Consider the following 42,084-nt stretch of genomic DNA (forward strand, 5'->3'; position numbering starts at 1 on the left):
GCCACAGGCGCGCTGGAGGCCGCCGCCGCTGCCGCACGCAGGGGCTTGGTACGGGGCGCGGCGGGGGCCAGCGCCGGAGACGGCCTGGCGGTCTGTGCGCGCGCCGGCACGGCCGCTGCCACCGGCGCGGACTTGGACAGGGCGGCCTGCGGGCGGGTCGCGTTCTCATCCAGCCGGAACACGCTGACCAGTTGCACCAGTTGCGCCGCCTGCTTGTTCAGGCTGTCGGCAGCGGCGGCGGACTCTTCCACCAGGGAGGCGTTTTGCTGCGTCACCTGGTCGAGCTGCTGCACGGCGTCGCTGACCTGGGTCACGCCCTGGGACTGCTCCTGCGTGGCGGCACCGATGTCGGAGATCAGTTCGGCCACGCGGTGCGTCTGGGTGACGATGTCGTTCATGGTGTTGCCGGCCTCGGCCACCTGGCGGGAGCCGGCGGCGACCTTGCCCACGCTCTCGCTGATCAGGCCCTTGATCTCCTTGGCCGCGTTGGCGCAGCGCTGGGCCAGGGAGCGCACCTCCGAGGCGACCACTGCAAAGCCCTTGCCCTGTTCCCCGGCACGCGCGGCCTCCACGGCGGCATTGAGCGCGAGGATGTTGGTCTGGAACGCAATGGCGTCGATCACGCCGATGATTTCCTCGATCTTGCGCGAGCTGTGCGTGATGTCCTCCATGGTGCTGACCACGCCATGCACCACCTCGCCGCCGTGCACGGCCGTGGCGCTGGCCGACTGGGCCAGGCCCGAGGCACTGCGCACCGTGTCCACGTTCTGCTGAATGGTGGCGGTCATCTGCTCCATGGAGGCGGCCGTTTCCTCCAGGTTGGCGGCCTGCTCTTCCGTGCGAGCGCTCAGGTCGGCGTTGCCCGAGGCGATCTGGCTGGCGCCCGTGGCAATCGATTCGCTGCTGTGGCGCACCTGGCTGACGATGTCTGCCAGGCTCGCGCGCATGGAGTTCAGCGCAGCCAGCAGGCTGGTGGTGTCACCGGGCCGCAGCGCCACGGCCACCGCCAGGTTGCCCCTGGCGACTTCCTGCGTGATCTGCGCCGCGTAGGCGGGCTCCCCGCCCAGCAGGCCCGTGATGCGCCGCGTGATGGCCCAGCCCACCAGCGCGCCTATGGCCAATGCGGCCAGCGCCAGGGACAGCATCAGCCGCCCGGCAGCCAGGGATTTGTCCTCGGAGGCCTGCGCCGTTTCCGTGGCACGTACCTGCTGGTGGGCCAGGATGTCATTGATGGAGTTGAAGAACGCGTCCTGGCGTTTGCGGAACTCCCCGCTTTCGCCAAGCATGGCCGAGACGGCCTGCAGGTCGTGGCGCGTGGCCGCCTCCATGAATTGGTCGAGCAGCGGCAGATAGGCAATGCGCGCGTTCTTCATGTTGTCGTACAGCGCAACGCCCTGCGGTGTGCTCAGGCCTTCGCGGAATTTCTCCATCAACTGGTTGATCTTCTGGCGCTGTGCATCCAGTGCGGCCTTGGCCAGCTTCTTTTCCCCGGCGTCCTCCATCAGCGCCATGCTGCGCACGCCGCGAAAGATGAACTCCACCGAGCCCTTGATCTCCACCAGCCGGAGCAGGCTGGTGATCCGCTTGTCGGCCAGGTAGGCCACATCATCGGAGGCCTGTACCAGCTGGGCGCGGCCATACAGCGCAATCGACAGCGCGATGGCAATCAGAATCGAGAATCCCAGACCCAACATGGAGCCCGTCTTCATGTTTTTCAGGTATTTCATGCGTATTCCTTTCAGTATTCAATATGGCTGCGTGCCACGCAATCGGGCCGCATCGCATAAAAATCCGGATCACGCCAATCGATGGTGGCGGACCCAGACAGACGGCGGTATTCCATAATGTCCGGAGAAATCTCTGGAAAATGATGAGAGCGAGGAATAACCAAGCTGCGAGGAAATCTGTCCTATGCTCTGGTCGGTGGTCAGCAGCGATTCGGCCGCAAGATGGATACGGCTTTGCCTTATATATTCACCGATGCTGCACGACCGGCTGTTGCGAAAGGAAACCTCCAATGTGCGCCGGCTGACGCGGCAATGGTCGGCAATGGTCTGGATAGGTAGTTTCTTGTCCAGGTTTTCCTGTATGTATTGGAGGGCGCGCTTGACATAGGCGGGTTCCAGATCGTGCAGCCGTGCCTCGTCCATGGCCGTGAATCTGGATTTCTCCAGATAGGGGCTGATGGCCATGCTCTTGAGTCGCATGATGTTCAGCGCCTTCAGCGTGGACAGGGCGCCTGCAAAATCGCCCTGCGTTTCCTGTATGTGGTACTCGTAGACCAAGGCATTGCGGCACAGGCCTTCGAGCTGGTAGGTCTGGGCCGTGGACTTTGCCAGCATCACCGCCTGCAGGGCCTGGGCATATTGGCGCTTGCTGCAGTGCACCAGTGCGCTGCTCAGCCAGGCCCAGCCGGCAATCGGCGGGTTCTTGATCTGGTGGCGGACGCCGATGCGTTCAATGGCACGGATCACGCAAGCGGCTTCGCGGCGACCCGCATCCAGCCCTTTGACCGAGAGCTGCAGCAAATCGCTGTAGGGCCAGGCCAGGCCCGTTGGCAGCTGGCGGCCGACCCGCTCCAGCAGCGCCTGCAGGTCGGCGCTGTCGGGTGCTGCGGCGCCGAGCTGGACCAGGCCTGAATCCGGGGGCGGACCGCACCACAGATTCTGGTGATTCTTGTAGAGATAGATCTTCCACAGAATCTGCGCTCTGGCCCAATTGATCAGGGCGGACAGCCAGGGCGTGATGCCCGGCGCCATCAATGCGAAATCATGGTCCTTGCCTTCGATCAATTGCAAGGCGGTATCGAGCTCGCCCAGCCGGCTGTGCGCCAGCGCCCTCACATAGGTGGCGCAGGCCATGGATTCCGGCTGCAGCAGCGCGGGATTGGCCATTGCGGCAGTGGCCAGTGCAATCGCATTGCGCTCTTCGCCCAGCTGGCAATGGATGAAGGCGGCTGCAATGCGGCATGAAACCACGCGGTCGGGCATGCGGTGCAGCTCGAAAATGGCCTGTGCTTCCTGCACATATCTGAGCACCAGCAGGGGATATATGGAAGGCTCTGGCCATTTGCAGGCCTGTAGCAATTCCTCGGCCCGGCTGATTTTGTTATATCCAGTATCGGCTTGCTGGTGATGGGCGGATATTATTCTCCATAATCTGGATGCGCTCTCATCTTGGTGGCCGTGGATGTGGTGCGTCAAAAGAGTGAATGAGTAAGAATTCTTATATGAAAAAATCAATGGCCAGGCGGGTGCGATGCATTTTCCCGATGAATGCATCGGCGAGGTGCTTCACAACACCCTCCTGGGGAAACACTGATTGACTGGAAGAATCTTACAGGCCAGATAAACAATTGTTTACATTTGGATTTTATTTTTCTTGCCGGATCACGCAGGCACTTGTCTTTTTGCGAAACTTTCTCTCTTGAAAATCTCCTAATTCGCTGATTGGACAGACTTTTTCTGATTGGAAAAATCCATTCAAATAGGCGAAATATTCCCTGGATTCCATGGGGTTGTTACAACGGCCAGACTCCAGTCGGGCCGCCCTGTCGGCATGGCAGGCGCTGGCCGCGCCTGCCCCGGCAATCAGAAGGCGTGCGATATGCCAAGCACCACCGAGCTGGGCCGGCTGCCTGCCTGGACCACCGGCCCTGCATTGCTGGCGGTGTTGATGGTGAAGGCTGCACCCGCCTCGTTGTGGATGCGGCCCACGCCCGCATAGAGCTTGGTGCGCTTGGACAGCGCGTGGTCGTAGCGCACGCTCAGCGCACGCGCATCGCTCTGGGCGCGAGCCTGTCCGTGGTAGGCGCCATAGGACAGCAGCCACTGCCCCGCCATGCCCATGGGCACGGTCACGCTGGCCTCGTAGAAACGGCCCTGGCCGCTGGTGGCGGCAGGCAGGTCGTCGCGCCGCGTGGACAGCAGCAGCGCGGCGCGCGCCACGCCGAAGTCATAGGCTGCGCCCAGCAGCGCATAGCGGTCGGTATTCACGGCCGTGGTGCGCCGCTGCATCCACGATGCACCCAGTGCCCAGGGCCCGGCCGCATAGTCCACGGAGCCGCCGTACAGGCTGGCCACGCTGGAGCCCGCCGCCTCGCCGAACGAATACATGCCGCGCACCGTGAAGCCGCCCATGTTCGGCGACTGGTAGCGCGGTTCGCCTGGGCCTGGTTCCGTCGGCCATGCACTCGGTGCTGCCCGGCCTGCTGCGCCGCATTGCCGACGCCGGCTGGAACCTGCGCGTGGAAGCCCGCGAGATGATCACCTCGCAGCAACTGCGCGCCCTGCGCGCCGGAGAGCTGGACCTGGGCTTCGGGCGCCCCGGCAAGGGCGAGCCACTGGCCGAGGAAGTGGCCGGAATGGACGATCCCTACTGCCTGGCCATGGCGCCGTCCCATCCGCTGGCGGCTGGCGAAGGCGCGCTACCGCTGCAGTCGGCTGCGCATGAGCCCTTCGTGGGCTTTGCGCGCTACGAAGACGCCGACTACTTCGACCGCACCGTGGCCCTGTGCCTGGACGCGGGCTTCACCCCCTCCATACGCCACGAGGCCGGCCAGTTCGTCAACGTGCTCGCCCTGGTGGCCTGCGGCCTGGGCGTGGCCATTGTCCCCTCGTCCTTTGCCTCGCTGTACCGGGGCAAGCTGGTGTTCAGGCCGCTGCAGGAATCTCGCTACCAGAGCCGGCTGGCGGTGCTGGCTGTGGCCGGGGCGGCTGACGGCGAAAGCGATGCAGGACGCGTGGCGCAGGCTGCTGCGCTGGAGTTGAAGCAGTTCGGGCGGAGATTGGCGCGGTTGCGGTAAGGGGGTTACCGATGCTGGTATGGCCATGCGGCCTTCAAATGGCCCCTTTCTTCGCGGCGTCGGCTGGCCAATTACCTGTTTTCAGGGATATGCGCGGCGAAAGCGATCGCCTAGAGTAAGAATTTGTCAGCAGCGCAGTCGTTTGTGATGTGCCTGAAGGCAGCGGCAAGGGCTGTTCCCTCGCCGGTTTGGTTCGCATTCTCCAGGCAAGGCCCATGCTGCAACGTTTCCATTTCCCCGCTCGTGGCGTCGGCTTCGTACAGGCATGCAGCGCTCTTGCTGCTGCTGTTGCCTTACCGGCCGCCCAGGCCCAGAGCATTACGGTGGCACCGCTGGCAGCCGTGGCGCCGGCGGCGATTCCTGTGGACCACCCTGGCGCTCTTGCGCTGCTGGCGTTGGCCTTGGGGGCCTGCCTTGTGCGAGGTGTGCAAAAAGGGCGGATCTCCCTGGTCGGCCTGCGTGCATGGGCCATGGGCGGTGCTGTTGTCGTGACCGCGGCCACGGCGGTCTGGGGCGAGCGGGTGCAGGCCCAGATTCAGGAATTGCAGGAAGCCTTCAACCAGGCCGCAGGCGAGACGCTCACCGTTCCCGTGCAGACGACAGCGGTGGGTGCCGATGGCGCACCACAGGGATTCCTGCCCGTGGTCTATCGCAACCAGACGTCGGTGCGGCTGAAAATCACCGGCATCACGGACCCTGTGTGGAACACCTGCTTTCCGCTGGGCGTGCCGGGCGCGATTCCCTCTACGGCCCCACGTCCCGGCAGCTCCTGCGCAGTCGGCGCCGCGCTGGAGGCGGGCGATTCCTGCTGGGTGGACGTGGCGCAACTGTGCGCCGAGGCGGCGGACACCGTGCGCGGCAGCCATCCCAGCGTGCTTGCGCCCGACAGCGTGCAGGTGGACACGGCCGGGCAGCGCACGGGCAATGTGCTGTCCAACGATTCCGATGCCGATGGGGCGCTTGTGGTCGCCAGCTTCACCTATGAAGGCCAGACCGTGGCGGCCGGCAGCTCCCGGAACGTGGCGGGGCGCGGGACCTTCGCGCTGCAGGCAGACGGCAGCTTCACTTTCCAGGCGGATGCGAACTACAGCGGCGGCCATCCGCTGGCCATCGGATACACCGTGCAGACCGGCGCGTCCAGCACGCTGAGTGTTTTCGTGAACCGGGTGCCCGTGGCCGGCAACGACACGGCCACCACCGATGCCGATACATCCGTCACCATCGCCGTGCGCGGGAACGACAGCGATGCGGATGGGGACAGCCTGACCGTTTCCGGCATCACCCAGGGCACCCACGGTTCCGTGGTCGTGGATGCCGTCACGGGCAATCCGGTCTACACGCCGAACGCCAACTTCACCGGCAGCGACAGCTTCACCTACACCATTGGCGACGGCAGGGGCGGTTCTGCCACGGCCAGTGTGTCGGTGACGGTTGCTGCTGCGCCCTCCGGCAATCAACCGCCAGTGTCTGTCTCCGATGCGATAGTGGTGGCCGAGGGCGCTGTGGCCACGGTCCTTGCCAGCGGTGCAACCAGCGTGCTGGCCAACGACACGGACCGTGACGGCAATCCGCTCGTCGCGGTGCTGGTGACGGGTCCTGCGCATGGAACCTTGACCCTGAATGCGAATGGCACCTTCAGCTACACCCACAACGGCAGCGAGACGACTTCCGATAGCTTCACCTACCGTGCCAGCGACGGGCAGGCCATGGGAAACATCGTCACCGTTTCCATCACGGTCACTCCCGTGAACGATGCACCGGTTGCCGTGGCAGATCAATTGATGGTTGCCACGGACATCCCGCTGAGCATCAGCTTTGCCACGCTGCTGGCCAATGACACGGATGCCGACGGCGACAGCCTGACCATCACCTTGGCTCATTCGCCGGTCAATGGCAGCCTCGCATTGCAGGCGGGCGGGGTGCTGTTCACGCCCGCTGCAGGCTACGAAGGACCGGCCAGCTTTCTCTACGACGTCAGCGATGGGCGCGGCGGCACCAGTATCGGCACGGTCAATCTGTCGGTTGGAACGGCCAGCGCTCCTTCGGTCGTTGTCCTGAAGTCCCTGCTGGCCATCGCACACGGCACAGGCGGGACCAGCGTCAGGTTTCCGATAACCACGAAGCTGGTGGATACGGATGGCTCGGAAACCCTGTCGATCAGGATCAGTGGACTGCCCACCAATCTGTCCTTCAATGCGGGTACGAACCTGGGTGGTGGTGTCTGGCAATTCACCGAGGCCGACCTGCCCAATCTCATCCTGAATCTGCCTGGCAGCTACACCACGAACGCCACGTATCTCACGGTCCAGGTCACGGCGACGGAGGTCAGCGGCGGCTTCACGGCATCGACATCCACCGTGGTCACGCTCAAGGCCTCATATACGACCGTGGATATCACCACGACCGAGAGCGGCAACCATACGGGCAGCTCGGCCAACGAATACATCACCGGTGGCAACGGCGCCAACACCATCAACGCCGGCAGCGGAAACAACATCGTTTTCGGGGGCGGTGGCGACGACAACCTGTCGGCGGGCTTGGGCTCCGATGTGCTGATCGGCGGCAGCGGCAACGACACCCTCAACGCGGGATCGGGCACGGACCGGCTGATCGGAGGCTCCGGCGACGACCTGTTGATAGGCGGCGATGCGGGCGAGAACTTTGTGGATGTCTTTGTCTGGTTGCTGGGAGATCAGGGGGCGGCGGGAACGCCGGCCTTGGACCGAATCCAGAACTTCTCCACGGCGGCAGCGGGAACCAACGGCGCAGGCGGTGATGTACTGGACCTGCGCGACCTGCTGCAGGGTGAATCCGCAGGCCCCAGCAATGCCGCAGGCAACCTGGCCAACTACCTGCACTTCGAGATCACGGGAGGCGATACCTGGGTCCATGTCAGCCACACGGGCGGCTTCGGTGCAGACTCCCATGCGGTGGGTGCAGGCTATTCGGCATCGGCCGAGACCCAGCAGATCATCCTGGAAGGCGTGAATCTGCAGACGCTGTATTCCGGTGCCGCCACGGATCAGCAGATCATCACGCAGCTGCTGAACAACAATAAATTGATGGTGGATTGAGGCTGGGGTTCGGGCCTCGCCGTGCGAGAAATGCTCCCGCAGCTCAACGCCGCTCTTGCGCAGGCGCAGACTGCTCCTGGCCCGCCTTGGTCGCGCGGGGCGGAGCCACCGTCATGGGAAACCCGACAAGCGCAAGCGCCACTGCGAAAGGCAGCAGGCAGTAGAAGAGCACGCGCTTGAGCTTCATTCGCCGGAATTGAGGGTGCTTGCGCAGCCTTCAAGTGGGCTGTTCCCCGTCTACATGAAATTCCTCGTATGCAGCGAAGCCAGCCGCTCGGCATGCCCACGCTCGAACCCTAGCCGCAGCAGCTTGGAAAACCGGCCGTCGGCCATGTCGCGCATGAGCTGCTGCACGCGGGCGGCGCCGCGGGCCAGGGCTTCGGGGGTGAGGGCGCCAGCGGCGATGAGGATCAGGGCGTCGAAGACTTCCTCGTTCAGGCCCGAGGTGCCGGCCAGGTTGTCGAAGCGCTGCTCCACGGCCTGGGCCAGCTGGTGCTGGAAGCCGGGCTCGTGCTGCAGGCGGTACAGCAGGTGGGACATGCCCAGGGCCACATGGCGCGCCTCGTCGCGCGCGGCCAGGCGGCAGATCTGGCGTGTGAGGGGGTCGGGCGCCTCGGTCTGCAGGAACTGCAGCAGGTGCACGAAGGTGCCTTCGCCCAGCACCGACAGCAAAAAGCCCGCCACGGAAAAATCCGTCTCGTCCAGCAGGCTCTTGAGCGAGGCCTGTCCACCCGCCGTGGACAGCGCGGGCTCGCGGCCGTGGCGGCGGATGCGGCGCGTGAAGACATCGATGTGCCGCGCCTCGTCGGCCACCTGGATGGCCAGCGCCGCCTGCAGCTCGCGGTAGTGCGGGTGCAGCTGGCCCAGAAAGCGCGCAGGCACCAGCAGGGCCGCGTTCTCGTTCTCCACCATGTAGGTCATGAGCTGGACGATGGCGTCCTCCACGGGCGCGGGCAGCTCGGGCGCATCGCACCAGTCGATGTCGGTGTCGGCATTCCACTGCGCGGCCACGGCCTGGGCGTAGAGGTCGGCGGCGCTGTCGGTCCAGACCTGCAGCTTGTCGCTGAGCCGGAAATGGAAGGCCGGCGCCCCGGCTTCCACCTGCGCGCCCCGCGCCGCCAGGCCCCAGAAAGGCTGGGCCTGCGCGGCCACGGCATCGCCGCCCGAGCGCGCATCGCTGCGGCCCGTCTGCGCCGCGCCACGCCAGCGCCCGGACTGCGCGCCGCCGCGCGCCACGATGGCCATGGTCTGTGCTGCACCCGCGCCATCCTTCCAGCGCAGGCTGTGGCCCTGGTCGCTGCACCAGCCCGACAGCTGGGCCTGCCAGCCCGGCGCGCTGCCGGTCACGCGCAGCTGCCCGCCCACGGGCAGGGCGGCCAGCGCGTGCTTGACCAGAAGATGGGCACCGGCATCGAAGCCCAGACCCTGCAGGTCGATGACAGGCAGGGTGGAGGCGGGCAGGGTGCGGGCGTGCAGGGCGCCGCTGTCGGAATCAGGCATGGCCATGGCGCGTGTCAGTAACGGTAGTCCTGCACGGTGATGCGGCCTTCGGCGTCGTAGAAGGCCTCGTCCGTCACCGCGCGCTCCAGCAGGCCGTAGCCCGTGCCGCGGCCCGGGTGCCAGACCTTCAGGCCTTCCAGTTCCAGCAGCGGGCGCACGGCCGCGTCGTCCCAGGACATGGCCAGCAGGATGTCGCGGAAGGCGGCGGCGCGTTCGGCATCGATGTGCGGGCCGGCCGTCATGTTGCAGTGGTCGAACGCGCCCGAGGTGGCCAGCACGCGCGTGCCGCCGGCCGGCAGCGTGCCTTCGCGCGCAAAGGCCTGGTAGTTCTTGCCCACCATCCAGGAAGCCTGTATCTCGCCGGCCACCATGGCGGCGGCGGCCAGGCGCTCGCCGCCGATGTGGTCGCCGTGCTTGCCGCCCAGCACGTCAAAGCGGCGTGCCGTGTAGTCGCGCCCGGCCACCAGCCCTTCCTGGCGCAGATGGTCCAGCGGGATCAGCGTGGCCTGGGGCGAGTCCACCGCACCGAAGCCCACGGTCTTGCCGCGCAGGTCCTGCACGCTCTGGATGGGGCTGTCGGCGGGCACGACCAGCAGCGAATGCAGGTCCAGGTCGGTGTCGCGCATGGCGATGGACTCCACGCGCAGGCCGCGCGCGCGGGCCATGCGGTCGGCGCGCACAAAGGCCAGCGGCGAGTTCCAGGCCAGGTGCACATCGCCTGCGATCATCGCCTCGGTCAGCGACTCGTAGTTGGAATAGAGCACGTAGTCGAAGTAGTAGCCGCGCTCGATGAAATACGCCTTGAAGCCTTCCCAGATGGTGATCACCTTGGGGGCGTAGGCCACGGCGCCGAGCTTGATCACGGGGGCGGTTGTCGTCATTCGGAAGTCCTTTGCTGGATGGGGAAGGGGATTGAGGCTATCGACAGGATCTTCGGCGCAGGTTCAGGCAGCGGCTTCGCACATGGCCTTGCCGAGCATGTCGTAGATCACGTCGGTGGTGGGCGCCATGACCGAGGCGGCACGCGCATCGCGGAACAGGCGCTCTATGCCCAGCTCCTTGCGGAAGGCGGCGCCGCCGCACACGCGCATGGCAATGTCGGTCACCTCCAGCGCGGCTTCGGCGGCGGCGGCCTTGGTCTGCAGCAGGCGCGTGCGCGTGTCGGGGCGGGCGGCCTGCACGGCGGCCACGGTGTCGTCGCGCAGCAGGCGCGCCTGTTCCAGGCGCAGCTGGGCGCGGGCCAGGTAGGCGCGGATGGTGGGCAGGTCGGCCAGCGAGCTGCCGCTTTCCGCAAAGCGCGTGCCCGCCACATGGGCCACGGCGCGGCGCAGTGCGCCCTGCATCAGGCCGATGGAGGTGGTGGCGATCAGCGTGGGGAAAAACGGCATCAGGTGGCGGCCCTTCACGGCCTCACCCTCGCCATCGGCGCCCAGCATGCGGGCGCGTGGAACGCCCACATCGCGCGCCTCGATGGGCGACGACGCATTGCCGCGCAGCCCCATGCCGTTGAAGCGCCCGGGAATGGACAGCCCCGGCAGGCGGCTGTCCACCAGCCACAGCGTATTGCCCTCGCCCTGCGTGGCGCGCGAGATCCAGACATAGGAATCGGCCTCGCCGGCCGAGGTGATCATGCTCTTGAGCGCATTCAGGTGGATGACATCTTCAGCGGCGGTGGCCGTGCCCGTGGGTGCCCAGATATGGCTGCGCGATCCCGCCTCGGACACGGCCAGCGTGGTGATGTGGCGGCCGGCGGCAATGTCGTGGCGCACCGCGTCATCGGCAAAGGGCTCGATCAGTGCCACGCCGCAGTAGTGCATGGTCAGCACCATGGCCGTGCAGGGGCAGTCCTGGGCAATGCGCTCAATGACCTGCACCGCCTCGGCCAGGCCCTTGCCCCGGCCGCCCACCTCGCTGGCGCTGATCAGGCCCAGCAGGCCGGCTGCGGCCAGCGCATCCAGCGCAGCGCGCGGGTAGCGCGCCTGCTCGTCAATCTGCGCGGCCTGGGGCGCGATGATCTCGCGCATGAGGGGTTCGAGTTGCTGCAAAACTTCCATCTGGGTTCACCGTAGGCATGCCCATGGCCGCCTGCCGAGAGGCACTTGCTGGAAGTCTGGGGAAATGCTGGAGCGCCGCGATGGCCGCTGGGCGCGCCTGCCGCATGCAGACCTGCAATGGCGGATGGGCTGGGGGAAAGAATGCGAAAGATTATGCGCCGGGTGCGCGGCGGCCGGGCGCAATTGCCGGTGGCGCTTGATTTCGGTCAATTGGTGGCTGGGTGCTGCCTTCGGCGGTTTCGGCCAACAGGCGGCGGGCGGCCGGACGAGGATGCCTGCAGGAAGATCGTGGCCTATATTGCAGCGCCCATTGCCAGCGCCTCTTGCGGCCCTATCGGCTTGGCAAAAAAGTAGCCCTGGGCCAAATCCACGCCCAGGCTCGCCAGAGTGTTGAATTCCTCGGCTGTCTCCACACCCTCGGCAACCACCACGCTTCCTATCTCGTGCGCGAAGCTCGTGAGGCCCTTGGCCAGCGCACGGCGGCTGCGGTCGGTATCGACATCGTGCGTGATGCTCATGTCCAGCTTGATCATGTCTGGTTGCAGATGCAGTATGTGCCGCATGCTGGAGTAGCCGGCCCCCGCATCGTCGACTGCCAAGGTTGCGCCCCGGCGCCGCAGCGGCGCCAGTGCATCGGCCAAAGCCCTGTAGTCATCCACGGCGGCATGCTCCGTGATTTCCAGCGTCACGCGAGAGAGATCCCGGTCCGAACCCAGAAGCCTGGGCAACTGCCCCGACTGGATCAGCTGCGGCGAACAGTTGACGGCGAGCAGCCAGTCGGTGGGCAGGCTGCCAAGTGCGCCAAGCGCTGTGTCGATCGCATGGCGCTCCAGCTCCAGCCCCAGCCCCACCTCATGCGCTGCCTTGAACCACTGGTCGGGCGGGCGACGTGGCTCCAGGTCAAAGCGTGACAGACATTCGAAACCGTGCAGCTTGCCGGTCGCGATGGTGTATACGGGCTGAAATACGGGGCGCAGCGCATTGCCTTGCATTGCAAGCCGAATTTCGTGCGTCACTTTGTCTCTTGCATGCCGGACGGCAGAAGTCGCACTGAAATGAAGTCCCAATAAATCGGAGAATGCCCGCAGCAGCGACATATCGTGCGCATTCAGCGCAGGATTGGGCTGGTGGCTGAAGCAGCACAAGGTGCCGAACAATTGGTTGTCATCCAGGCGGATGGGAACGCTCAGGTGTGAGCCGATAGGAATGGTGTGCGTTTCCGGTATCTCCTGGGCCGCGGCCAACAGGGAGGTGTCGGGAATCAACTCCGGCAACTCGCCATTGACCACTTTCTGGCAATAGCCCTCGCTCAATGGAATCTTCTGATGCTGGAAAATCACTCCGGCAGTGCTCTCGTCCACATGCTCCAGCACCCGATCCTCTTCCCGGAATCGGGCTACAAAGGCGACATCCATGCCGAGATGCCGACGAACGACAGACAGAACACGGTCGACTCCATCCAGTTCAATGGCAAAAGCGAAAATTCTGCTCAAAGGTGCGAATGTGGATTTACGAAGGCTCATTTCGTTGATCTGCTCTATCAGATGTGTACGCACATTGAATTCACACGCTGCCTGCGGGCTGGCTATCCTCGGCTCCGAGTGCGATGGCCAAGCGGTGCGATATGAGTTGATAAAAGGAATGAATTATCATTAATCCGCTCCATTGACCGATACGCGGCAAATCGTGGTTGCCGCGCGATAGAAAATCCCAATCGAACCCCCAGTTGCAACCTCAGTGGCAACCCCGTTTGCAACCCAAAGCAGTAGTGAGAAAAACAGACTTAAGTATGCGCGGTTGAAGTGCGCAGGTCGAGTCCGTCTGTTCGGATTGACAATAGTTATGAAAATCCAACACGGGCAGCTGAAAGGGCCCGGCACTCCCTGGAAAGCCCTTCAAGCCCTATGTCCTGGCTGTGGCTGTCTCAGGTGCTCCATCCGTCATTGCTTGCCCGTGTGACGAATGCGGGCCAGGTACTGGCGGGGAGTCAGTCCCAGAGTCTTGCGGAAAGCGGCGCCCATGTGCGACTGATGGCTGAAGCCGCAATCGTGGGCGATACCCGCCAGGGAATGGGTGTCTGCCCGCATCATGGAGCGGGCCGCCTGCACGCGGATTTCCACAAGAAAGGCATGCGGCGTCATGCCCAGCAGCTGGGAAAACTCGCGCAGAAACTGCAGCGGCGTGCGCTGGACCATCCGGGCCAGCTGGGCAATGCTCAACGGCTGCGCAAACTCGGCCGCCATGCGCTCCAGGACAGGGCGGTACACCGGGCGCAAGGCCTCGACGCGGGCGGTGGGCGCATGGCATTGCCCGGCCATGAAGCACAGCGCAGCCTGCTCAATGGCCAGCGTGTCCGGTTCGGTGCTCAGCAGCAGCTGGCGCAGTTGGTGGGCCATCTTCAAGGCGCTGCGCTGCCCGGGCGTCACAACGCGCCGGGCCTGGGTTGCAGACGCGCCGTCGCTGAGCCATTGTTCCCAATGCGCCTGGGTGCAGCGAACCACCAGGTACTCGCCGCCCGTGGCCGATTCGGAAAACACGTCGACGCCCGGCGGCGTGCATGCCACCGTCCCGGGCCAGGTATCGAAGTCGACGCGGCGATCGCTGGCAATGGCATGCACGCCTTGCTGGCGCTCCAGCGCGATGCCCAGCGAATGCAGGCGGGTCGGGTCATGGCTGCTGTAGGGCGTGCGGCCCAGCAGCTGCACCTCGAATCCCGGTGGTTCGTGATCTGTCATCGCTGTATTGCCTTGTATGGCCCTTGTCTCGCCTTGCGTTCCTGAACTGAAATTTCCTGATAGACGCGAAATTGGCCGCTGCCCACACTGCGGGCATGAACTCAAACCACACGGAAATTCACCGCGTCATCGGTCTCATCGGTGGCATGAGCTGGGAGTCCAGCGCCGAGTACTACCGGCTCATCAATCAGGGCGTGCGTGACAGGCTGGGCCCGCTGCGCTCCGCAAAACTGCTCATGTACAGCGTGGATTTTGGGCCCATCGAGCAGGCCCAGCATGAAGGCCGATGGGACGACGCCGCCGCCTTGCTGGAGGATGCCGCGCGGCGGCTGCAGCAGGGCGGGGCGGACGGCGTGCTGCTGTGCACCAACACCATGCACAAGCTGGCAGACCGCATTGCGGCAGCGGTGCGCATCCCTTTTCTTCACATTGCCGACCCGGTAGCCGACGCAGCCCGCACACGCGGCTACCGGAAGCTGGGGCTGCTGGGCACACGCTTCACCATGGAGCAGCCCTTCATGCGCGAGCGGCTGCAGCAGCAGGGTCTGGAGGTGCTGGTGCCGCAGGAGGCAGACCGCGCCGAGGTGCACCGCATCATCTACGAGGAACTGTGCACGGGCCGGATTCTTGAAGAGTCGCGGCGCACCTATCAACGCATCATGGCGCAGCTGGCCGGGCAGGGTGCGCAGGCCATGGTGCTGGGCTGCACGGAAATCAGCCTGCTGGTGCAGCAGGAGCATTGCCCTGTGCCCGTGCTGGATACCACCGCCCTGCATGCGCAGGCGGCGGTGGACTTCGCTCTGGAGCCTTGAGCGGCCGGCGGGCCATGCCCAGGCCTGCTTTCAAAGGCATGCACCCCCCCCCCCCGGGTTGCCGGGGCGCCTTGAGCCGTTGTGGCAACCCATCGGCACAACGCCTCACGCCTCGATGCGCGCTGAACCGCTAAACCACGGCGGCGCTGAACGACTCGGGCAGGCGCGCAAGCAGATGCGACAGCCGTTGAAGACCCGCCTGCAGGCGTCCACGGTCCTTGATGCTGCCCAGGGAGATGCGGATGGCATTCACGGATTCGCCGCCGGTGGCAAAGGCCTGTGCCGGCGTGACGGCGATGCCCTCGCTGTCGGCGGCACGCGCAAGCTGCGAGGGGCTCCAGTAACTCGGCAGCTCCAGCCATACATGCAGGCCGTCTCCCGCGCCGCTGTACCGGCCGGCCAGCACATCCCTGGCCATCCGGTGGCGCAGGCGCGCCTCCTTGCGCACGCCTTCCATCAATTTTCCGGCCGAACCGTCGAGGATCCACTGCGTGGCCAGGGCGGCCGTCAGCGGCGTGGCCATCAGCGCAAACGATCTCAGCGCGACCAGGAAACGCTGGCGCTCGTGCGGGTCAGGCAGGAGCACGAAGGCCACCCGCAAACCGGGCGTCAGGCATTTCGAGAGGGTGGAGATGTAGTACACCTGCTCCGGGGCAAACCTGGCGATCGGCGGCGGCGGGGCATCGGCCAGCAGCCAGTAGGGATCGTCCTCGACGATGCGCACATGGCAGCGCTTTGCGATGCTGGCGATCTCTTGGCGCCTGTCCTCGGCAAGCGTGATGGCGGTCGGGTTCTGCAGCGTGGGGTTCAGGTAGACCAGCCCGGGCCTGTGCTGGCGGCATGCCTGCTCAAGCCGCTCGGGCATGATCCCCTGGCTGTCCGCTTGCACCGCAATGATGCGCCGGCCGAACTGGGCCGCTGCGGCACGCAGGCCGGGATAGCTGGTGGGCTCGGTCAGGATCACATCGCCAGGCTCCGTCAGCGCAAGCACCAGGGCGGCAATCGCCGCCTGCGCGCCCGGGCAGACCACCAGCTGCCGGGCATCCACATCTCCGAACATGGGCTGCAGCCACCTGGCGCCCGCCTTGCGGTCGGAGTCGCTTCCCCCGCCCAGGTGGTAGGTCATCAGCAACTGGGCATCCGCACCCATCAGCACTTGCGACAGGCCCTGCTTCAACATGTCGTCCAGGTCCACGCCAGCCGGCGGTGGCGGGGTGTTCATGCTCAGGTCCAGCACGGCGTTCAGCTCCACCTTGGGCGCCGCGACATAGGTGCCTCTGGCGCCGCGTCCCTCCAGCAGCTGGCGGCGCCTGGCTTCGTCGTAGGCGCGCGTGACCGTCGTCAGGTCCACATCCAGCTGGGCCGCCAGCCGGCGTTGTGGGGGCAGGCGGTCACCGGGCTTCAGCGATCCGTCTGCCAACGCTGCCTGCAAGGCATCGGCGATCTGCAGGAATCGGGGGCCGCCCTGCACGGCCAGTTGCGGCAACCAGAGGGGCAAAGGCTCATCTTGCATGGATTTAAGCGGCGACGTATGGGCTCATGTATGGAAATTGCTTTTGGGTAGTATGCGCCACAAGGTGTGGCAGCACCGTGCTTGCAAGGCCGTCGCTGATGCTCTCGCCTCCCATGTCCGGGAGGGAGGCTCCCCACCATGGACAGTGCCAAGTCATTGGCTGGAAGCTCTCAAAATGATCGATTGGGTCCCCATAGTCTTCGTCACCTTCAAGGTGCTCGTGTTCGGCACGGCCATGTTCTTCGCCATCAAGTGGCACTACGACCAGGGCAAGAAGAAGGGGGCGAGCCGGCGCGAGCTGCTCATTGCCAGTGGCAAGATCGTTGCCGTCTTCACGCTGCTGCTGCTGTGCGTGCTGCTCTTCACCTTCGGCCTGGCCACCATGCTGGGCATGGACCTGAGCCTTTGATGGCAGGTGGCGCTGCCAGCGCCGGGCCTGTGCCCGCAGGCCATGCCCAGCGCGGCAACCATCCTCCAGCTGCCTACTTCGGCGTGAGCCGATACAGACCGCCCTTGCGGTCGTCCTCGATCAGCCACAGCGCACCATCCGGCGCCTGCGCCACGTCGCGGACGCGAAAGCCTACCGTCCAGTGCTCGGCAGGCGTGGCGCTCGCGCCGTTCACCTCGATCCGGTGCAGGGCGCGGGTCAGCAGGCCGGACGCAAACGCTGAGCCCTTCCACTGCGGAAACATCTCGCCGCTGTAGAACATCAGGCTGCCCGGCGCGAAGACTGGCGTCCAGTAGATCACGGGCTTGGTGAGGTCCGTTCGCGTATCCGGGCTGGCAATGGGCACGCCGTTGTAGTTCACCGCATAGGAGACCAGCGGCCAGCCATAGTTCTTGCCCGGCTCGATCAGGTTGAGCTCATCGCCGCCGCGCGGCCCATGCTCAAGCTCCCAAAGACGCCCATCCGGCGCGAACGCCAGGCCGTAGGGCGTGCGATGCCCCGTGGACCAAGTCTCGGACGGCGTCAGATTCGGACCGTCAAAGACAAACGTGCGCAACACCGGCGCGGTCTTGGCGGCTTCGGTGTCCTTGGGCGGATCGATCACAGGAACCGACGTTGCACCGGTCTGCCCCTGCATCGGATTGCCGGGCGCGGGCTTGCCGTCCAAGGTCAGCCGCAGGATCTTGCCAGCCGGCTGATTCGGGTCCTGGGCAGGCGTGAAGCGCTGGCGGTCCCCGGCCGTGAGGAACAGAAACTTCTGGTCCGGCGAAAAAGCCACGGCGGCACCCACCTGCCCGCCCTTGCCCTTGACGGGGTCGCGCCAGATGACCTTGAGGTCTTCCAGCGCAGCGGTGCCGGCACCGATCCTGAGCGTGGCGCGCGCAAGCGCCAGGCTCGACGTGCCGCGGATCTCTCCGGGCTCCGAATAGGTCAGGTAGATGGCCCCGTCGCTCGCATACGAAGGGGCCAGGTAGACGCCCAGCAGGCCGTTCTGGTTTTCATGCAGCACGGGCGGCACGCCGGTGACTTCGAGCTTTTGCCCGTCCTGGGCCGCGAGAAACAGCTTGCCAACCTTCTCGGTGACCAGCATGCGCCCGTCCGGCAGGAAGGCGATGCGCCAGGGCAGATCGAATTGCGCGACCTTGCTGACCTTGAACGGGGGCGATGCAGTGGCAGGCAGGGTTCCCGCATTGATCTGCGCCAACACAGGGGTTGCAGCCATGAGCAACCAGGGGATGAGACCAGACTTCGGCAATCGCATGCTTTGCTCCGCAGTGGGGGACGGGACAGTATCCGCGCATCACCGCCGCACCGCAGAATGCACCGCCGAATTCCGGGCTATCTGCGCGGCAAGCCTGAAGTTGCGTCCAGCCGCGTTCAGCCTCGCTCACCCAGCGGATGCAGGCATGGCCGCCGGGTCCATCCACAGCGCCGCCCACATGTGTCCATCAGGATCGGCCAGATCGCGCGTGTACATGAAGCCGTGGTCCTCCATCGGATTCACGTCGGCCTGCCCGCCATGGGCCGCGGCGGCCTCGTTCATGGCATCGACGGCGGCGCGGCTCTCAAGGGCCAGTGACAGCATCAACCCGCAGGAGCCGGCCGGCGGCAACGGGCGCTGCGTGAAGGTGCGCCACTTGGCATGCGTGACCAGCATGACCTGGATCGCCTCGCTCCAGACCATGGCGGAACCATCCTCACTGCTGAACTGCGGGTTCTGGCTGAAGCCCAGCGCCTTGTAGAAGGCGGTGGAGGCGCCGAGGTCGGTCACGGGGAGGCTGATGAAGAGGGACTTGGTCATGCTTGGCTCCGTGGGGTGGTTGTGTCTTGCGTACCGGCGAGTGCAGGGCAGCGCGGCCGCCAGGGTGATCATGCGCCACCAGGGGGGAGATTGATCAAGGGGGTGTCTGGTGTGGGGCGCTTGTTCTTGAGAGTTAAAGCCTCCTCAAAACCCGGTGAGGTCCATCCTGTGCAGGTTCTTTACTGTGTCGATACGTCAGCTTGAATCAGCCTCTGGGTGGTCCTGAGGGCGCCTTCGAAAATTCCGCATTTTCAGTAATCGGGATTGCTACGACGATGGCTGCACTCAGTTCAAGTGGAGACAAAAATGCGATTCAAATTCCGTCTGATGGCTGCACTGGCACGACATGCAGGGAATGGCTTGTTCATCGCGGCGACTCTGGCTGGCGCGCTGGCGCAGGCGACACCATTGCCCTTCGACATGGCAACCACCGCCGAACAGCGATATCAACTGGCCTTGGAAGCCCAGACGGCACGTGACTACGCCCCCATGCTCGCGTTGCTGCGCCAGGCGGCCCGTGATGGCGAGGCACAAGCGCAGGAAACGCTGGCATGGGTTCTTCTGGCAGGCCCAACCTTGTACGGTACCGCGGTGAAAGCGAATCGCTGCGAAGCAGTTCACTGGCTGCGGCAAGCCGTCGCAAAGGGGAGTCAAACGGCCAGAAGCCAGTTGGATTTCCTGAACCGTCTGCGAAATTCACCGACCGGCAAGGTGGCCTGCGCATCCGAGTGGGAAGGGTGAGTTACGCGAATCCTTTTCAGATTGCAGCGTCATCTTCAAGGACGTGCGTTGTGGACATGGAACGGTGCGACTGCTGCTGGACGACTTAAGTCTTTGCCTTCCGCTTCGCCGCCATGATTGCCATTGCTTCCTCAAAAACGCGGACGGACCGCACCTGCCCGTCATACTGATTCACACGAGCCTGCGTGAGCACCACAGCGTCCCTGGGTTGGTCCTTCGCGATGTACAGCTCGAAAACAACCTCATCTTCCTCCCAGAACGTTCCCAACGTCAGCTCGACACCGTCGGGAATGCGCATGAATGGCTCAAGCGCAGTTCGGGTTGCGAGCCGCGCTGCCTCTTCGAGGGTGGCCAGCGGGATTTTTCGGGGTCTGGTTCTTGTCATCGAGCTAGGTTCTGCCGTGCGGGAGAGTGATTGGTCTTGGCTGCCTTGCTACGTTCGGCATGCGTCCTCAGGCGGGCTTTGTCGCTTTAAGCACTATCTGCGCCAGGCAGTCGGGATTGCGTTCCTTGAAGCCAAACGAAAGCTCGCTCCATCGCTGAGCCGACGAAAACCAAGTCGACTCCTCCAGTGAATGCCCACGAGGGGAGCCGGTAATTTCCAACGTTCCGTAACGAGCACGCACGTCGGCAATCCTGACGCAGCCGCCTGCGATGTCCAGAACCAACACGGCAAACCGCGGATCGTCTTTCCTCACTCGCAAATCCACGTTCAAAACCAGCTGGCTGTCACGAAGGCGAAGCCCTGCACCCTCGAAAAAATTCGACAGCGGGTTGCCCGGCACGTCACGTTCACGAAGTGGAAGGGAAAGGGTTGCCTCGATATTTCGCTGGCTGAATGGCACTTGCGCGGCAAGTGCATCAACCGCCTCCCAAAGTGTCAACCGCCGGGTCCGAGCATCCTCGGCAGCCGCCACCACAGCAAAAATGGACGACACGGTGAACAGTGCGGCCGCAGCACACATCCGCAACCCATTACGTCCGACAAGATTTCGAGGATTCATCATGGGATTCTTCCTTCGCATCAACCGGTGGAATTCGCACGACGTGGGTGATGCGTATTTGGACCAGAAGGTGACCTACAGGACGAGGCGGCACTGGCAGGTTGTGGACAGTGCCAGGACATGCCGATAGCCGATGTTCACAAAGGCCATTCCGACCGAAATCAGCCGGCGCGTCAGTTGGCTCACCGCACACAGCGGCACCAGCAAGGTGGTGACATCCATTCTCCGATTCCTGTCCAATTAATTGGAGAAGTCATTGAGTCGCTGAAGCTCAAGTTGTCTGGCCGCACTGGCTTCAAGGTTTGCGCGCTCCGCATCCAAATACCGATAAATGCTCTTGAGGTCAGTGATTTTCTTTTTGATTTCCGCCATCTTCTTTTCAATCAGTCTTGCACCCCCGGCGCAATCTATTGACTTGTTGCTCTGAGCATTCAGAATTTCGCCTATTTCTCCAAGAGAAAATCCCATGCTTTGTGCCCGCTGGATAAAGTCCAGGTCTTGCAGGGTTTGCGGTGTGTAAACGCGATAATTGTTGGTTCGTCGCAATGGTGAAATAAGGCCGATTTTCTCGTAATAGCGCAAGGTATGGCGCGTGGCGCCGCTGCGGACCTCAAGTTCCCCGATATTCATGGAAAAAATCGCTTGACTGTAGAGTTGAGTCGACAGTCTACACTTGGTTTTTTCATCGTGCCAAGGAGTAGAAAAATGAGCGTGGAGTGCTTTGTTACGGGAGGGACGGGCTTCATCGGCCAGCATTTGCTGTCGTACCTGAGCGCGAAAGGTCACACCATTCGGGTGCTGATGCGTCGCCCGGAGCGCCTCGCTGAACTGCGCCAGCAGGTCGATGGTTTGGGTGGCGTCGCAGCCCGCGTCTTTGCCGTAGCCGGCGATCTGGCGCAAGAAAACCTTGGTCTGAGCCTTGCGGATAGAGAGGACCTGCGGCAGGCCAAGGTCGTATTCCATCTGGGAGCCCACTTCGCCTGGGGCCTTTCGATGGAGCATGCACGTGCAGTGAATGTGGAAGGGGCAAGGCGTGTGGCGCAGTTGGCGGCCGAGCAAGAGAGCCGGTTGGTGATGATTGGCGGCTACATGCTGAAAAACAATGAGCATCTGCAACGCATCGGGATTGATCCCGGCCATCCGGAGCTGACGGATTGGCCTGCCATCTATCGCCAAGTCGGTGCTTACGAGGCGAGCAAACTGGAGGCGCATTTCGCGACCCTCGGCTTCATGAATGCCAAGGGTGGAGAGATGACCGTTGTACACCCCGCCACGGTTTGCGGACATAGCCGCACGGGGCATATCGCGGATGGCCAGCCGCTGGTGGATCTGATACGCAATCTGGTGCAGGGAAAGCTGGCTGCAGTACCCGGTACTGCCGCGCACTGGTTGCCACTGGTCACTGTGGATTATCTGGTCGAGTTGGTGGCGGGTTGCGCCTTTGATCCTTCCATGGTGGGCCAGGACCTGCTGGCCCTCGATGCCCAGAGTCCCGGCTTGCAGGAGCTCCTGAAGCAGGTGGCACAACCTCTTGGGCTGAAGGCGCCCGGGCATCATATTCCGCTGCGATTGCTGAAATGGCTTTTGGGTATTCGTCCCATTGCGAGGTTTTTGAATACCAGCGCCGAGGCCTTGGATTTTATCCAGACAACCCGTTTTGACACGACGGAAGTGGAGCAATTTGCCCAAAGGCACGGAATCACAAAGCCGGATATGCGCCAGTCGTTGAGGAATACTGCAATATATGTCAACTCATATTGCATTCCAAAAGGCAAGGCCCGTCGACTTGCCCCTCCACTGCACAGAACATCATAATCACCGCTTTCAATGGTGCACGGGTTGCCGCTGCGCACCAAAATCAAGGAGCTCGTTTCAGTGAATCAACCAACCCATCCACGCATCGCGGTGCTGGGGCCCGGGGCAATCGGGACAACGGTTGCTGCTGCGCTGCATGAAGTCGGTCGCACGCCGTTGCTGTGCGGTCGTACGCCGCGCGACAGCCTGACGCTGCACGGCAGCGGTCTTCGCATCGTGGTTCCCGGCCCGGTCAGAACGGATCCGGCCCAGGTCGAAGGTCCGGCGGACCTTGTTTTTCTCGCGGTCAAGGCGACTCAAACTGCTGCGGTTGCGCATTGGCTGGCGGCGTTGAGCGGTCCGCATACCGTGGTGTGTGTTCTGCAAAACGGGGTTGAGCAGGTGGAGAGTGTCACCCCGCTGTGCCCGCAGGGGCGAATCGTTCCCGCAGTCGTGTGGTTCCCTGCACAGGCGCAATCCGACGGGTCGGTGCTCCTGCGCAGCGACGCCCGGATCAGCCTGCCTGACGAGGCCGCGGCCCTCGTGGTCGCGCAGGCGCTGCAAGGCACCCGATGCTCGGTAGACCTGGTTTCGAATTTCAAATCCCTGGCGTGGCAAAAGCTGCTGCAGAACGCAGCGGCCGGGCTCATGGCACTCACGCATCGCCGCTCAGGCATGTTCGGCCGGCACGACATTTCGACACTCACTCTGGACTATTTGAGGGAGTGCCTGACCGTCGCACGCGCCGAAGGTGCTGAACTGGGCGATGAGGTCCCGCAGGCGATCCTCGACAAGTTGCAGGCATTTCCGGCCGAACTGGGCACGTCCATACTGGCGGATCGCGAAGCAGGCCGGCCGCTCGAATGGGATATCCGCAACGGTGTCATCGCGCGCCGCGGCCGGGCGCACGGAGTTCCGACACCGATTGGTGATGTCCTGGTGCCGCTTCTCGCCGCAGCGAGCGACGGCCCCGGCTGATCATTCGTGCCTTGACCACAAAGCCCGCGATCGCAAAAGCAAGGCTTCAGCCCATGAACCCCAGATCGATGGGATACGCCGAGCCGCCGAAGTTGCCGATGTGCGGCAGCACCCCCGCCAGCTCGGTATTCGCCACGCCGAACCAGCGCGCCAGGGTGGCGGCGTACTGGTCCACGGCGGTGCTGGGCAACAGGCGCCCCTGGCCGACATGCCACTGGTCTTCGCTGCCGCTGCCGTTGCCCACGCTGATGGGCGGCGGTGCGCCATAGAAGGACGCGCCACGCACCGCACCGCCCACCACGAAGTGGTGGCTGCCCCAGCCATGGTCGGAGCCGTCGCCGTTGGAAGTCAGCGTGCGGCCGAAGTCCGACGCGGTGAAGGCCGTGACCTTGTCGGCCACGCCGAGTTCGGCCGTGGCGTTGTAGAAGGCCGTCATGGCGCTGCTCACCTTGTCGAGCAGCTGCGGCTGGTTGGCGATCAGGTTGTCGTGCAGGTCGAACCCGCCCAAAGAGACGAAGAACACCTGCCGGCGCGTGCCCAGCGCGTTGCGTCCGGCGATGAGCCGGGCCACCACCTTGAGCTGGTCGGCCAGCGGGTTGCTGGCAGGGAAGGCGGTGGACAGGCTGCCGCTGGAGAGGGCCGAAGAAATCTGCCCCTCGGCACTGATGGAGCGCTGCGTGACGCGGGCGTACTCGGCCTCCATCGCGTGGCTGCCGGCCGTCTGCACCAGCTCGCTCAGCAGGCCGCGCACGGCGGTCGATCCATAGACGTTGGCGCCCTTGACGGCGTTGATGGGCACGGCGCCGCCCGGGCTGATCTGGTACTGCAGCGCCTGGTCGCCCGAGAGAAACACGGCGTTGCCCGTGGCCGAGATGCAGGTGAAGAGCGACGTGGCGTTGGACGACAGCGCCAGGTCGCCCAGGTTGCCGCCCCAGCCCACGGTGGAGCCTTCGGCGCCCTGCGACTGCCAGACCGACTGCTGGTCGTTGTGCGAGAAAAGCTTGGGCGGCAGCGGGTAGCTGCGCCGGTCGCCGGTGGCATATTGGGCCCGCGTGAGCGGCACCAGCAGCGGGCCAACGTTCAGTTGCACCGCAGCGCGGCCCGCGTTGAAGAGGCCGGCCAGGCCCGTCATGGACGGGTGCAGCGCGTACTGCATGCCACCGGCCAGCGCCGTGCGGGGTTGCAGCAGCGTATTGCCCAGCGCTGCGCGGGCCAGGGCAATGCCACCGGCTGTGCCGTCGCTGTTGCCGCCGCGGATGGCGGAGTACTGCCCGTAGCGGGTGCTGTCGTAGGGCACGACGGTGTTGGCGTAATCGCAGCCGCCGTAGAGGAAGACGCAGACCAGTGCCTTGTAGTCGTTCGCCTCGAAGGCGGCGGCCTCGCCCAGCGCGGCAAGATTCAGGGCGAAGGGCAGGGCGGTACCGGCGGCGGCCAGTTGCGTGCTGCGGCGCAGGAATGCGCGGCGCGTGTGGCGGGCGGGGTCGATGAAATTCATGGCGATATCGCTTTGCTTTGCAGACGTTCGGTCACCTGTTCTGTCACTTGCTCGGTCACTTCTGCACCAGATATTCGGGGCTGGCCATCACCAGCAGCACGGCGGCTGCCACGCGGTTGAGCTGGGTGGCGGCGTTGCTGGTGGCTGTCACCGGCGTGGCATTGAGCGCTGCCACGATGCGCGCCTGCGTGGCGGCCGATACCTGCCCTGCCGACAGCAGCAGCGCCACCTTGCGCACCAGCGCGGCGGCGTCGGCCACCAGGGGCAGCAGGTTGGCGTAGCTGCAGGTGATGTCGAAGCCGTTGGCCGCGCTGCTGCCGCCCTGGGGCAGGTCAGGCGCGTTCACGTAGTAGCCGAAGCGGATCACGTTCTGCATGAAGTTCAGGTAGCCGCTCACGCTGGTCTCGGTGACGATCTGGAACTCCGGCGCCACCTGGCCCGTCGTGGCCAGGGGGGTGGAGGGCGGCACGTAGCCCGGGCGGAAGAAGTTGAACACCGAGCCCGAGCGCAGCGGGCTCTGGCCCAGGCGGGTGGCCGGGTCGCTCAGGTTGTCGATCTTCCAGGTGCCGCGTGCCGACCGCAGCCCGAAGGTGCGGCCCCATTGCACGAAGCGCACCATGGGCTCGCGCAGGCGGCCGTACTGGGGGCTGGCAAGCCCTGCCGCGCCGCGCGCCTCCGGGTCCAGCAGCACGGTGGCGATCACGGCGCGCAGGTCGCCCCGCGTGCCGCTGCCGTTGTCGGCGAAGGCGGCGGCCACGCGCCCCACATAGGCGGGGCTGGGGTTGCTGGTGACCAGACGCTGGATCAGCTGTCGCCCGATGAAGGGCCCGACATTGGGGTGGTTGAACAGCGTGTCCAGCGCCGCCTTCAGCGCCGCTGGCCCTGACGTGCCCGCAGCCACGGTGGTGCCCAGGAAAGTGGCGGCCAGCGTGGAATGGCGCGCTGCGTTGAATGCCATGGGCAGCAGCGCCTGCTGCAGCCCCGTCACCGTGCTGCCGCTCAGGTTGGTGGGCTGGTTCTTGCTGGTGTCGTAGTCGTAGCCGGTGAAGACGCGCGCCAGATTGCTCACGTCGGCTGCCGAATAGGTGTCGATGCGGTTGCCGCTGCCGTCGCGCTGCTCGGTGCCGTCGGGGTTGAGGCGGTAGAGGCCGATGGTGAACAGCTGCATCACCTCGCGGGCGTAGTTCTCGTCGGGCTGGCGGCCGCTGCGGGCGTCTTCCTTCTGGTTGCCGCGCGTGCTCAGGTAGATGCCCATGGCCGGGCTGAGCGTGACGGCCTCCAGCAGCGTGCGGAAATTGCCGAAGGCGTGCTGGTTCAGCAGATCCCAGTAGCCGGAGGCCAGGAAGATGCTCCACGGCTGCTCCAGCCCGGTGGTGGAGACCACCATGATCTCCGACAGCGCCAATGCCACACGCTTGCGCACGGCGTCGCGCTCCGTGAAAAGCTGGCTCCAGAGCATGAAGTCGGAGGGATACGAGACGTTGTCGTAGCGTGTGCCGGCCTCTGCCACGCCGTAGCCGCGCTGCATCAGCCAAGCCGTGCCCGTGGTGTCCACGGGCAGCGCGAACTGCTCGGCCAACCAGGGGCCGTAGCCCTTGGCGCGCAGCGCTGCGATCTCCTCGTCGGTGGCCGAGAACTGCGCCTGCAGCAGGAAACGCGCGGCTTCCTCGTCGCTGGCGGGGGTGGCCGTGGTGCCCGTACCGGTACCGGTTCCGCCGCCAGGGCCGGTGCCCGTGCCGCCGTTGCCTCCATTGCCGGTACCGGGTGCCGTATCGCCCCCACCGCCTCCGCAGGCCACCAGCAGCGCGGCCGCCAGGGAGGCGGCCATGGCGGGGGGCATCAAGGAACTCCTGGTTTCGTGGCCGAGATGGCCGGGCTCTGCGCAGGCAGGCAAGGAGTTCGCGGGCGCGCGGTCGGGCGGCTGCAGCGTGGAGGCTGCAGCCTGTGGTGTGGGGTGCATTGCGGGCTTTCAGGCGGCGGCCGGGGCGGGGTGACGGACTGCCCCGCTCCTCGGCGCGTGGCGCAGAGTGTTCCAAGGTTTTCGGATGTGAGCGGACACTTTTCAGCCCTAAAGCGTGTCAAGATGTTATGCGTTGCAGGGGCGGCATGCAGAACACGGCGTTGGGCCAAGACGCATGGGTCTCGCCCGGGGCCGTCGCCGGTTGACGCGTCTTTTGCCATCCATGGCTTCAACCCCCCGCTGGCCGTCCTCTCGCACATGCTGGCAATTGCCCAGCATGCCTCCTGTTCTTTTTCAATGACCAGCGTGTGCGCTTCGGTCTTGGAATCGCCAACTTTAAAATGCCCCCCCATGACTCCTCCCTCGGCTTCCCCCCATTCCTTCGACAAACTTGCGCTTTCGCCGGCAACGCTCGCCAATCTTGAGCGGCTCGGCTACCTTGAAATGACGGCGATCCAGCTCGCCAGCCTGCCCCCTGCGCTTGAAGGCAAGGATGTGATCGCTCAGGCGAAGACCGGCAGCGGCAAGACCGCAGCCTTTGCACTGGCGCTGCTGGCCAAGCTGGATACGCGCAATTTCTCGGTGCAAGGCCTGGTGCTCTGCCCCACCCGCGAGCTGGCCGACCAGGTGACGACCGAGATTCGCCGCCTGGCGCGTGCGGAAGACAACGTCAAGGTGGTGACCCTGTCCGGTGGCGTTCCGCTGCGCGGCCAGAACGCGAGCCTGGAGAACGGCGCGCACGTGATCGTCGGCACGCCCGGCCGTGTGATCGATCACCTGGACCGGGGCAATCTGAACCTTGATTCGCTGAACACCTTGGTGCTCGACGAAGCGGATCGCATGCTCGACATGGGTTTCGTCGATGACATCGCCAAAGTCGCCAAGCAGTGCCCCCCACAGCGCCAGACCTTGCTGTTTTCCGCCACCTACCCCGAAGGCATCGCCAAGCTGGCGGCGCGCTTCATGCGTGACCCGGTCACGGTCAAGGTCGCCGCGCAGCACAGCGGCGAGCAGATCGAGCAGCGCTGGTACGAGGTGGACAAGGAAGAACGCTTGCCCTCGGTGGCTCGCCTGCTGGAGCATTTCCGGCCCGAGAGCACGCTGGCCTTCTGCAATACCAAGGCGCGCTGCCGGGCCCTTGCCGAGCTGCTGCAGGCCCAGGGCTACAGCGCGCTGGAGCTGCACGGCGATCTGGAGCAGCGTGACCGTGACCAGGTGCTGGTGCGCTTCGTGAACGGCAGTTGCTCCGTGCTGGTCGCCACCGATGTGGCGGCTCGCGGGCTGGATGTGACCAATCTGGGCGCCGTCATCAACGTGGACATCACGCCCGACCCTGAAGTGCACGTGCACCGTATCGGCCGCACAGGCCGCGCCGGCCAGAAAGGTTTGGCCCTGAGTCTTGCGACGATGGACGAAATGGGCGCGGTCGGGAACATCGAACAGATGCAGGGCAGCCCATCCGTCTGGTACCCGCTGGACGAACTGACACCGGCTCCCGGCGGCCGGCTCCTGCCATCCAAGGCCACCATCCACATCAATGCCAGCCGCAAGGACAAGATCCGCCCGGGCGACGTGCTGGGCGCGCTCACCGCAGACCTGGGCTACACCCGCGAGCAAGTGGGCAAGATCGACATCAACGAGTTCGCAACCTATGTGGCCGTGGACCGCAAGATTGCCCATGACGTGGTTGCCCGGCTCAATAGCGGGAAGATCAAGGGGCGAACGGTGAAGGCGCGCTTGCTCAAGGATTGAGGGGTTTCAGGCGCATCAGTCGGTGGCAGGCACTCTGGGATAGCGCGACATCTTGGGAAAATTGACGGTTCATCCAGTTCTGGTGTGTCTGGAATTCGGGAGAAACGTCACTGGCCAGCCCCTGCAGTCTGTTCCCGCCTGAACACCCGACGCGAAATTTTTTAGCGAGAAAGTGATTGAAGTGCTCGAAGATTGCCGGCCAGCTCGAAAAATCACTAAGCGCCGTTCAAGCGAATCGCAATATTATTGATACTATGCATATTACGAAATTCGTGAGCTGATATTTTCGGGGTTGACGCCGACCGTAATAGCCGCCGTAATAAGTAGTCCTTTGGTTCCAATTCTACCGGATTTGACATCGGAAACTAAATGCCGGAGCATAGGCACGCTCACGCGCGGTGACTTGAATAAGAACGCATTGCATGATAATTTCTCCCATACCGGGCTAAAGTGACGGGCGACTGCGCGGGTAAACGTGTGTTGAAGCAGAAGGCCTTCCGACGTGCATACTGTTATGGATGCTAATAGCGAGTGCAGCCTCAGGGCCAGTGTTGGCGATGCCGGTTCGCGCAAAAGCACTGTTGCTGCGCCAAAAATCTGCTCAGTTGTACAAATATCAATGGTTGCCAGAATTTTCTTGGCCTCATCCCGTCGCATTGATAGTGCTAACGACATCCTCTTTAGGCTCATCACTACAGGGGATCGTTCGCCCCAAAATGCTATGGCCTGTGTATGCCAATTGGATAGTGCCTGCTCTGGCTCATCGCTGCATATAGCTGCAGCGATAAACAAGGCTACCAAGCCCGCGTTCGACAGTGTGCTTCCGTCAGTTGGTTCGATGTCGGCATGAGGCTCATACGAACGCTGCCGGTCAGGCAAGCTGTGCATAGTGTTCATTGCACGCTCAAAGGTGGCAATTGCAGGTACGATCTCTGTGCTTGAACTCCGGGTGAACTCAAAGGCCAGCATAGCCTGTGCGCCTAGAAGCCTTGCAAAGGGGGCCTGCGACTGCATGACGGCTTGCAGCGACTCCTTCATTTTTTCGGGCACGTCGCCAAGCTGCGCAGCAAGCAGGCCAGCACTTCCAGTCGTAATCAATGTCCTGAATTGCTGGCCCGGCGTTGCGGGACCGAACTGCAGCCCTGGCTCCGATGCCCGACCGTAAGCCAGCGAACTGTCTCCACCGCGCACGTCGAAAGCTGCGTTCTTAATGATTTGGCAAGTGGTCGACGCCACTCGAATGACCGCCTCCCAGTTCTCGTTTCCATCTTCGCTTGCCTCTGACGGAGCATCGACCAGTAGGTCCGCAAGCATGCGTGCAGCCCGTTGGTAGTCACCTGCTGTGGTAGTCGCTCTACAGGCGTCGACGACAAGCCCGAAGCGTGTGATTGGCAGGGTTAGCAGCGCAGACACGTTGGCACCAGCAAGGAAGAGTTGCTCAGCGTTATCCCATTGCTCCAAATGGCAAGCACTGATTGCAGCCCTTCTGTACGCGAATGCATCAAGCTGCTCCGATGCTTGAGGCCGTGCGACCAGTTCTTTCCATCGCTCCAGCGAGGCTACATGGTCACCCGTTTGAAAAAGTACGTTCATCCTTTGCTCAGCAATTGTCCCCGTCTCACCAAAAATTGCAGCGGCGTCGTCGAGCGTATTAGTCGCGCTCACTGCATCTCCGATATATTCGCAGTGGATAATCGATATTGCTCTTGCAACTTCGCTTCCGTACCAAGTCAGCCCGTAACGAAAGGTGATGCTCTGCGCGCGCCGTAGTAAATCCAGTGTGGGCTCCCAATCATTTTTTTCCGTACTCTCTGAGGACCAGACGCCATGCACAAAAGATCCGCATGAGTTGACGAAAGGCCAACTCAGTGTCGAGTCAAAATCCATGCGTGCACTATCGTCGGCGTCTAGCTCAAGCCAATCGAGCAACCCTGCTAAGTTCGCGAGGTTTCGTATGGATCCTGCTTGCAACGAAAGATGGAACTGAGAAATCGTTGCTCTCTCTGGGATCCCTGAAATTGTTGCCCGTGATTCGATCAGGTTGCGCTTGGCCATATTTTCGACGTACTCTGCCATATCGCCGCGTCTTTGACTCAAAGAATAGATTGCTGCTAGCTTAGCTCTAATGGGGATTAGAGGATTTCTGGTGATTATTAGTCGCGAGCACCTGGAAGCCTCTAATGCCTCTCGTCTTTCGTGGTTCTCGATGAGGGCTATTTCCTCAGTCCATCGAGCAAGCACTTGGGTAACTGCCTCCGATCCCGATTCACTAGCAACTGTGAACTGTGTTTGGCGTAGCATGACGCTGACTATTGGATCCGGTGCAAAGAAACGCTCGCCTGGGCCCAAGGCGACGAAGAGGATCCAGTTCAACTGCTGATACAGCGCTTTAGCTACAGCTCCCTCATCGATGGTTTCTATGATTCGTACGCATTGTAGAAGTCGCCAACCATCCTTAGCGATGAACGCATGGAACAATAGCGATGCAGCATCGGCAACATCGAGATTGTGCATGCTCGCGATCGCGTCGAACAGGCGCACATGCGCGTGGTTCTTTTGCTCTTGCGTCCATACCTGCTCGACGGCTCCTTTTAGAAGCGGAGTAACCGACAGTCGGCCAGGTAGTGAGTGCTCAAGCCACTTGCCTTCAAGGGAGTCAATGACATCGCCTCCGTTTGTTATTCCATCTATTGATTGGGCGAGTGTAAGCAACATGCCTCTAGAAAGTGGATACGTCGCTTCGCTGGAGGTGTAGATAAAAGAGATGACCTCAGGAGTTACAGCACCGCGTAGCATACTTCGCGCAGTGCCTCGTGCCGTTTTTACGGCAGGAGATGCCGTCACTATGTCGGCGCTCGTAGGGGCTGGCCACCCACTAGATCCAAGCTCAGCGATTCGAACCTGAACAAGCTTCGGGTGTCCTTGCGTAGTACTACAAATCAGAGCACCCCATGCGCCCGACAGGTTTTCGGGACATCTGTGCACTAAGCACTGTTCTGCCACCTCGCCTGGGGACATCGGGGGAATGTCGATGACTTCGAAGAAGCCAGCCATTGAAGCAAGTTGCTCTGACCCTGAGGATTCGCCGCGAGCGGTGCACAAGAGCAAACGCTTTGAGCGGGTGGCCTGAGCTATTACCATGGCCAAGGCAGCGCCAAAGCAGTTAAGTCCCAAGGGCGACACGTCGATGTTATCGACGACGACGAGCGAAGGCACTCCGGGCATGGCGATTGCGGTAGCCAGAGCCCTGAGTAGGTTGTCCGTTTCGACTGCCGTGCGATTCGTCAGCGGGAACCACCATGCGGTGGGGCATATCGCATGGCCCACAAGTTGGGCCACTGTCGTTTTTCCCTTGTGTACGCTTCCGGTCAGGAGAACTGCCGTGTGCGTTTCAATTTGCTCGCGTACGCTTCGGACAAGCACCTCTCGGTTGAGTAGCGGCGTGGGCGCTGGTGGCATATCTAGCCTCATCATCTCCAGCAACGCTTGGCCTGGGTCGAAATATCCAGCGGAAAGTGCTCTCATGAATTGCTGGTACTGCACAGCCGGGACAGCTACATGCGCGGTGGTCGCAGCGTCTATTTGACGAAACAAGTCTGCTGCCGTTAGCCGTCTGTTTGCAGACTCGGGCCTCACGACAACTTCGCTAACGAATGCGTACAGGCGGTCGCAGACCTTGGATAAGTACGACAGACTGACGCCAGCATTGTTTAGTCTGTGAACAACGCGGTCTTCAGTGTTCCGTTGAACCATTTCCAAGCCGGGCTGGCCCAGGAACCAATACATTGGGCGAATGAACCGAACTTGGACGTCTGCTGCGTCAGCCATTTCAAGAAAAATTCTCAGTGCGCTGCTATGAGGCAACTTAGGTGCTAGGTATCGTTGGAGGCGTGACGCCATCTCGAGGCTGTCGCGCGCAACGCTCCATGCGTCCATACCTGCGATTCCCCCAAATACAGCATCCCGCTCAACGACCGATGGAGCGGTCGAGATGTAGTGAAACTCGACGGTGCGAACTGTCTCCCGGCACCGAAGCGTCCAGAAGTTCTCTAACGCTTTCAGTGCACGTTGATTGTTGAGAGAAATCCCATCGACTTCACTCTTGACCTGCTGCGCCACTGCTTCCCAAGCTGATGCCCTATCGAGGTCTTCGGATCCTTCGAGGTAGATGACCTCGTCAGGCGTTTTCAGGCGCAGCCACGCATCAATAGACCACCATAGCTGATAAACGACCCCTCGAATGGATGCGACCGCCTGCCGAGAAGCGTCTGCGGGTAGCTCCTGGGGGACTTCCGGTTCTGTTGGCGGGCTGACCGCGTTTGAGGGATTTTTCAGCATCGGTTAGATGAATCCCGGTTTGCGCTCATGTTGTTCATCGGCCGCATCCGCCAAACGGGGGACGGCTATCTGTGATTTCAGCTTGCACGGGCAAGTGGATTAGATAGTCCACACCATCCGCAACGGCAGCCAAGTCTTTGACCCAAGGGAAGGTTTCGTCCAAGACGAGTGCTGATGTCATTGGGCTAGTTTAACTAGGCCGCGTGAAGTCTACGACGTCAGATTTGAGCTGCCATAGTAGCTGCTTGGGTGCACTATGCTGACTTCTGAAATAAGATCAAATTTAAATGCCACGCAGCTACCGCTCATGAGTGTTAGTGCATGGCCGAATGCAGGCCCCCACACGCGCAGGTCCCCTCATAACCTCCCGAGCCTGCGCCGCGTCAACAGCCCCTTCAGCGCCTCCCGATGCGCAATCAAGAAGCTCAGCAAGGCTTCTCCTGACCGTGGTCTGCACGGCAGAAATCCCACAGCCCAAGTCCACAAGCAGCGATATCTGCTGCATGCAGTCCTGAACCACTTGCAGCTTTTTCTCGGCAATCGGGTAGTACATGCCAGTCCTTTTCAGCAATGGGCCAGCCTGGCGTGCTGGTGCTTTGGGAAGGGGTGGAGGCCTGGCACGGCAGCGTGTGCGGCTCGGTGACCGGTGTCGCGGGTCAACGGCGGCTCCTGTGAATGATGTGTCGCATGGTCGCGTTGAAACGAAGCCATGTCCAGCGTAGCGCTGGGAAAACGGAAGGCCGCCCACCGTCGAGAGGTGCGCGGCTACTGCGCCTGTGTACGGGTCGCCAAACCCGTGCCCCCCGGGGCAACGGCGAAGTACTATCCGAAACCTGGGCGCCTACCCAGCCACCACCCCCCCAATCCCAACCCGTCGGGCCGATTTTTCCGAAGCCGGGGACAATACCGGGTTCGCGGGTTTTTCCGGCTTGACTTGGGTCAAGGTCCGAAACGCCCGCGCAAAGACGCTGCCCAGGTGCTGAGCCGGATGCAGAAAACCCAAGATCGGACGGCAGCAGGACTGCCGAGATGGCGCAGGTGCATGTGATGGAGAGGGATTGGTGGACAAAGGCCTGGTGCGGGGGCAGAGGCCGGCCCGTGAAGCGTGATGCCCGCCTGGTGGCCTGGTTGCTGGCGGTGGTGTTCGTGTCGGTTTCTGCGGCCACGGTCTGGCAATTGGTGGCGGCGCGCCAGCGCACGCTGGCCGAGGTCGACACCAGCAACCGCAACCTGGCCCAGACACTGAACACCTATGCCGAGGGCGTGATCACCCAAAGCTCCATGCTGCTGCTGGGCATTGCCGAGCGGCTGGAGGTGGATGGCACCAGCCCCGCGCTCCTGGAGAGGGTGCTGTATCTGGTCAACCGGCAGGAGCAGCTGCTGAACCAGCTCAACGAGCTGCTGATCGTGGATGCGCAGGGCCATTGGCTGATGTCGTCCAAGGGGGCGTTCCCCGAAGGATCGGAAAGCTCCGGCCTGGACTACTTCACGCACCACCGTGACGACGCATCGTCAGGCATCTACATCGGGCCGCCGATCCGCAGCCGCTCCACGGGCGAATGGGTGATCACCATCAGCCGGCGCTATACGGACGCCGAGGGCCAGTTTGCAGGCGCGGTGGTGGTGGCGCTGGGTGTGGAGAATTTCCTGCGGCTGTTCGGCAAGATCGATATCGGCGAGAAGGGGGCCATTGCGCTGAGCACGCCGGGCGGGCAGTTGCTGGTGCGCCACCCGTTCCGCGAGCAGGACCTGGGGCGGGACTTCTCGCAGTCGCCCAATTTCCTGCGCCACTACGTGGGGGCGATGTCGGGCACGGCGTCGTTCCGCTCGGCCCTGGATGGCACGGAAAGAATCTATGCCTTTCTGCGCAGCGAGCGCTATCCGCTGGTGACCACGGTGGCCCTGGGCCGCGATGAGGCGTTGAGCTCCTGGCGGCGCCAGGCGCTGCTGACGCTGGCCGTGGTGCTGGGGCTGTTTCTGGCGATTGCGTTGATCGGCTGGCGCCTGACGGCCGCGATGCGGCTGCGTTCGCGCGCCGAATGCTCCCTGGTCAGCGCGCGCGAGGAATTGCTGGACGCCAATCGCCGGCTGGAGGTGCTGGCCGCCCAGGACCAGTTGACGGGCCTGGCCAACCGCCGCCGCTTTGACGAGGTGCTGGAGCGCGAGGCCCGTCGCGCTGCGCGCGAGAGCACGCCGCTGTCGCTGCTGCTGATCGACCTGGACTACTTCAAGGGCTACAACGATGCCTACGGCCATGTGGCGGGCGATGCCTGCCTGCAGGCCGTGTGCAGCGCGCTGGCCCAGGCGGTGCAGCGGCCCGGCGACATGGCAGCGCGTTATGGCGGGGAAGAGCTGGCCGTGGTGCTGCCCAATACCGACAAGGCCGGCGCGCAGCAGGTGGCCGAGCGGTTGCGCGCGCGCATCGAGGGCCTGGGCCTGGATCACCGCATCAGCCGCTTTGGCCATGTGACGGCCAGCATTGGCGTGGCCACGACGCAGGGCGATGAGGCTGGCGTGACCCAAGGCGCGACCCAAGGCGCGACACCAGGCTCCACCCAAGGTGCCGCCGTGGCGCTGGTGGAAGCGGCCGACCGTGCGCTGTACCGCGCCAAGGCCGCAGGGCGCAACTGCGTGCAGGGCTGAATGGGCTTGGGTCTGTGCGCGCTCAGTCCGTGGGCGAGCGGTGGGCCACCACCTGCTGCTTGAGGTCGCCCAGCGCCTGGTACAGGTCGTTGCGGCTGGCCTGCGGCATGTCGCCGAACATGCCCATGACCCAGGATTCATGCGCCTTGGCCATGCGCGCAAAGGTCTTGCGGCCCAGCGGGGTGAGGTGCAGCACGGAGCTGCGCCGGTCGGACTCCACCTTGGTGCGCACCACCAGGCCCTCTTTCTCCAACTGGTCGGTGATGCCGGTGATGTTGCCGTTGGTCACCATCATGTGGCGCGACAGCTCGCCCATCTTCATGCCCTCGGGCGCGCGCTGCAGCTGGGCCATGAGGTCGAAGCGGGGCAGGGTGGTGTCGAATTCGCTGCGCAGGCGGTTGCGGATCTCGCCTTCGATGAGATTGCAGCAGGTGAGCATGCGCAGCCACAGGCGCAGCGCATGGTGGTCGTCGGGCGCGGCGCGCGACTCCAGGTCGGGAGCGTGGGTCATGGCTGGTTCTGCGGTGTGGGGGCGCTCAGGCCCATCTGCGCGAGGATGGCGCGCGTCAGCGGGCTGGCCGGGTCGTTCAGGGTGAGCACGATGTCGAAATGGTTGGTGCCGGGCATGGCCACGTACTGGCCTGACGATGGACCGGGGCCACGGCGCTGGTTCCAGGCGGCCAGGTAGTCGTCGCTCTGGCGCTTGAATTCATCGGTCTCGCTCTCGCCGTAGCTGACGATGAGCGGGCAGGCCGCGCCGTGCGGCAGGAGGGCGGGGCTGTTGCGAATGGCGTCCTGCTCGCTCAGGCGCATCCATTCGTTGATGTGGGTGTGCACCAGCGGGCGCAGGTCGAACAGGCCCGACAGCGGTGCGGCGCCGCGCACCACGTCCTCGGGCACGCCGTAGTCCGCATGCCAGCCACCGGCCAGCAGCATGCCCGCCAGGTGGCCGCCGGCCGAGCTGCCGCAGACATGGATGCGGCCCGGGTCGCCGCCGTAGCGGGCGATGTGGGCATGCACCCAGGCCAGTGCGCGGCGTGTCTGGTCCACGATGCGGTCCAGCGTGACGGCGGGCGCCAGCGAGTAGTTCAGGGCCACCACCACGGCGCCGGCGCGCGTGAAGGTGGGCGCCATGCTGCTGGAGTCGTCCTTGGACAGCAGCCGCCAGTAGCCTCCGTGGATGAAGAAGAGAACAGGGGCGCCTGCCGCCCCGGTTGCTGCCGGGAAAATGTCCAGCAGCTCGTCGGCATGCTCGCCATAGGCCACGTTCAACGCGCAGGGCAGGCTCTGGCGCGCGGCCCGGCTGTCGTCGGCATAGGCCTTGATGATGGGGGTGATGTCGGGTACCGTCGCGCGGGCGTTGTACTGGACATCGAGTCCGGCGCGGTCGTAGTGACGGTAGAGTGCTGGCATTGGAACGGAGATGGCGCGAAATGGTTTGTATGGCAGGTATTGGTACAAGTCCCAGACTTGTTCTGCAAAATACTTTAAACCTAAACTAAGACCCGCGCCAACCGTTCCAGCCCTTACAGAGTTTCCCGTCCAGCGTGACGGAAGACTGCCTCACCACCGATTGCCATCCGCGCGGCCCGCGCAAGGAGCACAGCAGCATGCGTTTCCTCACCCCCTTCCTGGCCGCAGCGGCCCTGGCCCCTGCCTTTGTTCCCGCGCTCGCGCAGGCGGACACCATCAAGGTCGGTATCGCCAACGATATTTCCGGGCCGTTTGCCGCGCTGGGCGCCGAGGCGCGTGACGGCTTCAACCTCGCCATCAAGCAGCTGGGCAGCAAGCTGGGCGGCCAGCCGGCCGAGTTCCTGCAGACCGACATGGGCGGCAACCCCGACCAGGCGCGCCAGCTGGTCACGCGCTACATACAGCGCGACAAGGTGGATTTCTTCACCGGCCCCATCGGCTCCAACGTGGCCCTGGCCGTGGGCCCGGCGCTGTTCGGCGCCAAGGTGCCCTACCTGTCCAACAACCCCGGCCCCAGCCAGTTCGCGGGCGCGCAGTGCAATGCGTTCTGGTTCGGCACCTCCTACCAGAACGATGCCTTCCACGAGGCAGCCGGCAAGCTGGCGGCCGACCGTGGCTTCAAGAAGATGTTCATCATGGCGCCCGACTATCCCGCCGGCAAGGATGCGCTGGTCGGCTTCAAGCGCGGCTACAAGACCGCGCCCGGCGAAGAGGTTTACACCAAGCTGGGCCAGATCGACTACGCGGCCGAGCTGGCCCAGATCCGCGCGGCCAAGCCCGATGCGGTCTACATCTTCCTGCCGGGCGGCATGGGCATCAACTTCGTCAAGCAGTTCGTGTCCACGGGGCTGTCGCAAAGCGTCAAGCTGATCGGCCCGGGCTTCTCGGCCGACGAGGACGTGATCCAGGCCGTGGGCGAGCCCATGCTGGGCATGGTCAATACCGCGCAGTGGGCGCATGACCTGGACGTGCCGCAGAACAAGGCCTTCGTCGAGGCCTTCCGCAAGGAGTACAAGGGCCGCAACCCCTCGGTCTACGCGGCCCAGGCGTATGACGTGATCATGGCCATGGATGCGGCGGTCAAGCAATCCGGCGGCAAGGCCTCGGACCGCCAGGCCATTGTCAAGGCGCTGGAGAAGGCCGACTACGCCTCGGTGCGCGGCCCCTTCACGTACGGCAAGAACCACTATCCCATCCAGGCCTACTACCAGCGCGTGATCGAGAAGGACGGCAGCGGCCGCATCACCAACAAGCTGGTGGGCAAGGTGTTCGACAAGTACCAGGACGTCTACGTCAACGACTGCAAGATGTGACCCCGCCGCCGCGCCCCCGTCGGGCGCGGCGTGCCTTGATCTTGATTTTCAAAGCCGGATGATTTGTTGACCGCGCGCGGGCCACTGCGCCTGCGGCAGGGGGCGTGTGGATGACGTGGACGCTGCTCTTGGAGCAATTGCTGAATGGCCTGCAGTTCGGGCTGATGCTGTTTCTGATCGCGGCCGGGCTGACCCTGGTGTTCGGCATCATGGACATCATGAACCTGGCCCATGGCTCGCTGTACATGGCGGGCGCCTATGTGGCGGCCGAGACCATGCAGCGCACGGGCTCGTTCACCGCGGCCGTGCTGGTGGCGGCCGTGGCCACGGGCGCGGCGGGTGTGGTGCTGGAGCTGGTGCTGATACGCCGCCTTGCCGTGCGTGACCATCTGGCCCAGGTGCTGGGCAGCTATGCCGTCATCCTCATTGCCAATGACCTAGTCAAGATGGTCTGGGGCCCGGCGCCGGTGATGCTCAACATGCCGGCCGCGCTGTCCGGCCCGGTGCAGTTGCTGCCCGATCTCATGTACCCGGCCTACCGGCTGATGATCATCGTCTTCGGCCTGGCCGCCGCGTTGGGCCTGTACTGGTTCGTGACGCGCACGCGCGCCGGCGTGCTGGTGCGGGCAGGCGCCTCCAACCGCCAGATGGCCACGCTGATGGGCGTGCGCGTGCCGCTGCTGTTCCTGGGCGTGTTCACGCTGGGCGCCATGCTTGCGGCGGTGGCGGGTGCGCTGCTGGGGCCCATCACTTCGGTGCAGGTCGGCATGGGGGAAGAGATCCTCATCCTGGTGCTGGTGTGCATCGTCATCGGCGGCATAGGCTCCATACGTGGGGCCCTGGTGGGCGCCTTGCTGGTGGGCATGGTGGATACGGCTGGGCGGGCCTTTCTGCCCATGCTGCTGCGCCAGGTGTTCTCCCCGGCCGTGGCATCCAGCGTGGGGCCCACGCTGGCGGCGATTTCCATCTATGTGCTGATGGCGGTGGTGCTGGTGTACCGGCCTTCCGGCCTTTTCCCCGCGCGAGGCTGAGCATGGAACACAGCACATTGCAAAGCAGGTTCCAGGCCCGGTTCTTCTGGACCGTGCTCGCGCTGCTGGCGCTGGCGGTGTTCCCGCTGGTGGCTCCGGCGCTGGGGCTGGACTTCTACATCTCCTTTGTGCGCCGCGTGCTGATCTATGCGCTGGCCGCCACCAGCCTGAACCTCATCCTGGGCTATGGCGGCATGGTGGCGCTGGGGCATGCGGCCTTCTTCGGTGCGGGGGCCTATGCGGTGGGCATTCTGGCGATGAATGGCGTCACCTCGGCCCTGGTCGCCTGGCCTGCCGCCGCGCTGCTGGCCGGGCTGCTGGCCGCCGCCACGGGCGCCGTGTCGCTGCGCACGCGCGGCGTGTACTTCATCATGATCACTCTGGCCTTTGCGCAAATGCTGTTCTACATCTTCATCTCGCTGCGCCAGTACGGCGGCGAGGACGGACTGAACCTGCCCGGCCATTCCGTTCTGCCCGGGCTGGACCTGGGCCACGATGTGTCCTTCTATTACGTAGTGCTGGCGCTGTTCGCGGTGCTGATGGCCGTGTTCGGGCGGCTGGTGGATTCGCGCTTCGGCAAGGCGCTGCAGGGCGTGCGCGAGAACGAGTCGCGTATGGAGTCGCTGGGCTACCCGGTCTATCGCATCAAGCTGGCAGCCTTTGTGCTCAGCGGCGCCGTGGCCGGGCTGGCGGGCGCGCTGCTGGCCAACCACAACCTGTTCATCTCCCCCAGCCTCATGCACTGGACCCAGTCGGCCAACCTGCTGATCATGGTGCTGGTAGGGGGCGTGGGCCTGCGCTGGGGCGGCGTGGCCGGCGCCGTCGTCATGCTGACGCTGGAGGAAGTGCTGCGCATGTGGACCGAGTACTGGCACCTGCCGCTTGGCCTGCTGCTGCTGTGCGTGGTGTTCGGTGCGCCGCGCGGCCTGATGGGCCTGTGGCCCGCACGCGGGAGGCAGGCATGAGCGGCGCGGCCACCCCTATCTCCATTCCCACTCCGGCCCTGGAAGCCAAGGGCCTGGTGCGCCGCTTTGGCGCGCTGCTGGCCACCGACCATGTCTCGCTGTCGCTGGCGCCTGGCGAGATCCATGCGCTGATCGGCCCCAATGGAGCGGGCAAGTCCACGCTCATCCATCTGCTGTCCGGCACGCTGGCGGCCGATGCGGGCACGCTGGTGCTGGCGGGGCGCGATGTGAGCGCGCTCAACGCCCACCAGCGCGTGGCGGCGGGGCTGTCGCGGTCTTTCCAGATCACCAACATCTTCAAGCAGTCCAGCGTGCTGGACAACCTGGTGCTGGCCGTGCAGGCGCATGCGGGCAGCAGCTTCAGCTTCTGGCGCCCGCGCGCGGCCGAGACCGCGCTCTATGAGCAGGCCCGCGAGCTGGCGCGCGAATGCGCCATTGACGCCAGCCTGCTGCAACGCCCCGCAGGCACGCTGCCGCATGGCGAGCAGCGCAAGCTGGAGTTCGCGCTGGCCCTGGCCGCGCGGCCCGGCGTGCTGCTGCTGGACGAACCCATGGCCGGCATGGGCCCCGATGAAACACTGCGCCTGACCGAGCTGATCGAATCCCTGCGCGGCCGTGCCGCCATGCTGCTGGTGGAGCACGACATGCAGGCCGTGTTCCGCCTGGCCGACCGCATCTCCGTGCTGGTCTACGGGCGCATCATCGCCACCGGCACGCCCGACGAGATACGTGGCAACGCCGATGTGCGCCAGGCCTACCTGGGCGACGAAGAAGTGAAGGAGGGCGCGTGATGCTCGAAATGCAGGCCGTGCAAAGCGGCTACGGACCCAGCCAGGTGCTGTTCGGCGTGGACCTCCGCATCGAGGCAGGCCAGGTCGTCACCCTGCTGGGCCGCAACGGCATGGGCAAGACCACGCTGCTTCGCACGCTGCTGGGCCAACTGCCCCTGCGCGCTGGCCGCATGGTGTTTGCCGGGCAGGACATTGCCGGCTGGGCCACCGACCGCATCGCCCGCGCCGGCGTGGCCATCGTGCCAGAAGGCCGCCAGTGCTTTCCCAACCTCACGGTGCGTGAGCACCTGACGGCCTTTGTGGCCCAGCGCAATTCGGGCAGCCCCGGCGCGGCCGAGCCCTGGACGCCCGAGCGCGTGTTCGCGCTGTTTCCCCGCCTGGGCGAGCGCGCCTCCAACATGGGCAACCAGTTGTCAGGCGGCGAGCAGCAAATGCTGGCCATAGGCCGCGCCCTGGTCACCAACCCGCGCCTGCTTATCCTGGACGAAGCCACCGAGGGCCTGGCCCCCCGCATCCGCGAAGAGATCTGGTCCTGCCTGGCCCAGCTGCGTGCCGCCGGCCAGACCATCCTGGTCATCGACAAATACGTGGAGCGCCTGCTGGGCCTGGCCGACCGCCACCTCATACTGGAGCGCGGCAAAGTCGTGTGGAGCGGAGACTCGGCCGCGCTGGATGGGGACAGAGCGCTGTGGGAACGGTATTTGGGAGTGTGAGCACGCGCAATGCATTCGCGGTTCAAGGCGAAATTCAAGGTGCGATGGAGGGTTGAATGGTATTGAAGATCAATGGGTGGCATGCCATTCAAATACATGCCTGTATCCAAGATGGGCAATTGCTTACATTTACAGGATGTATCCGGCCCCGCATTTGATTGCCCTATGGCCATCGGCTTGTCTATGATCCCCGCTCACCAAGAGCAGGGAGGCCGCCCCCAGGGCGGCGCGCACTATGACACGCCGAGTCACCATACACACGCCATTGGGCGAGCAGCTGCATTTCCGTGAATTGCGCGGCCAGGAAAACATCAGCCAGCTCTTCAGCCTCGATGTGGAAATGCTCAGCGAA

Annotated in this window: 34 protein-coding genes; 14 read left to right on the top strand and 20 right to left on the bottom strand. The window is 64.0% G+C overall.

Annotated features, from left to right (window positions below):
- From ACM14_RS23865 to ACM14_RS23875, 3 genes are all read right to left on the bottom strand, one after another.
- Positions 1-1,727: methyl-accepting chemotaxis protein (locus tag ACM14_RS23865; RefSeq protein WP_065347514.1), on the bottom strand; the 1,727-nt coding region annotated here is incomplete at its 3' end.
- Positions 1,728-1,796: 69 nt separating this feature from the next.
- A complete protein-coding gene (locus ACM14_RS23870) occupies positions 1,797-3,281 on the bottom strand; it encodes a helix-turn-helix domain-containing protein (RefSeq protein WP_254662125.1) in 1,485 nt (494 codons plus the stop codon).
- Positions 3,282-3,590: 309 nt separating this feature from the next.
- Positions 3,591-4,139 (bottom strand): porin, encoded by a 549-nt coding sequence (locus tag ACM14_RS23875; protein ID WP_230355195.1) that lies wholly within the window; start codon positions 4,137-4,139, stop codon positions 3,591-3,593.
- A 47-nt stretch (positions 4,140-4,186) separates the two neighbouring features.
- On the opposite strand from ACM14_RS23875, the gene ACM14_RS23880 reads away from it, so the two are divergent.
- On the top strand, positions 4,187-4,804 hold the full coding sequence (locus ACM14_RS23880) for a LysR family substrate-binding domain-containing protein (protein WP_254662126.1): 618 nt from the start codon (positions 4,187-4,189) through the stop codon (positions 4,802-4,804).
- A gap of 215 nt (positions 4,805-5,019) precedes the next feature.
- Positions 5,020-7,878 carry a midcut-by-XrtH protein gene (locus ACM14_RS23885; protein WP_065347515.1) on the top strand — a complete coding sequence of 953 codons (2,859 nt, stop codon included), beginning with the start codon at positions 5,020-5,022 and terminating at the stop codon, positions 7,876-7,878.
- Positions 7,879-8,115: 237 nt separating this feature from the next.
- On the opposite strand, the gene ACM14_RS23890 is transcribed toward ACM14_RS23885, so the two are convergent.
- From ACM14_RS23890 to ACM14_RS23910, 5 genes are all read right to left on the bottom strand, one after another.
- Positions 8,116-9,384 carry a ferritin-like domain-containing protein gene (locus tag ACM14_RS23890; RefSeq protein ID WP_065347516.1) on the bottom strand — a complete coding sequence of 423 codons (1,269 nt, stop codon included), beginning with the start codon at positions 9,382-9,384 and terminating at the stop codon, positions 8,116-8,118.
- A gap of 8 nt (positions 9,385-9,392) precedes the next feature.
- Positions 9,393-10,259 carry a phosphate/phosphite/phosphonate ABC transporter substrate-binding protein gene (locus tag ACM14_RS23895; protein WP_065347517.1) on the bottom strand — a complete coding sequence of 289 codons (867 nt, stop codon included), beginning with the start codon at positions 10,257-10,259 and terminating at the stop codon, positions 9,393-9,395.
- A 63-nt stretch (positions 10,260-10,322) separates the two neighbouring features.
- Positions 10,323-11,432 (bottom strand): acyl-CoA dehydrogenase family protein, encoded by a 1,110-nt coding sequence (locus ACM14_RS23900; protein ID WP_084027435.1) that lies wholly within the window; start codon positions 11,430-11,432, stop codon positions 10,323-10,325.
- 293 nt (positions 11,433-11,725) lie between these two features.
- Positions 11,726-12,955 (bottom strand): EAL domain-containing protein, encoded by a 1,230-nt coding sequence (locus ACM14_RS23905; protein ID WP_065347519.1) that lies wholly within the window; start codon positions 12,953-12,955, stop codon positions 11,726-11,728.
- Between the two features lie 417 nt (positions 12,956-13,372).
- Positions 13,373-14,167, bottom strand: coding sequence for an AraC family transcriptional regulator (locus ACM14_RS23910; RefSeq protein WP_065347520.1), 795 nt, complete (start codon positions 14,165-14,167; stop codon positions 13,373-13,375).
- 95 nt (positions 14,168-14,262) lie between these two features.
- Between ACM14_RS23910 and ACM14_RS23915 the strand changes: the two genes are divergently transcribed.
- Positions 14,263-14,979 carry an aspartate/glutamate racemase family protein gene (locus ACM14_RS23915; protein WP_012206302.1) on the top strand — a complete coding sequence of 239 codons (717 nt, stop codon included), beginning with the start codon at positions 14,263-14,265 and terminating at the stop codon, positions 14,977-14,979.
- A gap of 130 nt (positions 14,980-15,109) precedes the next feature.
- Here ACM14_RS23915 and ACM14_RS23920 read toward each other — a convergent pair whose 3' ends face one another.
- A complete protein-coding gene (locus ACM14_RS23920; RefSeq protein ID WP_013801774.1) occupies positions 15,110-16,492 on the bottom strand; it encodes a PLP-dependent aminotransferase family protein in 1,383 nt (460 codons plus the stop codon).
- 175 nt (positions 16,493-16,667) lie between these two features.
- Between ACM14_RS23920 and ACM14_RS23925 the strand changes: the two genes are divergently transcribed.
- Entirely contained in the window at positions 16,668-16,901 is a 234-nt protein-coding gene (locus ACM14_RS23925; RefSeq protein ID WP_012206300.1) for a hypothetical protein, read from the top strand.
- A gap of 73 nt (positions 16,902-16,974) precedes the next feature.
- Here the strand turns inward: ACM14_RS23925 and ACM14_RS23930 are convergent, their stop codons facing one another.
- Both ACM14_RS23930 and ACM14_RS23935 read right to left on the bottom strand, forming a co-directional pair.
- Positions 16,975-18,201, bottom strand: coding sequence for a PQQ-dependent sugar dehydrogenase (locus tag ACM14_RS23930; RefSeq protein ID WP_065347521.1), 1,227 nt, complete (start codon positions 18,199-18,201; stop codon positions 16,975-16,977).
- A 126-nt stretch (positions 18,202-18,327) separates the two neighbouring features.
- A complete protein-coding gene (locus tag ACM14_RS23935; protein WP_034395560.1) occupies positions 18,328-18,741 on the bottom strand; it encodes a VOC family protein in 414 nt (137 codons plus the stop codon).
- Positions 18,742-19,047: 306 nt separating this feature from the next.
- On the opposite strand from ACM14_RS23935, the gene ACM14_RS23940 reads away from it, so the two are divergent.
- A complete protein-coding gene (locus ACM14_RS23940; protein ID WP_065347522.1) occupies positions 19,048-19,482 on the top strand; it encodes a hypothetical protein in 435 nt (144 codons plus the stop codon).
- Between the two features lie 85 nt (positions 19,483-19,567).
- Here the strand turns inward: ACM14_RS23940 and ACM14_RS23945 are convergent, their stop codons facing one another.
- The 4 genes from ACM14_RS23945 to ACM14_RS23955 form a co-directional block, all read right to left on the bottom strand.
- Positions 19,568-19,780: a hypothetical protein gene (locus ACM14_RS23945; RefSeq protein ID WP_051940928.1), complete on the bottom strand. Its 213-nt coding sequence runs from the start codon at positions 19,778-19,780 to the stop codon at positions 19,568-19,570.
- A gap of 154 nt (positions 19,781-19,934) precedes the next feature.
- Positions 19,935-20,489, bottom strand: a complete 555-nt coding sequence (locus tag ACM14_RS23950; protein WP_139093485.1) for a hypothetical protein — start codon at positions 20,487-20,489, stop codon at positions 19,935-19,937.
- A gap of 72 nt (positions 20,490-20,561) precedes the next feature.
- Positions 20,562-20,708 carry a hypothetical protein gene (locus ACM14_RS32150; RefSeq protein WP_175403300.1) on the bottom strand — a complete coding sequence of 49 codons (147 nt, stop codon included), beginning with the start codon at positions 20,706-20,708 and terminating at the stop codon, positions 20,562-20,564.
- Between the two features lie 18 nt (positions 20,709-20,726).
- The gene (locus ACM14_RS23955; protein ID WP_065347532.1) at positions 20,727-21,116 is read right to left on the bottom strand and encodes a MerR family transcriptional regulator; all 390 of its coding nucleotides are present in this window, start codon (positions 21,114-21,116) and stop codon (positions 20,727-20,729) included.
- A 75-nt stretch (positions 21,117-21,191) separates the two neighbouring features.
- On the opposite strand from ACM14_RS23955, the gene ACM14_RS30905 reads away from it, so the two are divergent.
- Both ACM14_RS30905 and ACM14_RS23960 read left to right on the top strand, forming a co-directional pair.
- On the top strand, positions 21,192-22,301 hold the full coding sequence (locus ACM14_RS30905; protein ID WP_084027437.1) for an SDR family oxidoreductase: 1,110 nt from the start codon (positions 21,192-21,194) through the stop codon (positions 22,299-22,301).
- Positions 22,302-22,361: 60 nt separating this feature from the next.
- Positions 22,362-23,258, top strand: a complete 897-nt coding sequence (locus ACM14_RS23960; RefSeq protein WP_084027438.1) for an oxidoreductase — start codon at positions 22,362-22,364, stop codon at positions 23,256-23,258.
- Between the two features lie 46 nt (positions 23,259-23,304).
- On the opposite strand, the gene ACM14_RS23965 is transcribed toward ACM14_RS23960, so the two are convergent.
- Positions 23,305-24,753, bottom strand: coding sequence for a DUF1501 domain-containing protein (locus tag ACM14_RS23965; RefSeq protein ID WP_063325694.1), 1,449 nt, complete (start codon positions 24,751-24,753; stop codon positions 23,305-23,307).
- Positions 24,754-24,808: 55 nt separating this feature from the next.
- Positions 24,809-26,713, bottom strand: a complete 1,905-nt coding sequence (locus ACM14_RS23970) for a DUF1800 family protein (protein WP_065347524.1) — start codon at positions 26,711-26,713, stop codon at positions 24,809-24,811.
- A 351-nt stretch (positions 26,714-27,064) separates the two neighbouring features.
- Between ACM14_RS23970 and dbpA the strand changes: the two genes are divergently transcribed.
- Positions 27,065-28,465: an ATP-dependent RNA helicase DbpA gene (gene dbpA / locus ACM14_RS23975; RefSeq protein WP_013801782.1), complete on the top strand. Its 1,401-nt coding sequence runs from the start codon at positions 27,065-27,067 to the stop codon at positions 28,463-28,465.
- Positions 28,466-28,726: 261 nt separating this feature from the next.
- On the opposite strand, the gene ACM14_RS31780 is transcribed toward dbpA, so the two are convergent.
- Complete coding sequence (locus ACM14_RS31780) at positions 28,727-32,803, bottom strand: hypothetical protein (RefSeq protein ID WP_139093486.1); 4,077 nt, start codon at positions 32,801-32,803, stop codon at positions 28,727-28,729.
- Between the two features lie 1,029 nt (positions 32,804-33,832).
- On the opposite strand from ACM14_RS31780, the gene ACM14_RS23985 reads away from it, so the two are divergent.
- On the top strand, positions 33,833-35,446 hold the full coding sequence (locus ACM14_RS23985; protein WP_065347526.1) for a sensor domain-containing diguanylate cyclase: 1,614 nt from the start codon (positions 33,833-33,835) through the stop codon (positions 35,444-35,446).
- Between the two features lie 22 nt (positions 35,447-35,468).
- Here ACM14_RS23985 and ACM14_RS23990 read toward each other — a convergent pair whose 3' ends face one another.
- Positions 35,469-35,957, bottom strand: a complete 489-nt coding sequence (locus tag ACM14_RS23990; protein WP_012206289.1) for a MarR family winged helix-turn-helix transcriptional regulator — start codon at positions 35,955-35,957, stop codon at positions 35,469-35,471.
- Positions 35,954-36,859, bottom strand: coding sequence for an alpha/beta hydrolase (locus ACM14_RS23995; protein WP_065347527.1), 906 nt, complete (start codon positions 36,857-36,859; stop codon positions 35,954-35,956). Before ACM14_RS23995 ends, ACM14_RS23990 begins: the two co-directional genes overlap by 4 nt.
- A 197-nt stretch (positions 36,860-37,056) precedes the next feature.
- Between ACM14_RS23995 and ACM14_RS24000 the strand changes: the two genes are divergently transcribed.
- The 5 genes from ACM14_RS24000 (at position 37,057) to ACM14_RS24020 (ending at position 41,732) form a co-directional block, all read left to right on the top strand.
- Positions 37,057-38,232, top strand: a complete 1,176-nt coding sequence (locus tag ACM14_RS24000; RefSeq protein WP_065347534.1) for an ABC transporter substrate-binding protein — start codon at positions 37,057-37,059, stop codon at positions 38,230-38,232.
- A 110-nt stretch (positions 38,233-38,342) separates the two neighbouring features.
- Positions 38,343-39,263, top strand: coding sequence for a branched-chain amino acid ABC transporter permease (locus tag ACM14_RS24005; RefSeq protein ID WP_065347528.1), 921 nt, complete (start codon positions 38,343-38,345; stop codon positions 39,261-39,263).
- Between the two features lie 2 nt (positions 39,264-39,265).
- Complete coding sequence (locus ACM14_RS24010; RefSeq protein WP_065347529.1) at positions 39,266-40,228, top strand: branched-chain amino acid ABC transporter permease; 963 nt, start codon at positions 39,266-39,268, stop codon at positions 40,226-40,228.
- Positions 40,225-41,019, top strand: coding sequence for an ABC transporter ATP-binding protein (locus ACM14_RS24015; protein WP_013801789.1), 795 nt, complete (start codon positions 40,225-40,227; stop codon positions 41,017-41,019). Before ACM14_RS24010 ends, ACM14_RS24015 begins: the two co-directional genes overlap by 4 nt.
- Positions 41,019-41,732: an ABC transporter ATP-binding protein gene (locus ACM14_RS24020; protein ID WP_063325688.1), complete on the top strand. Its 714-nt coding sequence runs from the start codon at positions 41,019-41,021 to the stop codon at positions 41,730-41,732. Before ACM14_RS24015 ends, ACM14_RS24020 begins: the two co-directional genes overlap by 1 nt.
- The last annotated feature ends 352 nt before the right edge of the window (positions 41,733-42,084 follow it).

Origin of the sequence: Delftia sp. JD2, from assembly GCF_001682645.1 — a bacterium.
Classification (GTDB): Bacteria; Pseudomonadota; Gammaproteobacteria; order Burkholderiales; family Burkholderiaceae_C; genus Comamonas; species Comamonas acidovorans.

What these genes read in the sequence shown, in the direction of transcription:
- ACM14_RS23870 (WP_254662125.1), bottom strand. Translation starts at nt 3,281, where the DNA reads ATGCATTCATCGGGAAAATGCATCGCACCCGCCTGGCCATTGATTTTT.
- ACM14_RS23875 (WP_230355195.1), bottom strand. Translation starts at nt 4,139, where the DNA reads ATGGGCGGCTTCACGGTGCGCGGCATGTATTCGTTCGGCGAGGCGGCG.
- ACM14_RS23880 (WP_254662126.1), top strand. Translation starts at nt 4,187, where the DNA reads ATGCACTCGGTGCTGCCCGGCCTGCTGCGCCGCATTGCCGACGCCGGC.
- ACM14_RS23885 (WP_065347515.1), top strand. Translation starts at nt 5,020, where the DNA reads ATGCTGCAACGTTTCCATTTCCCCGCTCGTGGCGTCGGCTTCGTACAG.
- ACM14_RS23890 (WP_065347516.1), bottom strand. Translation starts at nt 9,384, where the DNA reads ATGGCCATGCCTGATTCCGACAGCGGCGCCCTGCACGCCCGCACCCTG.
- ACM14_RS23895 (WP_065347517.1), bottom strand. Translation starts at nt 10,259, where the DNA reads ATGACGACAACCGCCCCCGTGATCAAGCTCGGCGCCGTGGCCTACGCC.
- ACM14_RS23900 (WP_084027435.1), bottom strand. Translation starts at nt 11,432, where the DNA reads ATGGAAGTTTTGCAGCAACTCGAACCCCTCATGCGCGAGATCATCGCG.
- ACM14_RS23905 (WP_065347519.1), bottom strand. Translation starts at nt 12,955, where the DNA reads ATGAGCCTTCGTAAATCCACATTCGCACCTTTGAGCAGAATTTTCGCT.
- ACM14_RS23910 (WP_065347520.1), bottom strand. Translation starts at nt 14,167, where the DNA reads ATGACAGATCACGAACCACCGGGATTCGAGGTGCAGCTGCTGGGCCGC.
- ACM14_RS23915 (WP_012206302.1), top strand. Translation starts at nt 14,263, where the DNA reads ATGAACTCAAACCACACGGAAATTCACCGCGTCATCGGTCTCATCGGT.
- ACM14_RS23920 (WP_013801774.1), bottom strand. Translation starts at nt 16,492, where the DNA reads ATGCAAGATGAGCCTTTGCCCCTCTGGTTGCCGCAACTGGCCGTGCAG.
- ACM14_RS23925 (WP_012206300.1), top strand. Translation starts at nt 16,668, where the DNA reads ATGATCGATTGGGTCCCCATAGTCTTCGTCACCTTCAAGGTGCTCGTG.
- ACM14_RS23930 (WP_065347521.1), bottom strand. Translation starts at nt 18,201, where the DNA reads ATGCGATTGCCGAAGTCTGGTCTCATCCCCTGGTTGCTCATGGCTGCA.
- ACM14_RS23935 (WP_034395560.1), bottom strand. Translation starts at nt 18,741, where the DNA reads ATGACCAAGTCCCTCTTCATCAGCCTCCCCGTGACCGACCTCGGCGCC.
- ACM14_RS23940 (WP_065347522.1), top strand. Translation starts at nt 19,048, where the DNA reads ATGCGATTCAAATTCCGTCTGATGGCTGCACTGGCACGACATGCAGGG.
- ACM14_RS23945 (WP_051940928.1), bottom strand. Translation starts at nt 19,780, where the DNA reads ATGCGCATTCCCGACGGTGTCGAGCTGACGTTGGGAACGTTCTGGGAG.
- ACM14_RS23950 (WP_139093485.1), bottom strand. Translation starts at nt 20,489, where the DNA reads ATGATGAATCCTCGAAATCTTGTCGGACGTAATGGGTTGCGGATGTGT.
- ACM14_RS32150 (WP_175403300.1), bottom strand. Translation starts at nt 20,708, where the DNA reads ATGGATGTCACCACCTTGCTGGTGCCGCTGTGTGCGGTGAGCCAACTG.
- ACM14_RS23955 (WP_065347532.1), bottom strand. Translation starts at nt 21,116, where the DNA reads ATGAATATCGGGGAACTTGAGGTCCGCAGCGGCGCCACGCGCCATACC.
- ACM14_RS30905 (WP_084027437.1), top strand. Translation starts at nt 21,192, where the DNA reads ATGAGCGTGGAGTGCTTTGTTACGGGAGGGACGGGCTTCATCGGCCAG.
- ACM14_RS23965 (WP_063325694.1), bottom strand. Translation starts at nt 24,753, where the DNA reads ATGAATTTCATCGACCCCGCCCGCCACACGCGCCGCGCATTCCTGCGC.
- ACM14_RS23970 (WP_065347524.1), bottom strand. Translation starts at nt 26,713, where the DNA reads ATGCACCCCACACCACAGGCTGCAGCCTCCACGCTGCAGCCGCCCGAC.
- dbpA (WP_013801782.1), top strand. Translation starts at nt 27,065, where the DNA reads ATGACTCCTCCCTCGGCTTCCCCCCATTCCTTCGACAAACTTGCGCTT.
- ACM14_RS31780 (WP_139093486.1), bottom strand. Translation starts at nt 32,803, where the DNA reads ATGCTGAAAAATCCCTCAAACGCGGTCAGCCCGCCAACAGAACCGGAA.
- ACM14_RS23985 (WP_065347526.1), top strand. Translation starts at nt 33,833, where the DNA reads ATGGCGCAGGTGCATGTGATGGAGAGGGATTGGTGGACAAAGGCCTGG.
- ACM14_RS23990 (WP_012206289.1), bottom strand. Translation starts at nt 35,957, where the DNA reads ATGACCCACGCTCCCGACCTGGAGTCGCGCGCCGCGCCCGACGACCAC.
- ACM14_RS23995 (WP_065347527.1), bottom strand. Translation starts at nt 36,859, where the DNA reads ATGCCAGCACTCTACCGTCACTACGACCGCGCCGGACTCGATGTCCAG.
- ACM14_RS24000 (WP_065347534.1), top strand. Translation starts at nt 37,057, where the DNA reads ATGCGTTTCCTCACCCCCTTCCTGGCCGCAGCGGCCCTGGCCCCTGCC.
- ACM14_RS24005 (WP_065347528.1), top strand. Translation starts at nt 38,343, where the DNA reads ATGACGTGGACGCTGCTCTTGGAGCAATTGCTGAATGGCCTGCAGTTC.
- ACM14_RS24010 (WP_065347529.1), top strand. Translation starts at nt 39,266, where the DNA reads ATGGAACACAGCACATTGCAAAGCAGGTTCCAGGCCCGGTTCTTCTGG.
- ACM14_RS24015 (WP_013801789.1), top strand. Translation starts at nt 40,225, where the DNA reads ATGAGCGGCGCGGCCACCCCTATCTCCATTCCCACTCCGGCCCTGGAA.
- ACM14_RS24020 (WP_063325688.1), top strand. Translation starts at nt 41,019, where the DNA reads ATGCTCGAAATGCAGGCCGTGCAAAGCGGCTACGGACCCAGCCAGGTG.